Source organism: Pseudomonas sp. P7779 (assembly GCF_013386315.1).
In the GTDB taxonomy this organism is placed as follows: Bacteria; Pseudomonadota; Gammaproteobacteria; order Pseudomonadales; family Pseudomonadaceae; genus Aquipseudomonas.
Genome location: NZ_JACARZ010000077.1, coordinates 1 through 56,621 on the forward strand (window position 1 = coordinate 1; position 56,621 = coordinate 56,621).

The window sequence follows — 56,621 nt, forward strand, 5'->3', positions numbered from 1 at the left end:
GGCCTGAACATCGCGGCGTTCAACCTGGGGATTGCCGGTGGCGCGTGGGCCGGCGGCCTGATCGTCGCCCACATGGGCTTGATCCACACGGCGTGGATTGGCGGCTCGGTGGTGTTGGTGGCCTTGGCGCTGACGGCCTGGAGCGGGCGCCTTGACCGGCTGGGGCCGGTGTATGCCGAGAGCTCGACCCGGGTGGTTGGCGGGCACTGATCCCGCAGCGATAAAGAACCCAATGTGGGAGCGGGCTTGCTCGCGAAAGCGGTGTGTCAGTCAACTGATTCGTGGCTGATACACCGCTTTCGCGAGCAAGCCCGCTCCCACAATGGTTTTGCAGTGTGCTTAAAAAACTACAACGGCAGCGTGTAGTGCAGCGAATAACTCTCTACACCATCGTTATTGCTGCTGATCCCGGCATTGGAGTAATGGGTGGCCCGAATCCCCACTTCACTGCCACCGACAAAGCGCAAGCCAAAGCCCAGCCGGTCTTCAAACTGGAAAGCCTGGCCGATATTGTTGTCTTCTACCCGCGTGCGGGAGAACACGGCCACACCCACGCCGGCCTCGATGTACGGCTTCACCCTCTCCCCGGCAAACTCATACACAAACACGGGTGAGAACGACAGGCTGCTGACGCTGGCCCGCTTGTCACCGTCCCAGTAGGTGTAGGCGCCGCTCCAGTACCCGGTCACGCGCCCCGTATCGGTCTGCCACCAGCTTTTATCCCAGTCCGAGGTCAGCCCCAACCGATAGGTCATGGTCGAATCGCTCGTACTTCCCACCCCAAGTTCCAGGCCTGCCGCCTGTGCGGAAAAAGAGTGCCCCAACATTGCGGCCGCAATCGCAGCCAAACAGAACAAGCGCTTCATAGAGAAACATCCCTTCCGAACGAAGTTGTATGATTTTGTACCGGCTAACTTGCTATAGAAGCTGCCGTATAGCCAGAAGTTCAGCGGATAAAGGCGTTATTTCACGTTTTTTTCACACGCCAAAACTACGCACAACTCCGGGAGATTTCCATAGGGTCGGTAGGATATTTCTTAGATGCTGCGGATCGCCGCTGGTCCAGAACTGTACAGGCGGCGGATTGCCAGTGGCCAGCAGTTCGCGATCACTCAAAAGACGTTGCAATTGACGCGCTACTGCCGCCCCGGTGTCGATCAAAATGATCGTCGGCGGGAGCATCTCGGCGAGCAGGGGCTTGAGGAACGGGTAGTGGGTGCAGCCAAGGATGATGGTGTCGCAACCGGCCGCAATCAGCGGCTCCACGTAGCCTTGCAACAGCAGGCGCAGGGCCGGACTGTCCAGGTCGCCGGTTTCGATCAGCTCCACCAGGCCCGGGCAGGGTTGGGTGACCACCCGCACATCGGTGGCGAAGCGGTCAAGCAAGGCGGCGAACTTGGCGCTTTGCAGGGTGCCGGTGGTCGCCAGCACGCCGACGACGCCACTGCGGGTCGCGGCAGCCGCGGGTTTGACTGCCGGTTCCATGCCCACCAATGGCCAGTCGGGATAGTCCTGGCGCAAATCGGCAACCGCCGCAACGGTCGCCGTGTTGCAGGCAATCACAAACGCTTTGGCGCCCTTCTCACGGAAGAACGTCGCCACCTTTCGCGAACGATCGAGGATGAACGCCGGGGTTTTCTCGCCGTAGGGGATATTCCCGCCATCCGCCACGTACAGCAGCGACTCATGGGGCAGCAGACGCTGGATTTCGTCCAGCACCGACAGGCCGCCGACACCGGAGTCGAACACACCAATCGGCGCATCCTTAACCATGTTGGCTACCGCAGACGCTGCAGCCGGGATCGCGCTTGACCCGCAACTCGCGAAAACGCGTGGTCAGGGCGTCGATCAACAACAGCCGCCCCACCAGCGGCTCGCCGAAACCGGCCAGCAATTTCAAGGCTTCCAGGGCTTGCAGGCTGCCGACCAAACCCACCAGCGGGCCGATGACACCGGCTTCGCTGCAGGTCAGTTCGGCGTCGCTGCCGTGCCCGTATAAACAGTGGTAGCAGGGGCTTTCGGCGCGACGAGGGTCGAACACCGACAGCTGGCCTTCGAGGCGAATCGCCGCACCGCTCACCAAAGGCTTGCCGGCAGCGACACACGCAGCGTTGACCGCTTCGCGGGTGGAGAAGTTGTCGCTGCAATCCAGTACCACATCGACCACCGCAACGGCGGCCGCGAGGGAATCCTCATCCAGCGCGCTGCGATGGGCAACCAGCTGTATTTCAGGATTGATCGCGCTCAGGCGGCGAATCGCCGAGTCGACCTTGCTCAGGCCGACGCTGTCGGTGTCGTGAATGATCTGGCGTTGCAGGTTGGTCAGGTCGACAGTGTCGAAATCCGCCAAATGCAGCTCACCCACCCCCGCCGCCGCCAGGTACAGCGCCACTGGCGAACCGAGGCCACCCAGGCCGACGATCAGCGCGCGGCTGTTTTTCAGGCGCAACTGGCCTTCGATGTCGACATGCTGCAACAGAATCTGCCGGCTATAGCGCAACAGCTCCTGGTCGTTCATCACGGGCGGCGTCCCAACGTGATGCGTTCGTGGCCGCCCAGGTCGATGCGGCTGTGGACTTCTTCAAAGCCTTCCCCCAGCAGCAGGTCGCGCACGGCGGGCGCCTGGTCGTAACCGTGTTCCAGCAGCAACCAACCCGCGGCGTCGAGGTGCGCAGGCGCCTGGGCGATGATCAGCCGCAGGTCGTCCAGGCCGTCATGCCCGGATACCAGCGCGCTGGCCGGTTCAAAGCGCACGTCACCGGCCACCAGGTGCGGGTCGGTGTCGGCTATATAAGGTGGGTTGCTGATGATCAGGTTGTAAGTGTGGCCTTCGAGGGCACTGAACCAATGGCTGTTCAGCACCGTGGCGTTGTTCAGGTGCAGGCGCTGGCGGTTGCGTTCGGCCAGGGCCACAGCTTCCAGCACGCGGTCGACCGCCGTCACTTGCCAGGCCGGGCGTTCGCTGGCCAGGGCCAGGGCAATCGCGCCGCTGCCGGTGCCCAGGTCCAGGACCTTGGCCGGTGTGGCAGGCAGCAATTCCAGGGCGGCTTCCACCAGCATCTCGGTTTCCGGACGCGGGATCAGCGTGTGCGGTGCCACTTCCAGGTCGAGCTTCCAGAAGCCTTGCTGGCCGAGGATGTAGGCCACGGGCTCGCCGGCACGACGGCGTTGCAGGTAGTCGGCAAAGGTCAGCGCGTGTTCACTGCTGACGATTTTTTCCGGCCAGGTGTGCAGGTAGCTGCGGGACTTGCCCAAGGCGGCGGCCAGCAACAATTCCACGTCCAGGCGCGCAGTCGGCGAGTCCGGCAGGTCGGCGGCGCGTAACAAACTGGCAATAATGGTCATTTATTCACCTATCGCCGCAAGCTGGTCGGCCTGGTATTCGGCCAACAACGGCTCGATTACCGCATCGACGCCACCGGCGAGGATTTCGTCCAGGGAGTACAGCGTCAGGTTGACGCGGTGGTCGGTGACCCGGCCCTGGGCAAAGTTGTAGGTACGAATGCGCTCGGAACGGTCGCCCGAGCCCACCAGCAGCTTACGCTCGCTGGCAATCGCATTGGCGGCGGCGCTGGTCTGCTGGTCATTCAGCTTGGCCGACAGCCAGGACATGGCCCGCGCACGGTTCTTGTGCTGGGAACGTTCTTCCTGGCACTCCACCACGATGCCCGAAGGCAAGTGAGTGATACGGATCGCCGAGTCAGTCTTGTTGACGTGCTGGCCACCGGCGCCCGATGAGCGGTAGGTGTCGACCCGCAGGTCTGCGGGGTTGATCTCGATGGCTTCCTGCTCGTCGGGCTCGGGCAACACGGCCACGGTGCACGCCGAGGTGTGGATACGGCCCTGGGATTCCGTGGCCGGCACCCGCTGCACGCGGTGCACGCCGGATTCGAACTTCAGTTTGCCGTAGACATTCTCGCCCTCAACCCGGGCGATGACTTCTTTATAGCCGCCGTGTTCGCCTTCGTTCTCGGACAAAATCTCCACACGCCAGCCGCGACGCTCGGCATAGCGCGAATACATGCGGAACAGGTCGCCGGAGAAAATCGCCGCTTCGTCACCGCCGGTGCCGGCGCGGATTTCAAGGAATACGTTGCGCCCGTCGTTCGGATCCTTGGGCAACAGCATGCGTTGCAGGTCGCCTTCCAGTTCGATCAGCTTGTCCTTGGCCTCTCGCACTTCTTCAACGGCCATTTCGCGCATGTCCGGGTCGCTGTCCTTGAGCAGCGCCTGGGCGCCTTCGAGGTCAGCCTGAACCTTGAGCAACTGTTTATAGGTGCCCACGATCGGCTCAACTTCCGCGTACTCCTTGGAATAGGTGCGGAACTTGGTCTGATCGGAGATGACCTCGCCATCGCCGAGCAAGGCGGTCAGTTCTTCGAAACGGTCCTGAAGGACGTCCAGTTTATTGAGCAGTGACGCTTTCATTGCGGTTTTTTATCCGAAGAGCTTTCTGTCGCGCCCTCACCGAGGGCAAAGAGTTCCTGGGCCATGGCCAGCGCATCGAGGCGGCCTTCGGCGGTAAGCTTTTTCAACTGGACACTGGGAGCGTGCAGCAATTTGTTGGTCAGGCCGCGCGCCAGTTGCATCAGCACGTCTTCGGCGCTGCTGCCGTTGGCGAGCATACGCTGGGCCTTGATCAATTCCTCGTCCCGCAGGCGTTCGCCTTGCTGACGGTAGGCCTTGAGCACGTCCACTGCCGCCAGTTCACGCAGGCGCACCATGAAATCGTCGGCACCGGTGCTGACCATTTCCTCGGCAGCCTGGGCAGCGCCCTGGCGACTCTTCAGGTTTTCGGCGACCACTTCGTGCAGGTCGTCGACGCTGTAGAGGTAAACGTCGTCCAACTCGCCGACTTCAGGCTCGATATCCCGGGGAACGGCGATATCCACCATGAAGATCGGCTTGTGCTTGCGCAGTTTCAGGGCGCTTTCCACCGCGCCCTTGCCGAGGATCGGCAACTGGCTGGCAGTAGAGCTGATGACGATGTCGCTGCGCACCAGCTCGGCCGGGATGTCGGAGAGCAACACCGCGTGGGCACCGAACTGCTCGGCCAGGATGCTGGCGCGTTCCAGGGTACGGTTGGCGACGACGATGCGCTTTACGCCCAGCTCGTGCAGGTGGCGGGCGACCAGGGTGATGGTCTCGCCGGCGCCGATCAGCAGGGCCTGGCTGCGCTGCAAGTCACTGAAAATCTGTTTGGCCAGGCTGACGGCGGCAAACGCCACGGACACCGGGTTTTCACCGATGGCGGTGTCGGTGCGCACCTGCTTGGCGGAGTTGAAGGTGGCCTGGAACAGGCGCCCCAGCAGCGGGCCGATGGTGCCGGCCTCGCGGGCCACGGCGTAGGCGGACTTCATCTGGCCGAGAATCTGCGGTTCGCCCAACACCAGCGAATCCAGCCCGGAGGCGACGCGCATCATGTGACGAACTGCCGCATCCTCTTCGTGCACATATGAGCTTTGGCGCAGCTCATCGAGGCTCAAATGGTGGTAATCGGCCAGCCAGCGCAGCACCACATCCGCTGAAAGATGTTCCTGCTCTATATAGAGCTCGCTGCGATTACAGGTCGAAAGGATCGCAGCTTCGCGACTGTCGGTGAGCCGGCAGAGCTGCTGCAAGGCCTCAACCAACTGCTCGGGAGTAAAAGCCACGCGCTCGCGGACGTCTACAGAAGCAGTCTTGTGGTTAATACCGAGTGCAAGGAAGGCCATTCAATATCGCTGATGATGTCGGGAAGCCGACAATTGTCCTACTTCGAATGATTCAGAACAACCACCGTAGGCTATTGTCCTAGTAGCTTACGCCTATAAAGGCCATCTGTAGGAGCGAGCTTGCTCGCGATGGTCGTTAACGATAACGCTGGCTTACGGGATAAAACGCGTTGTCCTCTGGTTCTTCGCGAGCAAGCTCGCTCCTACACGGTTATGTTTGGCCGAAGGCTTGTGTCATGATGATCCGACCGCAGGTTAGTCGTCCTCTTCCTATATGAATAGATCTTCCGCGTTGCTCCTTGCTTTTGTCTTTCTCAGCGGCTGCCAGGCCATGGCACCCGTGTCGCCGGACGGTACGCCGCCGGTAGAAGACAGCACCCCCGCCCCTGAAAAGCCCAAGGTTTATTCCTCGTTCAGTGAAGAGACGATCTTCAGCCTGCTGAGCGCGGAGCTGGCCGGCCAGCGCAATCGTTTCGACATTGCCCTGGATAACTACGTGACCCAGGCCATTAATACTCAGGATCCGGGGATTTCGGAGCGGGCGTTTCGCATCGCCGAGTACCTGGGCGCCGATCAGGCGGCCCTGGACTCCTCGCTGATCTGGGCGAAAAACGCCCCGGACGATCTCGAGGCGCAACGGGCAGCGGCCATTCAACTGGCCCGCGCCGGACGCTATGACGACTCCATGGTGTATATGGAGAAGGTCCTGCAGGGCAAGGGCGACACGCATTTCGACTTCCTCGCGCTGTCGGCCGCCGACACCGATCAGGACACCCGCAACGGCCTGATGAAGAGTTTCGACCGCCTGCTGCAAAAACACCCGAACAACAGCCAGCTGATTTTCGGCAAGGCGCTGTTGTTGCAACAGGATGATGAGCCCGAGGCTGCGCTGAAGCTGCTGGAGCAACACCCGCCGGAAGAGGGCGAGATTGCGCCGATCCTGCTGCGCGCCCGCCTGCTGCAAAACCTCAACCGCGGCAAGGAAGCGATTCCGCTGCTGGAAAAAAGCATCAAGAAGTACCCGGGCGACAAACGCCTGCTGCTGACCTATGCCCGCATGCTGGTTGAACAGGACCGCATGGAAGACGCCAAGGTGCAATTCGCCAACCTCGTGCAGCAATACCCGGACGATGACGAATTGCGCTACTCCCTGGCGCTGGTGTGCCTGGAAGCCAAGGCCTGGGATGAGGCCAAGGGTTACCTGGAAGACCTGATCGCCCGCGAGAGCCACGTGGATTCGGCGCACCTGAACCTGGGCCGCATCGCTGAAGAGCGTAACGACCCGCAGGCTGCATTGCTTGAATACGCCCAGGTCGGCGCCGGCAATGACTACCTGCCGGCGCAACTGCGCCAGGCCGATATCCTGATGAACAACGGCCGCACCGACGAGGCGGAAAAACGCCTGGCTGCCGCACGGGATGCCGAACCGGACTACGCGATCCAGCTGTACCTGATCCAGGCCGAGACCCTGTCGGCCAACAAGCAGGGCGATCGCGCCTGGAAAATCCTCCAGCAAGCCTTGCTGCAATATCCGGACGACTTGAACCTGCTGTACACCCGCGCCATGCAGGCGGAAAAACGCAATGACCTGGCGCAGATGGAAAAAGACCTGCGCCTGATCATCAAGCGCGACCCGGACAATGCCATGGCACTGAACGCCCTGGGTTACACCTTGTCCGACCGTACAACGCGTTACGCCGAAGCCAAGGAGCTGATTGAAAAGGCTCACCAGCTCAACCCGGAAGACCCGGCCGTACTCGACAGCCTCGGCTGGGTGAATTACCGCCTGGGCAACCTGGACGAAGCCGAGCGCTTGTTGCGCCAGGCGCTGGAGCGCTTCCCCGACCAGGAAGTCGCCGCACACCTGGGCGAAGTGCTCTGGGCCAATGGCAAGCAGCGTGAAGCGCGACAAATCTGGGAGAAGTTCCTCAAGGAACAACCCGAAAGCCCAATCCTGCGCAGCACCATCAAGCGCCTGACCGGATCCGAGACCCTTTAACTTTATGTTTTTGCGCCACGTTATCGTTTTCAGCTTTATCGCCCTGCTCGCCGGCTGTTCCGGTCTTGGCACCCGTGAATCTGTCGAAGGCCCGGGCAACCCGGCGCAGTGGCAGCAGCACAAGGATCAACTGAGCAGCCTTGATGGCTGGCAGATCGAGGGCAAGGTGGGCATTCGCGCCCCGAAAGATTCGGGCAGCGGCACCTTGTTCTGGCTGCAACGCCAGGACTATTACGACATTCGCCTGTCTGGCCCGCTGGGCCGCGGTGCGGCACGCCTGACCGGCCGGCCGGGGCAAGTCAGCCTGGAAGTGGCCAATCAGGGCCGCTATGAAGCGCCAACGCCGGAAGCCCTGCTGGAAGAACAGATGGGCTGGAAACTCCCCGTATCGCACCTGGTGTGGTGGGTACGCGGTCTTCCTGCGCCAGACAGCAAGAGCCGCCTGAGCCTCAATGGCGACAGCCGCCTGGCTTCGCTGGAACAGGATGGCTGGCAGGTCGAATACCTGAGCTATGTGCAACAGAACGGTTACTGGCTGCCCGAGCGCATCAAGCTGCATGGCACCGACCTTGACGTCACGCTGGTGATCAAGGACTGGCAACCGCGCAAGCTGGGGCAGTGAGATGAACGAGCAACGCCTGACCCTGCCCTCCCCGGCCAAACTCAATTTGATGCTGCACATTCTCGGTCGCCGTGAAGACGGCTATCACGAGTTGCAGACGATTTTTCAGTTTCTCGACTACGGCGATGAGCTGACCTTCGCCGTTCGCGATGACGGCGTGATCCAGTTGCACACCGAATTCGACGGCGTGCCTCACGACAGCAACCTGATTGTGAAGGCCGCGAAAAAACTCCAGGAACAATCCGGTTGCCCACTGGGCATCGACATCTGGATCGAAAAAATCCTGCCCATGGGCGGCGGCATCGGTGGCGGCAGCTCAAATGCCGCAACGACATTGCTCGGCCTGAATCACTTGTGGCAACTGGGTTGGGACCACGATCGCCTGGCGGCGCTGGGCCTGACACTGGGCGCGGACGTCCCGGTTTTCGTGCGTGGGCACGCCGCTTTTGCCGAAGGCGTGGGGGAGAAACTCACCCCTGTAGACCCCGAAGAGCCGTGGTATGTCGTGCTTGTTCCGCAAGTATCTGTAAGTACAGCAGAAATTTTTTCAGATCCACTGTTGACACGTAACTCTCCTCCCATTAAAGTGCGCCCCGTTCCCAAGGGAAACAGTCGAAATGACTGCTTACCGGTTGTAGCAAGGCGCTATCCAGATGTACGTAACGCTTTGAATTTGTTAGGTAATTTTACCGAAGCAAAATTAACCGGAACTGGAAGTTGTGTGTTTGGGGGCTTCCCAAGCAAAGCTGAAGCTGATAAAGTCTCGGCCCTTCTTACAGAGACCCTTACAGGGTTTGTAGCAAAGGGAAGCAACGTTTCGATGTTGCATCGCAAGCTGCAAAGTCTGCTCTAAAGGAACCGAGTACTGGGTACTCGTTGCAACAGATACAGGGGCGTCGCCAAGCGGTAAGGCAGCAGGTTTTGATCCTGCCATGCGTTGGTTCGAATCCAGCCGCCCCTGCCATTTTCTATACTCATCCAGGTTACCCTCAGCCTCTAGGTACTGCGCGTGTCCAAGATGATGGTCTTTACGGGGAATGCTAACCCCGATCTGGCTCGGCGTGTTGTACGTCAGCTGCATATCCCTCTCGGTGACATCTCTGTCGGTAAATTCTCCGACGGCGAAATTACAGCCGAGATCAATGAAAACGTCCGCGGTAAAGATGTCTTCATTATTCAGCCGACTTGCGCTCCGACCAACGATAACCTGATGGAACTCGTCGTGATGGCTGATGCCTTCCGCCGCTCCTCAGCGACTCGAATCACAGCTGTAATCCCTTACTTTGGTTATGCCCGTCAGGATCGCCGTCCGCGTTCCGCACGTGTGGCTATCAGCGCGAAAGTCGTTGCTGACATGCTGACCGTGGTAGGTATCGACCGTGTTCTCACGGTTGACCTGCACGCTGACCAAATCCAGGGGTTCTTCGATATTCCGGTAGATAACATCTACGGCTCCCCCGTCCTGGTGGATGACATCGAAGACCAGCGCTTTGAAAACCTGATGATCGTGTCCCCGGACATTGGTGGCGTCGTGCGTGCACGGGCTGTTGCCAAATCCCTGGGCGTGGATCTCGGGATCATCGACAAACGCCGCGAGAAAGCCAATCACTCTGAAGTGATGCATATCATCGGTGATGTCGAAGGGCGTACCTGTATTCTGGTTGATGACATGGTCGACACCGCCGGCACCCTGTGCCACGCGGCGAAAGCCTTGAAAGAGCACGGTGCAGCAAAAGTCTTCGCCTACTGCACACACCCTGTGCTGTCGGGCCGAGCGATCGAGAACATCGAGAACTCAATGCTGGACGAACTGGTGGTGACTAACACCATCCCGTTGTCCGCTGCCGCTCAAGCCTGTTCGCGTATCCGTCAACTGGATATCGCACCGGTAGTTGCCGAAGCGGTTCGCCGCATCAGCAACGAAGAATCGATCAGCGCGATGTTCCGTTAAGGGTCAAACCTTAGCAGCATCAACCTGACGAAAAGCGCCCCGCCCCAGCATTCTGTTGGGGCGGGGCTTTTTTGCCCATATCGCCTTTAGCGCTGGTCGCAAACGCTAGGGCGAATGTGGTTATTTTGGAGATACAACATGAACGATTTTACTTTGAATGCTGAACTGCGTTCCGACCTGGGGAAAGGTGCGAGCCGCCGCCTGCGTCGTCTCGCAAGCCTGGTTCCAGCTGTAGTTTACGGTGGCGAAAAAGCCCCTGAATCCATCAGCATGCTGGCTAAAGAAATCGCCAAACTGCTCGAAAACGACGCGGCTTACAGCCACATCATCGAGCTGAACGTTGGCGGCACCAAGCAGAACGTCATCATCAAGGCACTGCAACGTCACCCAGCTAAAGGCCACGTGCTGCACGCTGACTTCGTACGCGTAGTAGCTGGTCAGAAACTGACCGCTATCGTGCCTGTGCACTTTGTTGGTGAAGAAGCTCCGGTCAAGAAAGGCGGCGAAGTTTCGCACGTTATCGCCGAGATCGAAGTGACCTGCCTGCCGAAAGACCTGCCTGAGTTCATCGAAGTCGACCTGTCGGCTCTGGAAATCGGCGCAATCGTTCACCTGTCCGACCTCAAGGCTCCTAAAGGCGTTGAGTTCGTTGCACTGGCTCACGGTGACGACAAAGCTGTTGCAAACGTACACGCTCCACGCGTTGCACCAGAAGCTGAAGAAGGCGCTGCAGAGTAATTCACTCTGTAATGCCGGAGCTTGAGGAAACATCGCGGACCGGAACGTAGCGAGAAAGCGGGCGAGAATGCGAAGTTGGCCTCTAACGGTTAATGAGTTTTTGTCGTCCACTTTCGCCGCACCAACGGCGATGTTATCCACAACTCCAAAGGAAGGGCCCCTGTCGTGACTGCCATTAAACTGATCGTTGGCCTGGGAAATCCAGGCGCCGAATACGAACAGACCCGGCATAACGCGGGGGCCCTTTTTGTTGAGCGCATCGCCCACGCCCAAGGCGTCAATCTTGTGGCCGATCGCAAATATTTCGGCCTGACCGGACGCTTTTCGCATCAGGGTCAGGATGTTCGTCTGTTGATTCCCACCACCTACATGAACCGCAGCGGCCAGGCTGTCGCGGCGCTTGCGGGCTTCTTCCGGATCAAACCCGAAGAAATCCTGGTGGCCCATGACGAACTAGACCTGCCACCCGGCGTTGCCAAGCTCAAGCAAGGCGGCGGCCATGGCGGGCATAATGGCCTGCGCGACATCATCGCGCAGTTGGGCAATCAGAATACGTTCTACCGCTTGCGGCTTGGCATTGGCCACCCGGGCGTTGCCAGTATGGTTTCAAATTTCGTCCTGGGTCGTGCGCCACGCGCCGAACAGGAAAAACTCGATGCCAGCATCGATTTTGCCCTCGGCGTGCTGCCGGATATCTTCGCCGGTGAATGGAACCGTGCGATGAAAAACCTGCACAGCCAGAAGGCCTGACTCTTTACCCGAGGGGAAACACCATGGGATTCAATTGCGGCATCGTCGGCCTACCTAACGTCGGCAAGTCCACCCTGTTCAACGCCCTGACCAAATCCGGTATTGCGGCGGAGAACTTCCCCTTCTGCACCATCGAACCGAACACCGGTATCGTGCCGATGCCCGATACACGCCTGGACGCCCTGGCGGCCATCGTGAATCCAAAGCGCATCCTGCCGACCACCATGGAGTTCGTCGACATCGCGGGCCTGGTAGCCGGCGCTTCGAAAGGTGAAGGCCTGGGCAACAAGTTCCTCGCCAACATCCGCGAGACCGATGCCATCGCCCACGTGGTCCGCTGCTTCGAAGACGAGAACGTGATTCACGTCTCCAACAGCGTCGACCCGAAACGCGACATCGAGATCATCGACCTGGAACTGATCTTCGCCGACCTCGACAGCTGCGAGAAGCAACTGCAAAAGGTCACGCGTAACGCCAAGGGCGGCGACAAGGACGCAGTGGTCCAGAAAGCCTTGCTGGAGCAACTGATTGCCCACTTCACCCTGGGCAAGCCGGCACGCAGCCTGATGAAGAGCATGAGCGCCGACGAAAAAGCTGTGATCAAGGGCTTCCACCTGCTGACCACCAAGCCGGTGATGTACATCGCCAACGTGGCTGAAGACGGTTTCGAGAACAACCCGCTGCTCGACGTGGTCCTGGCCATTGCCGAAGAAGAAGGCGCTATCGTTGTTCCGGTGTGCAACAAGATCGAAGCGGAAATCGCCGAGCTGGAAGACGGCGAAGAGAAAGACATGTTCCTCGAGGCCCTGGGCCTGGAAGAGCCTGGCCTGAACCGCGTGATCCGTGCCGGCTACGAAATGCTGCACCTGCAGACCTACTTCACCGCCGGTGTTGAAGAAGTACGCGCCTGGACCGTCAAGGTCGGTGCCACTGCCCCGCAAGCGGCTGGCGTGATCCACACCGACTTCGAAAAAGGCTTCATCCGCGCCGAAGTCATCGCCTACAACGACTTCATCCAGTTCAAGGGTGAAGCCGGTGCCAAGGAAGCCGGTAAATGGCGCCTGGAAGGCAAGGAATACATCGTCAAGGATGGCGACGTGATGCACTTCCGCTTCAACGTATAAGCTTTACCTGCGGCCTATGCCGCAAAACAAAAAGCCGATGCACTGCATCGGCTTTTTTGTGGGCGCTCACTTCCCCGCCACCGAAAAAAACTTCGGTATTCAATATTGTTAGAGCCAGTCCCATCTCTAAAATTAGCAGCGAGAACTTCAGAATTCGATTCGGTAGATATGAAAAATCACCAGCCCGGTAGGCAGTCCAGCTCGCTACCAACGTGCGCATGCCCCTGGGGAAGCGCCTCCCTGCGATAGGGCGCCGTTGTAAGCTAGTAAGCGGCCTACCCTGCCGTTACTGCTAACGACGGCACCTAGGCGGAATCGGACTACTTGCCTCGATGTTAGACAGCCGGACCTTCTACTGCTCCAGACCGTCACAGCTTTCCTAAACTCCCTGTGACTGTTAGCTCAGCAATTCCCTGACGAATAAACACAAGGTTCTCATCCAGTGTTTCGAGCGCACCGCGCACGTTGTTGGCAATTTCTGCCGACCCACGTTGTTCGACCCACTTGGAAAGCTCTTCAACTGCGGCGCCTAGGGCGAGTTGGTTCTGATTAAGGCGATCAAACAAGCTAGCAATCAGTTTGATATCCGTCATGGCGGCTCTCCGTGTTTTGAGCAAGCGTAGCACCGACGCCTTAATCACTCGGAATCACTTTCATGGAAAGCATATCTACCGGCGGCTGGAACCTGCTGACTTAGTACAGCAACAAGCACTTGCCGATGGAAACGCCCAATACACCGCCGACACCTTGGACATCCCCATTAGCACGGTGCGCCTACGTTTGTCCCGGGCGCGAGAACAGCTCAAGCGGGCCACCTACAACCCGCTACAACCGTAAATCAGCGCACCGGCGCAACGCCGACACCCTTTGCAGGAGCAGTTGATTTACCCGTTTGACGCAAGCGTTGGGCAGCAGGGATATCTGCCCGACTCGATTGATCTGGTATCAGGCCTTTTTGGTACGCGGCAACAGAATCGCCAACACCCCGAACAGCGGCAGGAACGAGCACAGCGTGTACACGTACTCGATGCCGTGGATGTCTGCCAGGTGCCCCAGCAGCGCCGCACCAATCCCGCCAAAACCGAACATCAAACCGAAGAACACCCCGGCGATCATCCCCACATTGCCCGGCACCAACTCTTGCGCATACACCACAATTGCCGAGAACGCCGAGGCCAGGATAAAGCCGATCACCACGCTCAGAATGCTGGTCCAGAACAGGTCCACATGGGGCAGAATCAGGGTGAACGGCGCCACCCCGAGGATCGAAAACCAGATCACCGCCTTACGGCCGATCTTGTCGCCAATCGGCCCGCCAAAGAACGTGCCCGCCGCCACCGCGCCGAGGAACAGGAACAGATGCAGCTGGGAACTGGCCACCGACAGGTCGAACTTCTCGATCAGGTAGAAGGTGAAGTAACTGGTGAAACTGGCCATGTAGAAGTACTTGGAAAACACCAGCAGGCCCAGCACCACCAGCGCGCTCAACACCCGGCCCTTGGACAGGCCGTGAGTGGCCGCCTGGCCTTGCTTGAGCTTGAACAGGTTCAAGTGGTGGGCGTACCAGCGGCTGATCGCATACAGCACAAACAACGCAAACACCGCGAACAGGCCGAACCAGGCCACATTGCCCTGGCCGAACGGAATGATGATCGCCGCCGCCAGCAACGGGCCGAAGGCCGAGCCGGCATTACCGCCCACCTGGAACGTCGACTGCGCCAGACCATAACGCCCGCCCGACGCCAGGCGCGCCACGCGGGACGCTTCCGGGTGGAAGGTCGACGAGCCGATGCCGATCAACCCCGCCGCCAGCAGGATCAACGGGAAGCTGCCCACCTGGGACATCATCAGGATGCCCACCAGCGTGCAGATCATTCCGCAGGGCAACAGGTACGGCTTGGGATGGCGATCGGTGTAATAACCCACCCACGGCTGCAGCAGGGACGCGGTGAGCTGGAACGTGAGGGTGATCAGGCCGACCTGGGTGAACGTCAGGCCGTAATTGGCCTTGAGCATCGGGTAGATCGAGGGCAGTACCGACTGGATCAAGTCATTGATCAAATGCGCCAGCGCCACCGCGCCGATTACACGCATCACCAACGGGCTGGTTTGCCCGGCGGCAGGCGTCGTAGCCACGGAGGGCTGGGAATTGCTCAGAGCCATGGGAGGTTTTCCGTACAGCAGATGGATGCACAGGTGCAGGTGCGACAATGTGCCACTTTTGGGTGCAGGAAGGCTATCCCGTTAGCAGGCTAACGAGTAGATGAATCGATGCAGCGGTCATGGTTTGTAAAGGGCCAGCAAGATGAATCCCTTTAATTTGCGGGACGTTTCCTAGAGAATCTTTCGGCCTTGTGCCTGGGGGAGTCGGTGGCTAGTCTTCGGTCCGTCGCTGGTTTTCAGTGATCGGGTTTAGTCGCCCGGACTTATATCAGGCGCATGCTTTCATGAGGTTTCATGGTGGCTGTGCGCAGGGCACCTTCGGGTGCGCCGGGTTTTCCTGATTAGCCGGTCGACTAACCTGCGTACAGCCGCCACCCTTCGTTTAGTCGCGAACGGTACGGCTTCAAGTTAATCAGGAGCTATGCCATGTTTAAAATTGTCCCCGATCCACCCCGTGACCAAGCCAAAGACCGCGCCGCCTTCAACCGAGCGCTCGACCACTACCTACCCACTGACCCGCCGCAACCCTCGACAAACTTCTACGCCATCAGCGACGAAATCAGCTTCGAAGACTCCCTGCTCTACACCGCCGACCTGCTGCACAGCGCCTCGGCCACCGCGCTCGACTGTGGCGAACAACTGCAAAGCCCCGAGCGTGCCAAAGTGCTTGCCGTGTGGCACCTGCTGGAAATGGCCAAAGCCATGGTCGACCGCTCGATAGAGTGCCTGCACCCGCGCAAAACCTGACGCACGAACGCCAGAACACCGCAGATCAACTGTGGGAGCGGGCTTGCTCGCGAAGGCGGTGGACCAGCCAATACCTCTGCTGACTGACACACCGCATTCGCGAGCAAGCCCGCTCCCACCTTTTGATCTTCGCCGCCTTGGGACCTGCGCAAACCCCAACCGCTCGTCACCAAACCCGGTGTTTCCCGTTAAACAGTTGATAGCGTAGATAAATTTTCAAAAAAAGCGCTTGACGCATTCCCGTTCTCCGCGAATAATGCGCGCCACTTGGCTACATAGCTCAGTTGGTTAGAGCATAGCATTCATAATGCTGGGGTCCGGGGTTCAAGTCCCTGTGTAGCCACCAAGTACTAAAAACGGCTTACCGAAAGGTAGGCCGTTTTTTTATGCCTGAAGAAAAGTCCAGGGCCCTACTGCCCTGGAGACGTCAGTGTTTATGCCGATGGTGCACATCGGGAAAATGCGCATGACTGTGCAGGATCGGTGCGTGCTCATGCGCATGACTATGTGGCTCGGTACCGTCCCACTCAAAGCCGTGCACATGCTGGTGGTGCTCGTCGTGTGTATGGCGATGGCCGTGCGTAAGAGGATCGTGCTGATGCTCGTGGGCATGATGTTCCATCAAGTGAATCCACACCCCGATGGCCATCAAGGCGGCAGCGAGCAAGAACATCAGCGAGACCGACTCGCCCAGGATCAGAATCGAGATGACCGCACCCAGAAAGGGAGCCGTGGAAAAATAGGCACCGGTGCGCGCGCTGCCAAGCCCACGCAGAGCGAGCACAAACAACACCAGACTTACGCCATACCCAAGCAGCCCAACCACCATGATGGACCCCAGCGTGGCCACGGCTGGCAGTTGCGACCCGATGGCCAACGCCAGACAGCAATTGACCACCCCCGCCGCCAAGCCTTTGCTCCCGGCGATAAAAAGCGCATCTGAGGCAGAGACCTTACGGGTCAGGTTGTTGTCGATGGCCCAACAAAAACAGGCGAACGCCACGGCCAGCGGCCCCGTCCAATCATGAGCCGTCGCCGTCCCTTGCGGCCACGACAAGACGAGCCCGCCCAAAACAATCGCGATCATGCCGACCACAATCCGGCGATCCGCGTTCTCTTTAAACACGACCCACGCCAGCACGGCCGTGAGCACTGACTCAAGATTGAGCATCAGCGATGCGGTGGCGCCCGCGGTACGGGTGAGGCCATACATGAGCGCCACTGGCGCAAGCACGCCCCCAAAGACGATGGCGCCCATCAACCAGGGCCACTCTCCGGCTGCAAGGCCGGGCCGTTTCCAGCCGTGGTCGCGGGCAAACCGAACGATGGCCAGGCCCAGGCCGCTGCCCAGATAGAGCAGCCCTGCCAACAGTATGGGCGGCGTATCCAGCCCCAAGAGCTTGGCAAGCGGAGTGCTGGCGCCGAACAACGCCGCAGCAGCCAACGCGTAGAGAACGCTCACATTCATAATGGGTTGCCCTATCAGGCTTATTGCATAAGGACGAGCATCATAGCTGTGCCCGGGTAAGAATTATGTGAATGCCAGCCTGGCTGGATTCTGTACGACTGAAGCGGCAGGATAGCCCGGCTGGCAAACCACAAGAAGGTGACGCATGACATTCCCCGCTACCGGCATCAGCACTGAGCGCCTCTTACTGCTGGGCGCCCACCCTTCCCACGCTCGCGCCCTGCAAATGTACCTGCTGCAAAATCGCGCCTTTCTGCAGCCTTGGGAGCCTTCGCGTGACGACGCCTTTTTTGAACCGGACGCCATCACCGAACGCCTCCACGCCATGGCCGACAAAACCGCCAGCGGCGAAGCGTTGCACCTGCTGATATTCAGCCAGGACCAAATCATCGGCGCCTGCAACTTCAGCAACATCGTGCGCGGTGCGTTTCAGGCCTGCCACTTGGGTTATGCGCTGGCTGAATCCGCCCAAGGCCAAGGCTTGATGCACGAAGCGCTGACGGCGGCGATTGCCCATGTGTTCGACGCCATGCAGCTGCACCGAATCATGGCCAACTACCGCCCAGAGAATGAGCGCAGTGCGCGCCTGCTGGCACGGCTGGGGTTTGAAAAAGAGGGCGAGGCGCGGGCGTATCTGAGGATCAACGGGGTCTGGGCGGACCATGTGTTAACGGCACTGATCAATCCGGCAAGCGACCGTCTATTGCAGCCCGAAGTTTTAAACCACTAGAATGGGATTAATTCTCACTTACGATTCTCTCTCATGAAGCTGTCTTCGCCCACCGACGCTCCTACGCTCGATGCGCTGTACCGCGGCTACCACGGCTGGTTGTTGACCTGGTTGCGGCGTCGTGTGCATTGCTCCCATCAGGCGGCCGACGTGGCGCAAGACACTTTCGTACGCTTGTTGGCATCGGGTACTTACGTGGCGCCGGGTGAGCCACGGGCTTATCTGGCCACCATCGCGCGCCGGTTGCTGATGGACAATGGCCGCCGCCGACGCCTGGAACAGGCCTACCGCGAAGAGCTCGAACGCTGCGCCGCGTACCTTGAACAGGCGCCTTCACCGGAGCAGATCCTGCAAGCCGCGCAAATGCTTGAGGCGATCGACCGGGCCTTGGCACGCATGCACAAGCGGATCCGCGACACCTTCATCCTGCGTTACCTCGAAGGCCTGGACCAGGCGCAAATCGCCCAGCGCCTGGGTGTCTCGGTGCGCACAGTACAGAACGATCTGGTGGAAGCCTTGCTGGCGTGTGATGCGTGCGCCCAGCCATGAACCAGCCTCTGCCCCACGCAGTGCTGCGCCAGGCTGCCGAATGGCTGGTGCGGCTGGATCACGAAGGCAACGACGCCAGCGAACAGGCGTTTCGCACCTGGCTGGCCGCCGACCCGCAGCACCCGCAAGCCATTGCCCGCCTTCAGGGCCACTTGCTGCCTCTCAAACAAGCCCCGGCCCGTGCCGCATTGCGCCGGGCCCGGCAGCCTCGCCAAGGGGCAACGCTGGTCAAGTGTCTCGCCCTGGCCCTGCTGCTCGCGGGGGTGCCGGCGTACCAGTACGAGCAACGTGGCTATCTGTTCGCCGACCTGAGCACCGACCGTGGCCAATGGCGCCAGACGCTGCTGGCCGACGGCAGCGACCTGCAACTGGAAGGCAGCTCTGCGGTGAACCTGCACCTGGACGCCAGCCAGCGCCGCGTGCAACTGCTGCATGGTGAGATTCTGGTAACAGTGGCCAAGGACACCCAGCGCCCGTTTTATGTCGACACCCCGCAGGGCAGCATTCGCGCCCTGGGCACGCGTTTTATCGTCGAACTCAGCGACACCGCCACCGTGGTCAAGATGCTCGAATCCTCGACCCGCATCGACAGTGCCGGGCATACGATTACCCTCGGCCCCGGCGAGCAGGTGCGCCTGGATGCAAGCGGGCCCGGCACGCCGAAAAGCGTTGATGTGCAAGCGCAGCAGCAAGCCTGGACGGCCCACCAGTTGCTGGCCAACGACGAGCCGCTGGCGGATGTACTTGAGCGCCTGGCGCGGCATCGCCCGGGTGTGCTGATGTTCGATCGCCAGGCGCTGCAAGGCATTCGGGTGACGGTGATGCTGCCGACGGACGACAGCGACCGCGCATTGCGCCTGCTCACACGCACCCTGCCGATTGAAGTCAGCACCTACACCCCGTGGCTCACACGTGTGCGCCTGAAATCCCCCGCCGGATAATTCTTACGCACCGTTGCGTGTTTTCGGTTTTGCCGCGTCCTTTCCTTGGCCAACATCCAAAGGAGCACCGATAACATGTCTTCAACCCCCACACGCGGCGGCCTGTTGCTGGCCAGTCGACTGTTGCTTGGCTGCCTGCCCCTGGCGGTGCCGGGCCTGGCCTACGCGCAGCAGCAGGTACAGGCGTTCGACATCGCCCCCGGAAAACTCGGTGACGTGCTGACGCGTTACGCCCAGGCCGCCGGCGTGCCGATCTCGTTCCTGTCGCAACAAGTGGCCGGGTTGGACAGCCCCGGCGTGCGCGGCAGCTACAACGTGGAGGACGGGTTCGCGCAGGTGCTGGCCGGCACCGGCTTCGCAGCACGCGGCAATGCCGATGGCTACCAGCTGGAAAGCCTGCCGGTGGCCGGCGGCGCGCTGTCGCTGGGTGCCACAGAGATCACCGCGAATCAGTTGGGCACCATCACTGAGGGCAGCGGTTCCTACACCCCGGGCACCATCGCCACCGCCACGCGCATGGTGCTGACCCCACGGGAAACCCCGCAGTCGATCACCGTGATCACGCGCCAGCATATGGATGACTTCGCGCTCACTTCGATCGACGACGTGATGCGCCATACACCGGGCATCACCGTGTCGACCTTCGACAGCGAGCGTAACAATTACTACGCCCGCGGCTTCTCGGTGGAAAACTTCCAGTACGACGGCATCCCGACCCTGCGCAACTCCGCCTACTCGTCCAGCCAGACCCTCAGCGACATGGCGATCTATGACCGCGTGGAAATCCTCAAGGGTGCCACCGGACTGCTGACCGGCGCCGGCGCCCCTGGCGCGACGATCAACCTGATCCGCAAAAAGCCCACGCGGGACTTCAAGGCCAGCGTCGAACTCGGCGCCGGCAGCTGGGACAACTATCGTTCCCAGATCGACGTGAGTGGCCCGCTGACCGACAGCGGCAACGTGCGCGGGCGTGCGGTGGCGGCGTACCAGGACAAGCACTCGTTCATGGACCACTACCAGCGCAGCACCAATGTGTATTTCGGCACGCTGGAAGCCGACCTGACCGACGACACCCTGCTCACCGTCGGTTTCGATTACCTGGACAGCGACCCGCAAGGCTCGGGCTGGTCCGGCAGCCGTGCGCTGTTCGATCGCAACGGCAACCGCATCGATGTAAAACGCTCCTACAACAACGGCGCCAAGTGGAGCCGCTGGGAGCAGTACTCCCGCAGCGTGTTCTCCACCCTGGAACACAACTTCGACAATGGCTGGGTGATCAAGGGCCAATACACCCACCAACTCATGGGCTACGACGCGCCCCTGGGCTCGATCATGAGTGGCCCGTTCCCCGCCACCGGACTGTCGTCCCTGTACGCGAACAAGTTCACCGGCAACACCCGCGCCGACTCGGGCGATGTCTACGCCAGCGGTCCGTTCAGCCTGCTGGGCCGTACCCATGAATTGGTGATTGGCGCGTCGGCCTCGAACTCCCACTGGACCGGAAAGGACTACGGCGCCCCCACTTATGTGGGCAACAACGAGATCGATTTCTGGAACTTCGATGGCAACGCTCCGGAGCCGAACTGGGGTGAACCGACACGGATCATCGATGCCACGACCCGCCAATCCGCAGGCTATATGGCCGCACGTTTCAACCTCATGGATGACCTGAACCTGTTCCTCGGCAGCCGCGTGGCCAACTACAAATTGCGTGGCGAAGACGACTCCACCGAGACCGGCAAGCTGGTGCCCTACGCCGGGGTCACCTACGACCTGAACGACAACTTCACCGCGTATGCCAGCTACACCGACATCTTCATGCCGACGACCTACAGCCGCGACCGCAACAACAAATTGCTGGAACCGGATGAAGGCAAGAACTACGAGACCGGCCTCAAGGGTGAGTTCTTCGAGGGCCGGCTCAACACCAGCATGGCCTACTTCGAAGTGCACGAAACCAACCGTGCGGAGCCGGACGCCGAATACAACGCCGCGCCGACCAACCCATCCCTCGGGTATGCCGAGAAAGGCATCAAGGCCAAAACCAAGGGTTTCGAGGCCGAGATGTCCGGCGAGCTTGCGCCGGGCTGGCAGGCCCAGGCCGGCTACACCCACAAGATCCTGCGGGATGAGCATGGCGACAAGGCTTCGACCTGGGAGCCGGAGGACCAGCTCAGTTTCTTCACCTCGTACAAACTCAAGGGTCCGCTGGACCGCCTGACCGTCGGCGGCGGCGCGCGCTGGCAGAGCAGAAGCTGGCAAGTGGTGTACAACCGGCCCAAGGCGCAAAACGAAGAGTTCTCGCAGGAAGCGTATTGGGTGGTGGACGCGATGGCCAAGTATCAGGTCAGCGAACATCTTTCCGCGACGCTGAACGTCAACAACCTGTTCGACAAGCAGTACTACACCAACATCGGCTTCTATAACACGGCCTATTACGGCACCCCGCGCAACGTGATGCTCACCACGCGCTGGGACTTCTAACCGGCCAGGCGCCAGCGCCCCGTGACGTGGGGCGCTGTTGCGTCAAACAGCGTGCCGCACAAAACACTGCTCCACCACAGACTTGCCCCACTGCTGCCCCTCCTGCTCGGACGCCAGCACAAAGCCCGCGCTTTCATAAAGCTTGCGCGCCACATCCAGGCCCTTGAACGTCCATAGCCGCACCGCCGGAAACCGGTGCCCGTCACAGAAATCCAGCGCCTCTTTCAACAACCGTTTACCCAAGCCCTGGCCGTGGGCAGACGGGTCGAGGATGAAGCAGCGCAGGGTCGCCTCGCCGTTTTCGCCCTCGCCATCAATCGCGATCGAACCGACGATCTGCTCTGCGTCCAGCACTGCCCAGACTTGGTTGCGCGGGTTGGCCAGGCGCCCCATCAACTCGGCCATGTCCGCCGCCACCAGGCTTTCAAACGGCTGGCCAAAATTCGCATGCTGGGCGTAGTACTCGGCGTGCATCTGCGCGATACGCCCGATGATGCCTGGCCGGTAGCCATGGGCAATGCGGTAGTGCCTCGGCTGCCGGGCGCCAGTACGTTGGGTTTGCAGGGCTGCGGCGTATTGATCGAGCCCACGGCTGACGGCCTGTTGCTGTTCGCTGGACAAGTCGCCAATCGCCTCGCCCACCTGGCGCCGGGCAAACGTTTCGATGTCGCGTAACGTCTTCTGGCCTCGTGTGGTGAGCCGCAGCTTTTTCGAACGGGCATCGTCCTCGTTGGCAAACTCTTCCAGCTCGCCCGCCTCGACCAGCTTGCGCACCATGCGGCTCACCGACGACTTTTCCAGCCCCAGCAACATGACCAGTTCAGCCGCTGTCAGCGCGCCACGCTCGCCGATTTCAACAATCGTGTGCACCGATGACGGTGGGTAACTGCTGGCCGCCAACTTCGGCTGCATGAAGCCCAGCTCTCGCACCATAAGACGCGAGGCACAGCGGATCTGATCGATAAGGTCTGGCTTGGAACGGTTCACGGGGGGAAACCTCTTGCCCGAATGACGAAGGATATAGTTGTACCGCACAACCAAATACAGATCAATCTCCCAACCTGCAAACCACTGAGGTACATTCCCTCCCCACGGACAACAGATCATTCTCAAATGAACGGAGTCATCGCGTGTTTTCGATTTTTCGCCGCCAACGCCTTACCACCCTCTCGCTGATCACCGCCGCCCTCACCCTCGCCGCCTGCCACAGCGCCACCGCGCCGGAACTGCCGCCCGCCCCGGAGCTCGGCTCGGGCTATCGCACCGACATGAGCCCCCGCCACGCCGAGCGCCACATGGCCGCCGCCGCCAACCCGCTGGCCGCCGAAGCCGGGCGCGAGATATTGCGCAAGGGCGGCTCGGCCATCGACGCAGCGATTGCCATGCAGGCCGTGCTGACCCTGGTGGAGCCGCAGTCCTCCGGGATCGGTGGCGGCGCATTCATCATGCTGTGGGACGGCAAGCAGGTGCACGCCTACGACGGTCGCGAAACCGCACCGGCGGGCGCTACCGAGCGGTTGTTCCTCAACGCCGATGGCACGCCGATGTCGTTCCCGCAGGCACAGATTGGCGGGCGTTCGGTGGCCACCCCGGGGGTGTTGCGTGCCCTGGAAATGGCCCATAAAAAGACCGGCCACCTGCAATGGGCCAAACTGTTTGAGCCGGCCATTCGCCTGGCCGAAGAGGGTTTCCCGATCTCTGCGCGCCTGCACAGCCTGATTGCCGCTGACCGCTACATCAGCCGCTCGCCGGAAATGACCGCGTACTTCCTGAATGCCGACGGCAGCCCGAAGGCCACCGGTACGCTGCTGAAAAACCCGGCGCTGGCCAACGTGTTCAAGCGCATCGCCAAGGAAGGGCCGGACGCGCTGTACTACGGCCCCATTGCCGACGAAATCACCCGCAAGGTGCAAGGCAACAGTAACGCCGGCAGCCTGACGCTGACCGACCTCAAGGGCTACAGCGCAGTTGAGCGGGCGCCGTTGTGCACCGACTACAAACGCTGGAAAGTCTGCGGCATGCCGCCGCCGTCGTCGGGCGGGATCGCCATTGCGCAGATCCTCGGCACGTTGCAGGCCCTGGAAACCCGCGACCCGCGTATGACGCTTGGGCTGTTGAAGCCGGTGAAGAGCGACTCCCCGGCCGGCCTGGAACCGGTGCCTGAAGCGGTGCATCTGATCGCCGAGGCCGACCGCCTGGCCTATGCCGACCGCGCCCAGTACGTGGCGGATTCCGACTACGTGCCGGTGCCGGTGGCCGGGCTGGTCGCGCCGGACTATCTGGCCGGGCGGGCCGCATTGATCGGTGAGCGCAGCATGGGCGTCGCCAAGCCGGGCAAGCCTGCGGGAATTGAAGTGGCCTACGCGCCGGATCGCTCGCCGTTGCGCATTTCCACCTCGCAAGTGGTGGCGGTGGATGACGTGGGTGGCGCGGTGTCGATGACCACCACGGTGGAGTCCGCATTCGGTTCCCATGTAATGGTCCAGGGCTTTTTGCTGAATAACCAGATGACCGACTTCTCCTTCATCCCCGAAGAGAACGGCCAGCCGGTGGCCAACCGGATCGAGCCGGGCAAGCGCCCGCGTTCGTCGATGGCACCGACCCTGGTGTTTGATCGCCAGAGCGGTGAGTGGGTGGCCACGGTGGGTTCGCCGGGCGGTTCGCAGATCATCGAATATGTGAGCAAATCCCTGGTGGCCATGCTCGACTGGAACCTCGACCCGCAAGCGGCCGTCGGCCTGCCCAACTTCGGCAGCCGCAACGGCGCGACCGAGCTGGAAGCCGGGTTGTTCAGTGCTCAGCTGAAACAGGCACTCAAGGACAAGGGCCACGCCCTGAGCGAAATCGACATGACCAGCGGCGCCCAGGCGATCGTCAGGGTGCGCGATGCGCAGGGCAAAGCGTCGTTGATCGGCGGGGCTGATCCACGCCGTGAAGGCGAAGCGTTGGGGGATTGAATTGACTCACTGGAGAGCTGCGCGTGCACAAGGCAAATAACCTCGGCGCCCTGGCTGGCGTCGACCATGGGTTTTGTACGATTGACGATCCATTGCGGCCCGACGAGGTGTTCATCTGCAAGCAGGTGCACAGCGCCACGACCATTGAATGGCACCCGGAGCTTACGCCCAACACGGTGGAGGCTGACGGGGTTTTCAGCCGGGATGTGCAGCCGATTGCGGTGATCACCGCCGATTGCCTGCCGTTGCTGATGGCCTCGGAGAGCGGGGATTTTGTCGCGGCGATTCATGGCGGCTGGAAGGGGCTGCAAGGCGGGATCATCGCCAATGCCATGCAACGGTTTGCCGCCGAGGGAGTGGCGTTGGACCAGTTGCGGATTGCGATCGGGCCGTCGATCAAGCCGTGTTGTTATGAGGTGAGTGGCGAGTTTGTGGCGCAGTTGCAGGCGAGTCAGGGGCATTTGTGGCGGGATGGAAATGCGCCGTGGACGTTTGAGCAGCCGGGGCCGTTGTTGGCACCGGAGATTCAGCCGCCAGAACCCAGGCAGGCGTTGAGTGCGTGGTTTGATTTGGGCCGGTATGCGCTGATCTTGCTGGAGGCGGCAGGGATAAAACGTGAGCAGGTTGAGGTAAGCGAAGTGTGTACGTATTGCACCTCGCCGGCGTTTGCGAGTTATCGCAGAAGGACCCATGACAGTACGGAGAGGAAGACGTTGTTGTATTCGTGGATTTCGCGAAAAACGCAACGATAAAGCGGCCGAATACAACCTCCCCGGCAACACCATATTTGTGGCGAGGGAGCTTGCTCCCGTTGGGGTGCGAAGCGCCCCCAGAATGAGCTGATGCGTTTTTTTCAGCAAGAGCACCAAACTCAGTTTCAGGGCTGCTGCGCAGCCCAACGGGAGCAAGCTCCCTCGCCACAATGGAGTCGCTCATGAAAAAGTAATCGGCGCTCCCAAGTCTAACGCCGTAAAAATCACCGGCTGATCTTCAACCCCTTACGCCCCGCATGCCGCTCCAGCGCCAGCTCGATCAACCGGCTCACCAGCTCGCTGTAGCTCATGCCAGCCGCCTGCCACAGCTTCGGATACATGCTGATGCGCGTAAAGCCCGGCAACGAGTTGATCTCGTTGATCAGCACCTCCCCCTCATCCGTCAGAAACACATCCACCCGCGCCAGCCCGGCACAGCCCAGGGTTTCAAACGCTTCGATAGCCAACGCACGAATACGCTCGCTGTCTTCAACACTGATGTCCGCCGGCACCACCACCTGGGCTGCCTGGTCATCGATGTATTTGCTGTCGTAGGAATAGAACCCGTCCCGCACCACGATCTCGCCACAGCCGCTGGCGATGGGATTCTCGTTACCCAACACGGCGCATTCGATTTCCCGGCCTTTGACCGCGGACTCCACCAGCACCTTTTCATCAAACCCGAGGGCCAGTTCTACGGCGGCATGATATTCAGCCTCGCTGCCCACCTTGCTCACGCCCACGGATGAACCCTGGTTCGCCGGTTTCACGAACATCGGCACTCCGAGTTTTTGTTGGGCGTGTTCGAAGGTGGTTCGCGCCGCCGTGCGACGGTTGAGGGTAATGAACGGCGTCACGGCAATCCCGGCATCGCGCAGCAGGCGTTTGCTAATGTCCTTGTCCATGCACACGGCCGAGCCCAGCACGTCGGAGCCGACAAACGGCAAGTCGGCCATGCGCAGCAGGCCTTGCAGGCAGCCGTCTTCGCCGAGGGTGCCGTGGACGATCGGGAAGATCACATCGACATGTTCCAACGAGGCCTGGCTGGCGGTTTCCACCAGTTGCTGGCTGGCCTTGCCCGGCACCACGGCCAGTTCACGATTGGATTGATTGAGGGCGATCAGCGCCGGGTTTTCTTCGTTGAGCAGAAAGCCCGAGGTGTCGTTGAGGTGCCAGTGGCCGGCCTTGTCGATGCCGATCAGGATCGGCTCAAAGCGCGAACGGTCCAGTGCATCGACGATGTTGCGCGCCGATTGCAGCGACACTTCGTGCTCGGCCGAACGGCCACCAAAAATAATCCCTACCCGCAGCTTGCTCATGATCGGCCTCACGTTTGAAAGTAAGGCTTCTTACCATGAGCCGTCAGCGATTCGCTACCAGCGTTGCCCCGAACAGCACATAACAACCACCGGCAAACCGGTCCAGCCACTTGCGCGAGCGGGCATAGACGTTGGCCATCCGCTCACTGGAAAACACCAGCGCCACGCAGGAGTACCAACTGAATGACAAGGTCGCCATGGTGATCACGGCCAGGGTCAGCAGCGTCGGCGAGGGTGATTGGGGCATGGTGGATGCAAAGATCGTCGCGACGAACAGCGCCGCCTTGGGGTTGGACAGGTTGCCCAGCAAACCCAGGCGCCAGGCGGAGAACAGTGAACGCCGAGGTTCGTCGGGCAACAGGTTCTGGGCCATCGACGGTGCCGAGCGCCGGAACAGTTTCAACCCCAGGTAAATCAGGTAGCAGCCGCCGATGATCTTGAACGCCAGGTACAACATGGGTGCTGCGGTGAACAGCGACTTGATCCCCAAACCGCCTGCCAGACCCCACATCACGGTGCCGGTGGCCACGCCAGCCGACGCCACCACGCCATGGCGGCGTGAACAACTGGCGGCCAGTTGCGCGGTGTTGAAGAAGTTCGGGCCGGGCGTCACCACCGCGACGGTCCAGAGCAGGGCAAGCGAGACCAGAGGAGCCGCGTAGGCCGGATTGAACAATTCCATGTGGGATTCCGCCGAGGGCAGTGCAGGAATCAGGATCATATGCCCGGTACCCGCCCTGCACAATCGTACAAGACCCCGGCAGACAGCGGATTCAGACTGGGTTACCGTATTTCCATCTCTTTGCGCGACAACTCATCATGGCGACCAATATCGACTGGCTGCACCGCGCGCCCCACGCCAGTGGCCTGGAGCGCATCGAGGCGTATTTTGCCGGGTTTGGCTTCGACCCCCATCGCCACGACACCTATGCCATCGGCCGTACCCTGTTCGGTGTGCAGAGCTTTCACTATCGCGGCGGCATGACCCACAGCCTGCCGGGGCGGACCATGGTGATCCATCCCGATGAAGTGCATGACGGCTGGGCCGGCAGCGAGGAAGGTTTCAAATACCGGATGATTTACGTGGAGCCGGCGCTGATCCAGCAGGTGCTCGGCGGCAAGCCGTTACCGTTCATCCCCGGCGGATTGTCCAGCGACCCGTGGCTGTACCGCGCCAGTGAAGTGTTGCTGCAAAGCCTGGATTGCCCGATTGACCCGCTGCAGGAACAGGACGCGATGTTTGACTTGGCCCAGGCGCTGAATAACGCGTCGGGCATCACGGTCAATCGCAAGACCTTCGACTACCGGGCCGCCGAGCGCGCACGGGAATTTATCCACAGTGCCCTGGGCCGGCCGATTACCCTCGATGAAATGGCGGAATACGCCAACCGCGACCGCTGGGCGTTGTCGCGGGATTTTCGTTTGTTGTTCGGCACCAGCCCCTATCGCTACCTGACCATGCGCCGCCTGGACCTGGTGCGCAGCCTGCTGGGCCAGGGCCAGTCATTGGTAGATGCGGCACTGACCGCCGGCTTCACCGACCAGAGCCACATGACCCGCCAGTTCCGCAGCACTTTCGGCATGCCGCCGTCGCGCTGGGTGAAGATGCTCGGGCGCTGAAATCCCGCCTTGAAATGCGATCAACCTGTAGGAGCTGGCTTGCCTGCGATAGCGGTGGATCAGTTAATAAATTGTTGGCTGACACTCCGCTATCGCAGGCAAGCCAGCTCCTACAGTTGAACTATGTCGCTGCCGAAATCGTATTCGACGCTGGCGCTCGTTCTTTAAGGGCCAACGCCAGCACCGCACCTGCCAGGGCAATCGCCGCGCTCCACCACAACGCCAGTTCAATCCCGCCCGCCTGCGCCGCGCCCGTCGACCCTCCGGCATTCGCCAACGACACCAGCAACGCCAGCCCCAACGCACCGCCAATCTGCTGGCTGGTGGACGCCATGCCTGCCGCCACGCCCTGCTCGCCCGGCCGGATGCCCAGCCCGGCGGCCACCCACATCGCCGTCCAGGTCATGCCCTGGCCAATACTCAGGATGAAAATCCCCGGCAGCAACGACCAGAACCCCGCCCCCGTCGGCAACGCCACACATACCAAAGCGATACCCACCGCGCCCGCCAACTGGCCGCTGACCAGGGTGTTGCGCAACCCCAGCCGCGCCAATGAACGCTCCGCCAGCCAGATACCCGCGGTGCACACCAGCGTCGCCGGCAAAAACGCCAACCCCGCCTGCAACACGCTGTAGCCGTAGACCTGCTGGTAGTACACCGCCAGAAAGTAGTACTGCACGCCAAAGCTGCTCATGAACACCGCCGTCAACACCATGGCCATGCGCAACTCGCGATAGCCCAACAAGCGCAGCGGCATCAACGGATCACCGCCCCGGTGTTCGATCCACCCAAACAACCCGAGCAGCACCAACGCCAGGGCCATGCAGCCCAGGGTTGACGGCGCCGCCCAGCCCCACTCCGGCCCCTGCACCAGGGAGAACACCAGCAAGGTGCCGCCCAGCGTCACGGTCAACGCGCCGCTGATATCAAAGTTGCGCCCGCGGGCCCGTTCGCCATCGGCGGGAATCCAGTAGCGCGCCGCCAGGGCGCAGGCGCCGGCCAACGGCACGTTCACCAGAAACACCGCTTCCCAGCCCCAGGCCTGGGTCAGCACGCCGCCGAGCAACGCGCCCAATGCCAGGCCCGCCGCAGACGCCGCGCTCCACACGGCAAACGCCCGATTACGCGCGGGCCCTTCGGCGTAGTGGGTGTTGATCAGCGCCAGCGTGGCCGGGAACAACAGCGCCCCGCCCACGCCCTGCACCGCCCGCGCCAGCACCAGCAGCAAGGCGCTGCCACCGAGCACCGCCGCCAGGGAAGACAGCGCATACAGCGACTGGCCAAGCATGTACAAGCGCCGCTTGCCCAACAGGTCCGCCGCCCGACCGCCCAGCAACAGGAAGCCACCAAACGCCACGCTGTAGGCACTGACCACCCACTGCAATTGCTGGGCAGAAAAACCCAGGTGGCTGCCGATTTGCGGCAGCGCGACAAACACGATGGTCGCGTCGAGGGCGATGATCAGTTGCGCGGTTGCCAGCAGCAACAGCATCCAGCCAGAGGGTCGAGAAGAAGACATCACAGCGTCCTGCCTGAAAATGAGAGGCGCCAGTTTCTTTCATGCCCAACAGATGATAAATACCCCTATCACTCTTTCAGTAATGACTTTAATCATGGATCTGAATGCTGTTCGCCTGCTGGTGCGCGTCGCCGAAACCCGCAGTTTCACTCGCGCCGCCGGAGACCTGGGGCTGACCCAATCGGGCTTGTCCCGGGCCATTTCCCGGCTAGAAAACCAGCTGGGTGTGCGCCTGCTGCAACGCAACACCCGCAGCGTCAGCCTCACGCCCGACGGGCAGATGCTGTATGAACGCAGCGCGCCGCTGCTGGCGGAACTGGCCGAAGCCGAGCGGCAAATGCTCGACCGCCGTGCCTCACCGTCCGGTTTGCTGAAGATCAGCACGCCCTCGTTGTTTGGCCGCAAGGTGGTGATGCCGGTAATCGGCGAGCTGACCCTGCAATACCCCGATCTGCGCATTGAAGCGGTAATGACCGACCGCCTGGTGGACATCGTCGACGAAGGCTTTGACGCCTTGCTGCGCACCGGCGACATCCAGGACCAACGCCTGATCGCCCGGGCACTGCCACCGCTGCGCTGGGTCACCGTCGCCTCCCCGGCTTATCTCGCGCGTTTTGGTACGCCGCAAACCGTCGATGAACTCCAGGACCACAATTGCCTGACCGTACGTAACCTGCGCACCAGCCGGCTGGTGGACTGGCAGTTCATGCTCGATGGCAGGGTGCAGGACGTGAGTGTCGAGGGGCGGTTGATCTTTGATATCGGCGATGCGCTGGTGGACGGCGCGCTGGGCGGATTCGGCATCGCCCAGGTGATGGACTTTGCGGTGCGGGAAGATCTGGCGGCCGGGCGCCTTGTGCCCTTGCTGGAGGAATTTGCCGGTCGCAGTCGGGCGATATCGCTGGTGTATCCGCCATCGCGGCAGTACTCGCCGAAGTTGATGGCGTTTGCCGAGGCACTCAGCAAAACCCAGTGGTAACACAACCTTTGTGGCGAGGGAGCTTGCTCCCGCTCGGCTGCGCAGCAGTCGTATATCTACCGACCAAGTGTATTGGCAGGAAACATTGGGACCGCTTCGCGCTCCAGCGGGAGCAAGCTCCCTCGCCACAAAACCAGGCTGTACCGGAAGAATTGGCACTGGGCTTAAAGCTGTCGCCCATCAATCGGCTCACCAATCGTCAGGAAATGCCCGCCCGCCACATGGTGCAAGGTACGCAGCGCATCCTGCCCTTCGAAATGCCAGCGACCGTCGCTGAATACGCGCTCATCAGCCTGGGCGGCCACCACTTCGGCGAGGAACAGATCGTAGGTCTGCTGGTTATGCGGTTCCGGCAGCAAGCGGCATTCCAGCCACGCCACGCAGCCTTCAAGCATCGGCGCTTCGGTGTGTTCGCCGCTGAACGTCTGCAAGTCATATGCGGCGAACTTGTCGGTCTCGCTGCCGGTGGTGTTGCCCACGGTCTGCACGATATCGGCCTGGGCCGCACACGGTACGTTGAGCACGAAAGTGCCGGCGCCTTCGAGCAGTTGCCGGGTCCAGGTGGCCTTATCCAGCACGACGGCGACTTTGGGCGGCTCGAAATCCAGCGGCATCGCCCATGCCGCGGCCATGATGTTGCGCTGGCCGTTGTGCGCGGCGCTGACCAGTACGGTCGGGCCGTGGTTGAGCAAGCGGTAGGCCTTGGACAGCGGGACGGGACGGCGATGGTTAGGGCTCATGGACGAAAGGCTCGGAAAAAAAACCTACGATACCTCAAGCATGAGCCCGGGTGACTAGCTGCTCAGTTGATTGGCGAATTGCCCTACAGCGCTGACCACTTTCTGGGCGCCGTCCTGGATCTCGACGATCACTGTGCCCGCCTCGGCCGCCAATGCCAGCCCTTGCTCGGCCTGCAGGCGGCCATCGGTCATCAGCGCCACTGCATCGCGGGCCATGTCCTGGTTCTGGCGCACCACGCCGACGATTTCCTCGGTGGCCTTGCTGGTACGCGACGCCAGTTGCCGAACCTCATCGGCCACCACCGCAAAACCACGGCCTTGCTCACCGGCACGGGCGGCTTCGATGGCGGCGTTGAGCGCCAGCAGGTTGGTCTGCTCGGCGATGCCGCTGATGGTCTTGACGATGCTGCCAATCACCTGGGACTGGGCGTTCAGCGCTTCAATGCCCTCACCCGCCTGCTCCATGTGCTTGGCCAGGTCGCGCATCACCTCCACCGCCTGGGTGACCACGGTGGTGCCGCGCTGGGCGCTGCTGTCGGTGTGCAGCGAGGTGCTGTAGGCGATGTTGGCCGCGTCGGCCACGGCCTGTTCCTGGTTGACCTGGTCGGTGATCACCGTGGCGAACTTGACCACTTTGTACAGCCGCTCGTTGGCGTCGAGCACCGGGTTATACGAAGCCTCCAGCCACACCACCCGCCCGTGGCTGTCCACTCGCTTGAAGCGGCCCGCGACGAATTCACCGGCGTTCAGGCGCTTCCAGAACTGCTGGTACTCGACGCTGCCGGCATCCTGCGGCTCACAGAATATCCGGTGATGTTTGCCCTGGATCTGCGCCAGGCTGTAACCCATGCCGTTGAGGAAACGGTCGTTGGCCGTCAGTACATTACCGTTGAGGTCGAACTCGATCACTGCCGTGGAACGCACCAGCGCGGTGATCAGGTTTTCGTGCTCGCGGGACGCCTCGATAGTGCGGGTCAGGTCGCTGGAGTACATCGAAATATGCTTGATACGCCCGTCACTGCCACGCACCGGTTGCACGATGGAGCGCAGCCACGCCTCATTGCCGTTGCCGCGCATCAGGCGTACGGAACCGGCGAAGTGTTCGCCACGCACCAGGGCGTTCGTGAAGCGCAGTTGAAAGGTGTCGTGCTTGACGTGCGCCGGCACCAGATCCTCGATCAGGCGGCCTTGCAGCTGGCTTGCCTGGTAAGCCATCTCTTGAAGGAAGATGGCATTGACGGACTCGATGCGCCCTTCGGGATCCAGGGTCAGGGCCATCATTTCGCTTTCCAGGCTCTCCTTGACCTGCTGCAAACTGGATAATTCTTCGCGAAGAGCAGACAGCTCCTGCTTGAGACGGGTGTTGAACATGGAGGCACCGGTGGGCAAATGAGGGCGGGATCTGACCTGCATCGGCGCTGCCGGCATTTTCTTAAGAGAGCTTTAGCCCATTGCCCAACTATATTTTTTCAGCCCCTCAACTGCCGTTGTTACGGCAGATGCCCATCACTTGGTAGTGGAGCGTGTTGAGCTTGCCGGTGGAGTCTTCGTAGGTCATGCGTGACGGCACCGCGCTGCACGAGCGGATCGGCGGCGTGACATTCACCACCTTGGCAATGTCCAGCTTCATGCCGTAGCGATACACCAGCACCTCGGGCGCAGGCTTGCCCTTTCTGGCGGCGTAGGCGGCCATGGCTTGCTCATTGTTTTGCATCAATTGGGCGAAGGTGCGGTCGCCTCCACCTTCGGCCATCGCGCCGGCGGAAACGATCAGGGCCAATGCAGCGACAGTGGTTTTCAGGGTATTCATGAGGGCGTCCTCGTCTGACTTATTGAATTAAAAGTTCAGAGCAAGAATAACTAACCAAGCCTGTCGCAAAGTTCACCGAAAGATTACTTATCCGTTATGTTTTATTGAAATTCCAAAATTGTAATCTGTGCGCCACCTCGCCGTTATCTCGTGTTTGCAACTATCTGCCCGGGCACCATCACAACAAGAATGCCCCATCGATAAGAAGCTGATAGCTGCCACTACCGAGGAGCGCTACATGAGCACTAACCGCACATTTTCACTCTCCATGATTGCCGCCCTGGCGGGGCTCACCCCGCTGTCAGGCATGGCCGTGGAAGAAAACCCCGAAGGGTTTATCGAAGGCAGCACCTTGAACGTGCTGGCCCGCAACTTCTACTTCAACCGCGATGACCGCAAGGGCCAGTCGAGCCCCACCGACAATGGCTATTCCGAAGCCTGGGCCCAGGGTTTTATCGGCAAGTTCGAATCCGGATTCACTCAGGGTCCGGTGGGTTTCGGCCTCGATGCGTTTGCGATGTATGGCCTGAAACTCGACTCCGGCACCGGTCGCAGCGGCGGCAAGGGCTCGTTCGGCGTACTGCCGGTAGACAGCGACAACCACCCCGAGGACGGCTACAGCAAGCTCGGCGGCGCGGTAAAAGTGCGCCTGCTGGATACCGTGATCAAGGCCGGTGACGTGTTCCCGCTGACCCCGGTGGTGGCCTACGGCGACTCGCGGGTGTTGCCGGAAAGCTTCCGTGGCGTCACCGCGCAAAACACCAGCATTGACGGCCTGAGCTTGCAGGCCGGGCACTTGAGCGGCATGAGCCAGCCTACTCAAAGCGGCATGGATAAAGGCTTCGCGACGTTTTATGCGGGCAAGGTGGATTCACCCTGGATCGGCTATGCCGGCGGCGACTACCAGGTGAACAAACACCTCAGCGTCAGCCTGTACACCAGCCGCCTGAAGGATGCCTGGGACCAGTACTACTTCGGCAGCGCCGCCAGCTACCCGCTGAACGATGACGTGTCGCTGTTTGGCGACTTCAACTATTACAAGGCCGTGGACGAGGGCAAGAAACGCCTTGGCGAGTTCGATAACAACATCTGGAGCGCCAGGCTCGGGGTCAAGGTCGGCGCCCACAGCCTGGCCCTGTCGCACCAGCGCAACAACGGCGATGACGACTTTGACTACCTGCGCATGTCGGACTCGATCTTCCTCAACAACTCGATCCAGTACAGCGACTTCAACTCGCCCAGGGAACGCTCGTGGATGCTCGCCTATAACCTCGACATGCAGGCCTTCGGCATTCCTGGCCTGACCTTCATGACCCGCTATGGCAAAGGTACCGGCGCCGACTACAGCAACGCCAACAGCGTGTACATGCGCCGTGACGCGGCCGGCGACCCGCTGACCGATCAACGCCGCTGGGAGCGGGATATCGAGGCGAAGTACGTGGTGCAGGGCGGTAACTTGAAAGACCTGTCGCTGCGTTTGCGCCAGGCGACCGTTCGCTCAAGTGCCTTTGAGTCGGACTTGGAAGAAGTTCGGTTGATTGTCGAATACCCATTGGCAATTCTGTAAATGAACACAACGGCAAATGCTTACATTCATTTGCCGTTGACTAACATCTGTTCACAAATTGAAGCCTGTCAGAACTGTAATATGCGCCTCACCTTCTCGTTAAGTTGCGCTTCATATACTGGTCACAACTAACGGCACACGCCTTATTTGGAGACACGTCATGAAGCCATCCCACCTGTTATTGATCAGTTTTCTCGGCGCCACTTCCAGCCTCGCATTCGCCGACGACGGCGCCGACCGCTCCCGGCAGTTCCTCGCCGAGTTCCGCCAGCAACAGCAGCAGGTCCACGGTGAACAGTCCGTGGCCGAGACCGCGCCCGCCGACGCACAGAAGCAGTCGATCTGAACGGCGCACACCGAGCACATTCATCTCTGAAGCTTTTGTGTAGCTCCTTTGGAAAGAGATGAATTTTTAACGCCCCGGATGGGGCGTTTTTTTTGCCCGCCCGTTCTGCAACGCAACAACCAGTCACAAACTGGCTGATTGACCCTGTAGCTACTTCAGCCTTCAGGCTTCGGAAAATTCGAATTTCAGTCTCTCTCTATCAGTAAAAGGTAAACCCCCATGCGTATCCTTGTGGTTGAGGACGAGCAAAAAACCGCCGCCTACCTGCAGCAGGGCCTGACCGAAAGCGGTTACGTGGTCGACTGCGCCGCCAGCGGCGTGGACGGCCTGCACCTGGCCGGGCAACACGCTTATGAACTGGTGATTCTCGATGTAAACCTGCCGGCCAAGGACGGCTGGGAAGTGCTTGAGCAACTGCGCCGCGACAGCAACCAACGGGTGATGATGCTCACAGCCCGTGGCCGGCTGACTGACAAGATCAAGGGCCTGGACATGGGCGCCGATGATTACCTGGTCAAACCCTTCGAATTCCCCGAATTGCTGGCCCGGGTGCGCACGCTGTTGCGCCGCAGCGAGCACATACCGGTGCCGGAAGTCTTCCGCGTGTCGGACCTTGAACTGGACCCGCGCCGCCACCGCGCCTATCGCGGCACCCGGCGCATTGACCTGACCACCAAGGAGTTCGCGCTGCTGCATGTGCTGATGCGTCAGTCCGGCGAAGTGCTGACCCGCACGCAGATTATTTCCCTGGTGTGGGACATGAATTTCGACTGCGACACCAACGTGGTGGAGGTCTCCATCAGCCGCCTGCGGGCCAAGGTCGATGACCAGAGTGACGTCAAGCTGATCCATACCATTCGCGGCGTGGGCTATGTGCTGGAGGCCCGCCAATGAAAGCCAGCAGCCTGTCGATGCGCCTCGGGCTGACGGTGAGCCTGATGGGCGCGGGCCTGGTGGTGCTGCTCGCGACACTGGCCTACCTGGCGCTGACCCACGAGCTTGAGAAGCTGGCGCGCAAGGGCTTGGAAAGCAAGATGGAGCAGATCCAGCACAGCCTCGCCCTCGGCCTGGACACCCGCGACATAAAAGCCCGCCCGCATTCGCTGATGGACCTGGTGATGGGGCATGACAATTTCTACCTGACCATCGTCGGCACCGCACCCGATGAAGCGGTGCTGCTGAGCGTCGGTGCCAAGCCACAGGAACCGTTGCTGACCGACTTCGCACCACGCCAGACCCTCGGTTACCTGAACTGGGACGACAGCAACGGCAACCAGGTGCTCAGCGCCTCCAGCCTGATGCGCCTGTCCAGCGGCGAACGCGTGCGGGTGCTGCTGTCCCTGGACCGCAGGGACGATCAGGCATTGCTCAGTGCTTACCTGCGTTCCACGGTGATCGCCCTGCCGCTGCTGTTGCTGCTGATCGGCATCGGCGCGTGGTGGGTGGTGCAACGCGGGCTCGCACCGCTGCAACAGTTCAGCCGCGTCGCGGCCAAGGTCACCACACAGGATCTGACCCACCGCCTGGCTGTGGATAACTTGCCCAACGAGTTGGGCGAGTTGGCGCAGGGCATCAATTTCATGCTGCAACGCCTGGATGGCGGCGTGCAGCAGCTGTCGCAGTTCTCCGATGACCTGGCCCACGAACTGCGCGCGCCACTGACCAACTTGATGGGCAAAGCCCAGGTGACGTTGTCCCGGGAGCGACCTCCCGAGGAGTACAAGGCGGTGCTGGAATCCAGCACCGAAGAAATGGAGCGGCTGGCGCGGATCGTTTCCGACATGCTGTTCCTGGCACAGGTCAGCCACCCGGCGGCGCGGGTTTCGTTTGCGCCCGTGTCCCTGGCCGCTGAAGCACGCCGGGTGATGGAACTGTTTGCGTTGAGTGCCGAAGACAAGCAACTGAGCCTGAGCCTTCACGGTGATGCCTCGGTGCATGGCGATCGCCTGATGATTCAGCGGGCGATTTCCAACTTGTTGTCCAATGCCATCCGTCATACGCCACACGCTTCCACGGTGTCGTTGCAGGTGGAAACCCACGGGCAGCAAGTCTCGCTGTCGGTGGGCAATCCGGGCCCGGGGATTGAAGCGCACCACCTGCCGAACCTGTTCGAGCGTTTCTACCGCGTCGACAGCAGCCGCGCCCGCTCCGAAGGGGGGACCGGGCTGGGGCTGGCCATCGTGCGGTCAATCATGACCCTGCATCAAGGCCTGGCAGAAGTCAGCAGCGAGCCCGGAGATTTCACTGTGTTTCGGTTGGTGTTTCCCCTTCATACCAACGCTATCTGCCAATAAACCATTGTGGTGAGGGAGCTTGCTCCCTCACCACAAGTTATTGGCCAGGCATCGGGCGGTCTTCCTGTTCTTCACGCCGGTGCGCCCAGTGATACAGCGCCGGCAATACCAGCAGGGTCAGCAGCGTCGACGAGATAATCCCGCCAATCACCACCGTCGCCAACGGGCGCTGCACTTCGGCGCCGGTGCCGGTGGCCAGGGCCATGGGGATAAACCCCAGCGACGCCACCAACGCCGTCATCAACACCGGGCGCAAGCGCGTCAGGGCGCCTTCGTTGATGGCCACCGACAATGAGCGCCCCTCTTCCCGCAGGTTGCGAATGAACGCAATCATCACCAACCCGTTCAGCACCGCCACCCCCGACAGCGCGATAAAACCCACGCCCGCCGAGATCGACAACGGAATGTCCCGCAGCCACAGCGCCATGATCCCGCCGGTCAACGCGAAGGGAATCCCGGTGAACACCAGCAGCCCGTCCTTGAGGTTGTTGAACATCATGAACAGCAAGCCGAACACCAGCAGCAACGCCACCGGCACCACGATGCGCAAGCGCTCGGAAGCTTCCTTCAACTGCTCGAACTGGCCGCCCCAGGTGGTCCAGTAGCCTGCGGGGATTTTCACCTGAGTGTCGATGGCCGTCCCGGCTTCCTCGACAAACGAGCCGATATCGCGCCCACGCACGTTGGCGCTGACGATCACCAGGCGCTTGCCGTTTTCGCGGCTGATCTGGTTGGGGCCGAGCACCAGGTCCAGGCTGGCGACTTCCGACAGCGCGATAAAACCCAACTGCCCCGCCGCGTTATTCGCCAGCGCCGGGATCGGAATCAACAGCCGCGACAGGCCTTCGATATCGGTGCGCAGCGCGTCCGACAAACGCACGACCATGTCAAAACGCCGGTCGCCTTCGTACATCGTCCCGGCCTGGCGCCCACCCACGGCGACGGCAATCGTGTCTTGCACATCGCCCACGTTCAGGCCGAAACGCGCGGCCTTGTCGCGGTCGATATTGATGGTCAGCACCGGCAGGCCGGAGGTCTGTTCCACCTTCACTTCCGAGGCGCCCTTGAGGGTTTGCAAGGTCTCGGCGATTTCCCCGGCGGTCTTGTTGAGCACCGCCATGTCGTCACCAAACACCTTCACCGCCACGTCACTGCGCACGCCGGAAATCAGTTCGTTGAAGCGCAGCTGGATCGGTTGCGACAGTTCATACACGCTGCCCGGCACAATCGCACTGGCGCGCTGGATGTCGGCGATGATTGCCTCGCGGGACTTCTTCGGGTCGGGCCACTGGTCCTTGGGCTTGAGCATCACGTAGCTGTCGGAGATGTTCGGCGGCATCGGGTCGGAGGCGATTTCCGCGGTGCCGGTGCGGGCGAATACCCGCTCGATTTCCGGCACCTCGGCCATCAAGGTCTTTTCCAGTTGCTGCTGCATCTGTACCGACTGCGTCAGGCTGGTGCCCGGCACCCGCAACGCTTGTTGGGCGAAATCACCCTCGCTGAGGCTGGGGATAAATTCGCTGCCCATGCGACTGGCCACCAGGCCCGACGCAACGATGGCCAGCACCGCCAGGCCGAACACCAGCGGCCGGCGCGCCATCACCCAATCCAGCACCGGCGCGTAGACACGGCGTGCGCTGCGCATCACCAGGTTTTCCTCTTCCTTGACCTTGCCGGTGACGAACAGCGCAATGGCCGCCGGCACGAAGGTCACGGACAGAATCATTGCCCCCAGCAGCGCGATCACCACGGTGAACGCCATCGGGTGGAACATCTTCCCGGCCACCCCGGTGAGGGCGAAGATCGGCAGGTACACCACCATGATGATCAGTTGCCCGAAGATCAGCGCGCGCCGCGCTTCCTTGGCCGCCGCAAACACTTCATGCAGGCGCTCGCTGCGGGTCAGCAATCGCCCGTGGCGCTGCTGGGTGTGGGCCAGGCGGCGGATGGCGTTTTCGACGATCACCACCGCGCCATCCACGATAATCCCGAAATCCAGCGCGCCGAGGCTCATCAGGTTGGCGCTGACCTTGTTGGTAAACATCCCGGTAAAGGTGAACAACATGGCCAGGGGAATCACCATCGCGGTGATCAGCGCCGCGCGGATATTGCCGAGGAACAGAAACAGCACCGCCACCACCAGCAGCGCCCCTTCGAACAGGTTTTTCTTCACGGTGCTGATGGCTTTTTCCACCAGGTTGGTGCGGTCGTAGACGGTGACGGCCACCACACCTTCAGGCAGCGAACGGTTGATCTCTTCGAGTTTTTTCGCGACCGCCTGGGACACCGTGCGGCTGTTTTCGCCGATCAACATGAACACCGTGCCCAGCACCACTTCGCGGCCATTTTCCGTGGCGGCACCGGTACGCAGCTCGCGGCCAATGTCGACCTGGGCGACGTTGCGCACCCGAATCGGCGTACCGTCGGAGGTAGTGATGACGATGTTGGCAATGTCGTCGATGGACGCGACTTGCCCCGGCGCACGGATCAGCAATTGCTCGCCGCTGCGCTCGATGTAGCCGGCGCCGACGTTGGCGTTGTTGCGCTCCAGCGCCGTGACCAGGTCGCCCAAGGTCAGGTTGTAGGCCGCCAGGCGCTTGGGGTCCGGGGCGATCTGGTATTCCTTGGCAAAGCCGCCGATGGTATTGATCTCGGCCACCCCCGGCACGTTGCGCAGTTGCGGCTTGATGATCCAGTCCTGGATCACCCGCAGGTCGGTCGGCGTATAGGCTGAGCCGTCCTCCTTGCGCGCGCCGTCTTTCGCCTCCACGGTCCACAGGAAGATTTCCCCGAGCCCGGTGGAGATCGGCCCCATCATGCTTTCGATGCCATCGGGGAGTTGCTCGCGAGCCACCTGCAGGCGTTCGTTGACCAACTGGCGGGCGAAGAACAGGTCGGTGCCGTCCTTGAAAATCACCGTGACCTGGGACAAGCCCGAGCGCGACAGCGAGCGGGTCTGCTGCAAGCCCGGCAGCCCGGCCATGGCGGTCTCGATGGGAAAGGTGATGCGCTGCTCGGTTTCCAGCGGCGAAAAACCCGCCGCCGCCGAGTTGATCTGCACCTGGACGTTGGTGATATCCGGCACGGCGTCGATGGGCAATTTCTGATAGCTGGCGATACCGACACCGGCCATCAACAGCACCGCCAACAGCACGATGATGCGCTGCTCGATGGCGAATTGGATAAGGCGCTCAAACATGGGAAATCACTCGCAGGATCAATGGGCGTGCTCGGCCGAGGCCTTGCCCAACTCGGACTTGAGGATGAAGCTGCCGACGGTGGCCACCTGCGCGCCGGCGTCGAGGCCCTGGCGCACTTCGACGAAACCGTTTTCGCTGACGCCCAGTTCGATATGCCGGGTCATGAAGCCGTCGCTGGTGCGCACGAACACCGAGGGTTTGTCCTCGACGGTCTGGATCGCCTCCTGGGGGACGGTGACCTTGGCCGGGTAGGTGTCGGTGGCGACCTGCACGGAAACGAAAAGCCCTGGACGCCACGAAGCGTCGGGGTTCGGCACCGTGACGCGTACGGTGGCGGTGCGGGTCTGCTCCCCCAGCAAGTTGCCGACATAGGCCACGGTGCCAAGTACTTCGGTGCCCATTTCCGAGGATGTGACCTTCACCGGTTTGCCGACCCGGACCTTGTTCAAATCCTTGGGGAACACGCCGAAGGTCACCCACACCTGGGACAGGTCCGACAGGGTGAAGGCGTTGCTGGTCTCGCTCACCACTTCGCCGACACCCAGGTGTTTTTCCACTACTACGCCGTCGAACGGCGCCCGCAGTTCGTAGCGATTGCCGCCGACCAATACGGCGCTGCCGCTCAGGGCATTCATCTTTTGCCGGGCATTGTTCAGGGCGATTTCGGCCTCTTGCAGCGCCTGGCGCGCCAGCAGGTAATCCTGTTCGGCGGAGATCTTGTCCTGCCACAACTGGCGCTCGCGCTGGAAGGTGGTGCGGGCCAGTACCACCCGGCGCTCACTGGCCGCCAGTTCACTGCGCTGATCGGAAATCTGCTGGCTGGCGATCACCGCGAGCAGCTCGCCCTTCTTCACCGATTGGCCGAGGTTGACCTTCACCGACTCCACCACGCCGGCAGCACGCGGCACGATGTGGGAGGTGCGGTCTTCGTCGAAACGCACCTCGCCCGGCAGCGAAAGCACAGTGCTGATCTGCCGGGATTGCGCCGGGGCCAGTTGAATACCGGCGGCCTGGACCTGCTGTTCGGTCAGCTCGATCTTGCCTTCTTCTTCCGCCTCTGCCGCACCGCTGATGGCCGGCCACGCCAGCATCAGCGCAACGGCCAGCGCCATCCTGTGTTTGTTGTTCATGGAACGCTCCTGAAAAAATCAAAACCGGGCGAGGTCGCCGTAAATCCGTTCGATGCGCACCCAGGCTTCGGTGGCCTGGGCCGTCGCCGCGAGGTATTGGGTGCGGGCCGCAATCAAGGTGCGCTGGGCGTCGAGTACGTCGAGGAAGTTGAACTTGCCCATCTCGAAACCGCGGGTGGCGCTGTCCACCGCGCTTTGGGCGGCGGGCAGGATCTGTTGGTTGAACGAGCGCACTTCGGTATTCGCGGTTTGCCAAAGGTCCAGGGCCTGGCGGGTTTCGGTGCGCAGGCGCAGTTCGGCGGCGTTGCGCAGGTCGCGGGCCTGGTCGGCACGGCGACTGGCGGCCAGCACGTTGCCCTGGTTGCGGTTGAACAGCGGGATTGGCATCGACACGCCCACCACGTTGACCCGCTCGCGCACGCTGGCGTCGTATTGGCTGCCGATGGACACGTCGAGGTCGGGAATGCGCTGGGCTTTTTCCAGGCCCAGGGCCGCTTCGCCCTGGACGATTTGCAGCTCGGCCAGGCGCAGTTCGGCGGTCTGTTCCAGGCGCCCCAGCAACTGCGTGGGCGACGGTAATGCCGGGGCGGCCTGGGCTTGGGTGGCGACGGCCTGGAAATCGGTGCTGGCCGCGCCAGTACTGGCCGCGAGGCGCCGGTAGGCATCGCTCAGGCCCATCTGCGCGCGGTTGAATTCCAGGCGGATTTCCGAGAGTTGCACCTGGGCGCGGGTGGCTTCCACCGGGGACGTTTTGCCGGCGGTGACGCGACCATTGGCCACCACCAGGCCGCGCTCGGCCAATGCCAATGAGCGCTGGGCCAGGTCGAGGCGTTCCTGGGCGCGAAGTGCACCGTAGTAACCGTCGATGACCTCCGCTCGCAGACCGTTGCGGCGCTGTTCCAGGGTGAGTGCGGCCGCCTCCTGGGCACGGGTGGCGACATCAATCCGGGCGCCGCGCTTGCCACCCAGTTCCAGGGTTTGGCTCAGTTTCACGGTGGTGGTGCGCGAGTTGCGGCGGGTGTCTTCGGCATCCCAGGAGGCCACCGGATTCGGGATCAAACCGGCCTGCTGGCGACCGCCTTGGGCGATGTCGATTTCCCACTGCGCAGCGGCCATGTCGGGGTTGTTGGCGAAGGCGGTTTGCAGGGCCGATTCGAGGGTCAGGGTTTGCGCGTTTGCGCCCTGGACCGTCATCAGCAACAGCACCGAAGCGCCGATAAACGTGCGGACAAAAGTTGGCATAACAAGAGTTCCATGCCCATGAATTAACAGGTGGGCAATGTAACTTTCGGTACTTATCAGAGGAGTGGCCAGAACATTACAAATCCGTTAGCAACGGCTCTGGCGCGGGCTTTTGCTTTAAGCTCCGGGCAACTTTTCCACTGCCCAGCGGGATCCTCGACATGCGTATTCTGGTTATCGAAGACGAACCTAAAACCGCCGATTATCTACACCAGGGATTGAGCGAAAGTGGCTATATCGTCGACTGTGCCGCCACCGGCGCCGACGGCCTGCATTTGTCTCGCCAGCACGCCTACGACCTGGTGATGCTCGACGTGAATTTGCCGTTGATGGATGGCTGGGACGTGCTGCAACGCATCCGCCAGAACAGCAGCGCCCGCATCATGATGCTGACCGCCCAGGGCCGCCTCGCCGACCGGATCAAGGGCCTGGACCTGGGCGCCGATGATTACCTGGTCAAGCCGTTTGAGTTCCCCGAATTACTCGCGCGGGTGCGCACCTTGATGCGCCGCAGCGTGCATTCGCCGGTGCCGGATGTGTTGCGGGTGGCCGACCTGGAATTGGATCAGGGCCGCCACCGGGCGTTTCGCGGTTTGCAGCGCATCGACCTGACCACCAAGGAGTTCGCCCTGCTGCACCTGCTGATGCGCCAGAGCGGCGTGGTGCTGTCGCGCACGCAAATTATCTCGTTCGTGTGGGACATGAACTTTGATTGCGACACCAATGTGGTGGAAGTGTCGATCCGCCGCCTGCGGGCAAAGATCGATGACCCGTTCGAGCGCAAGTTGATCCATACCTTGCGCGGCGTGGGTTATGTGCTGGAAGACCGTGAGTGACGGTCAGGCATGCACCTCGTCATGCTCGTCATGCTGAAAACCTTCGCCTTCGATCTGGATCGTGGCGTGGGAAATATCGAATTGTTCATGCAGTAACTCCGTCACCTGGCTGAGGATCTGTTGCTCGCTGCCTTGCGCCAAATCCGCCACCAGATGAGTACTCAGCACATTTTTGCCGCTGGTGAGGGCCCAGATGTGCAGGTCGTGCACGTCCTTGACCCCGGGAACGCCGCGAATTGCCTGTTCCACCTTGTCGATATCGATGCCATCCGGCACACCTTGCAGCAGCACGTTCATGCTTTCCTTGAGCAGCGTCCAAGTGCGGGGCAACACCCAGAAGCCAATCGCTGCCGCCACCACCGAATCCACCCAGCCCCAGCCGGTGTACATGATCACCAGCGCCGCGATGATCACGCCGATGGAGCCGAGCATGTCACTCCAGACTTCCAGGTAAGCGCCCTTCACATTCAGGCTTTCGCCGCTGGCCGCACTCAGCAGGCGCATGGAAATCAGGTTGACGATCAGCCCCAGCACCGCGATCACCAGCATGCCGGTGGACTGGATCTCGGCGGGCGCCTGCAAGCGTTGATACGCCTCATACAGGATGTAGAACGCCACGCCGAACAGCAGCAGCGCATTAAACGCTGCCGCCAGGATCTCGAAACGCGCATAGCCGAAGGTGCGCTTGCGGTCGGCGGCGCGTTTGGCGACCTGGATCGCCACCAGGGAAATCCCTAGCGCCAGGGCGTCGGTCATCATGTGCGCGGCATCGGACAACAGCGCCAGGCTGCCGGTGATAAAGGCGCCGATCACCTCGGCGATCATAAAGCTGCCGGTCAGTGCCAATGCGATCCATAACAGCCGTTCGTGGCCGGCGCGTACCTGGGCGTGGCTGTGTCCTGCGCTCATGAAATATCCTCGTGGGTGGTCGTCCGGTTGATCATAGAGCTATAGGCCAAAACCACCGGCACGAGTTGCAAAATTGTCATCTCGCCGTCAGCTGAGCGTTAAGCCATACGCACCAAAATTGAACATGAACGCTCTGGAACCGTTGTATCAGGTATGCTTTTCGAGCAGGAAACAAAAAGAAACACATTAGCCAACCTGTTCGATAAGGAGTCCCGTTTTGGAGTTATCGACTGCCGCGTGGATGGTTCACGACACCCGCCTCATGTTCTGCGTATTACTGGCCATCGCCAGCATCATTGTGTTGATCAGCGCGACCAAGCTGCCGCCCTTCCTGTCGATCCTGATCGGTACGTTTATCGCCGGTGTCGGCGCGGGCTTGCCGCCGGAAGAAGTGGCCAAGGCCTTCAGCAAAGGCGCCGGGGCGATTCTCGGTGAAGCCGGGATCATCATTGCCCTGGGCTCGATGCTCGGCGCGTTGATGGCCGAGTCCGGCGCTGCCGACCGTATCGCCACCACCCTGCTGGGGTTGGGCAAGGGCAAGTCGTTGCCCTGGGTGATGGCGCTGGTGGCGATGGTGATTGGCTTGCCGCTGTTCTTCGAAGTGGGCCTGGTGATGATGGTGCCGATCATCTTCGTGATGGCCAAGCGTTCGAACCAGCCGCTGCTGAAAATCGCGATCCCGGCGCTGGCGGGGATGACCACCCTGCACGCCTTGATGCCGCCGCATCCGGGGCCGCTGATTGCGGTCAGCGCGTTGCACGCCGACCTGGGTCTGACCATGTTGCTGGGCTTTTGCCTGGCAGTGCCGGCCGTGATTCTGGCCGGTCCGTTGTACGGCAACTGGCTGTCCAAGCGCATGCACGTGGATGAGCCGGCCGACATTGGCGCGCTGTTCAGTGCTCCGCCCAAGGCGCCGCGCCAGCCGAGTTTTGGTGTGTCGCTGCTGATCATCCTGTTGCCGGTGATCCTGATGCTCGGCAGCACCCTGGCCAAGGTTGCCATGTCGCCGGAAAGCCCGGTGGCACTGACCTTGAAGTTCCTCGGTGAGCCGTTGATCGCGCTGGGCCTGGCGGTGATTGCCGCGGTGATCTGCCTGGGCTGGGCCAGCGGCATGCCGCGGGCCGATGTCGGCAACACCCTGCGCAAGGCGCTGGCGCCGATCGCGGTGCTGCTGCTGACCATCGGCGCCGGTGGCGGGTTGAAGCAAACCCTGCTGGATGCCGGCGTGAGCCAGACCATCAGCAAGGTGGCCGAAGGCGCGCACATGCCGTACCTGTTGCTGGCCTGGTTGATTGCGGTGGCGCTGCGTCAGGCCACGGGGTCGGCGACCGTCGCCACCACGACAACGGCGGGCATCCTCGCGCCGATGATGGCGGGATTGGCGGCGACGCAAAGCTCACTGGTCGCCCTGGCGATTGGTGCCGGCTCCGTGTTCTTCTGCCACGTCAACGATGCCGGCTTCTGGATGGTGCGCGAATACTTCGGCTTGCAACTGAAGCAGACGATCTGGGTGTGGTCGGTGTTGCAGACCATTGTGTCGGTGGTGGGCCTGGTGGGCACATTGCTGATGTGGCACTTCCTGACGTAATGATCGTTCCCACGCTCCGCGTGGGAATGCATCCGTGACGCTCCGCGTCACACGAGCGGACGCGGAGCGTCCAGTGAGGCGTTCCCACGCAGAGCGTGGGAACGATCAGGTAGGTTGGCGCTTGCCAAAATGCGCCGCACTCACTGCGCCCACCGCGCCCATCACCACGCAATACCCCACGCAGATCCACGGGCTGGTCGGCATCAACGCGATCAACATCAGCGGCGTGGTACTCGCCCACAGCGCATAGGCAATGTTGTAGGTGAAGGAAATCCCCGACACCCGCACCTGCGCCGGGAACAGGTTGACCATCACCGACGGCACCGCGCCCACCACCCCGCAACTCAAGCCGGCAATTGCATACGCTGCGCCCAGCCACACGCCACCGGCAATCAGGCTCGCATAGAGCACGGCAATCCCCACCGGCAGCAGCAGGCTATAGACCAACACCGCACGCCAGGCGCCGATGCGGTCCACCAGCAGCCCGGCCAACACGCAACCGATATTCAGGAACACGATGCCCAACGCGCTCAGGGCGAAGGTGTGGCTGGGGCTCATGCCGAAGGTTTTCTGCATCATGGTCGGGGTGATCACCACCAGTACGACGACGGCCGAGGTGAGCACGCAGGTGAGGATCATCGCCGGCAGCAGCGCGCTGCGATGTTCCCGCAGGACGGTACGCAGCGGCAGTTCGGCGCCGGCCTGGCGACGGGCCTGCATTTGCAGGAACACCGGGGTTTCGCTGAGCCAGCGCCGCAGCCAGACACCGATCACGCCGAACACGCCGCCGAGCAGGAACGGGAAGCGCCAGGCGTAGTCGAGGATTTCGGCCGGGGTGAAGACTTGCGCCAGCAGCGTCGCCGTCAGCGCGCCGAGCAGGTAGCCGAAGGTCAGCCCGGCCTGGAGGAAGCCCAGGGCATAACCACGATGGTTGTCCGGAGCGTGTTCGGCGACAAACACCCAGGCGCTGGGCACTTCCCCGCCCACTGCCGCACCCTGGAGGATGCGCAGCGCCAGCAGGATCAACGGTGCGAAATAACCGATTTGTGCGTAGGTGGGCATGATGCCGATCAGCAGGCACGGCAGCGCCATCATCAGGATGCTCAGGCTGAACACCCGTTTGCGCCCCAGGTGATCGGCGAAGTGTGCCATCAGGATTCCGCCCAGCGGGCGCGCGAGGTAGCCGGTGACAAAGATGCCGAAGCTTTGCAGCAGACGCAGCCACTCGGGCATTTCCGGCGGGAAGAACAGCTGGCTGAGGGTGAGCGCGAAAAATACGAAGATGATGAAGTCGTAGATTTCCAGGGCCCCGCCCAGGGCAGCCAGGCCCAGGGTTTTGTAGTCGGAGCGGGAGAAACGCTGCGCCTGAGGATAAGAGGTGGCAGTCATGGAAAAGCTCGGCAGACAAACAAAATGGCCTGCAGGTTATGAGCTGGGCCCGGTGATGGCAATCTCGCCGGATATATTTGCTTTACTCATTGATCAATGAAGATAACTACATTCCCAAATGAATAGCTGTAGAGGAACATGCAGCAAAACTGCCGCCCCATAATAAATACAAATAGAGGTACTGAACGTGGCCGATGCTATCGAAGACAGCCGCTACGCCCGATTCGCCCTGCGTTGTTCAAACTTCGCCGAGCGCTGGTTCCCTGACTCCTGGGTGTTTGCCGCCCTCGCCGTGATCATTGTCGCCGTGGCGACCCTGGGCATGGGCGCCGCGCCGACCGAGGCCGCCAAGGCGTTTGGTGACGGTTTCTGGAGTTTGATCCCGTTCACCATGCAAATGGCCTTTGTGGTGATTGGCGGTTACGTGGTCGCCAGCTCCCCGCCCGCCGTGAAATTGATCGACCGCCTGGCGCGCATCCCGAAGAACGGCCGTTCTGCCGTGGCCTGGGTGGCGCTGATTTCGATGGTCGCCTCGTTGCTCAACTGGGGCCTGTCCCTGGTGTTCGGTGGTTTGCTGGTGCGTGCGCTGGCCCGGCGTACGGATTTGCGCATGGATTACCGCGCGGCCGGTGCTGCGGCCTACCTCGGCCTGGGTGCCGTTTGGGCGCTGGGGCTGTCGTCGTCAGCGGCGCAGTTGCAGGCCAACCCGGCCAGTTTGCCGCCGTCGATCCTGTCGATCACCGGGATGATCCCGTTCACCGACACCATCTTTCTGTGGCAGTCCGGCGTGCTGTTGCTAGCGCTGATCGTGGTGTCGCTGATCATCGCCTACGCCACCGCGCCCGGGCCGAACTCCGCCCGTGACGCCAAGGCTTGCGGTATCGACCCGGCCTTCAACATGCCCAAGCCGCAACCGCCGACCCGTCCGGGCGAGTGGCTGGAGCACAGCCCGTTGCTGACCATCCTGCTGGCGTTGCTGGCCGCCGGTTGGTTGTTCCATGAATTCTCGACCAAGCCGGCGATCAGCGCGATCTCGGGGCTGAACACCTATAACTTCCTGTTCCTGATGGTCGGTGCCCTACTGCACTGGCGTCCGCGCAGTTTTCTCGATGCGGTGGCCCGTGCGGTACCCACCACCACCGGGGTGCTGATCCAGTTCCCGCTGTATGGCTCGATTGCCGCGCTGATGACCGTGGTGAAAGGCAGTGACGGCGCGACCCTGGCGCACCATATCTCGACCTTCTTCACCTCGATCGCGTCCCACGACACCTACGCGCTGTTGATGGGTGTGTACTCGGCGGTGCTGGGCTTCTTTATCCCGTCGGGCGGCGGCAAGTGGATCATCGAGGCGCCGTACGTGATGCAGGTCGCCAACGACCTGGAATATCACCTGGGCTGGGCGGTGCAGATCTACAACGCCGCCGAAGCGCTGCCTAACCTGATCAACCCGTTCTATATGCTGCCGCTGCTGGGCGTGCTGGGGTTGAAGGCGCGGGACTTGATCGGCTTTTCGTTTGTGCAGTTGCTGGTGCATACGCCGCTGGTGTTGTTCCTGCTGTGGGCGTTGGGCACGACGCTTAAATATTTGCCCCCGGTGATGCCTTAATTATCTGAAGCTGCACCCGCTCTTCAGGCGGGTGCGGCTGGCAGGTTGTTCAGCAGCTCAGGTAGCGCGTGCTGAACCGTGTCCCATACCACTTCAAGATTTATGTCGAAGTAACCATGGGCAATCCGGTTGCGCATCCCGCGCATACTGCGCCAAGGCACCTGCGGTTGGGCGGCTGCAAACTCTGGATGTTGATCCATTATTTTGGTCGACGCTTCGCCGATGATGATCAAACTCATGATCACGGCTTGTTGGGTACGCTTGTCTTCAAAAAACTCAGGTTGCTCACCCCTTCGACAAAGGTGATCGCGTCGGACGATGCCTGGCGCATGTGCTCCAGGTAGTCGCCAATCCGATTTGAGATCATACGGGCCGGGCCTCAGCCAAGACTTGAGCACGAAACTTCAGAGGCAGATCGCCAGGCGTCAGCAAATCGACGTTTACCCCGAGCAAGTCTTCCAACTCCACCTGCAGCCCACCAAGGTCAAAAAGGGTCGCTCCCGGTAGCGCATCAACCAGTAAATCGAGATCACTGCCGTCTTTATCAGTCCCCAACAAAACGGACCCAAACACCCTTGGGTTGGAGGTATGGAAACGTCCTACTACTTCACGCACGGCAGCCCTCTTGAGATCCAGGGCAGTTGAAGGTTTCATGGGGCACCTCTGCGGTATGCAATATCGGGCCAGTCTAGCAGTGCTTGGGATCAGGAAGCATGCCCACATGATCACACCGCTGTCTTCGTTCCGTCACATTCCATTGCTACCGTTCCGGCGAAACATATTGCAACAACTAACCTGCATGGACTCCCCGCAATGAGCGACGAGCACAAAGACCGCCCTTCCCAAGACATTGAAGCCAAACCGCCAGTTGACACCAGCCGGCGGCGCTTCCTGGGAGGCGCGGCCGTGCTGGGCGTGGGTGCGACCCTGAGTGCCTGCGGCAATACCAGCGAGGCACCCGGCAAGCCGGTGGATCGCCCGCTGACGCCGCAAGAGCTGGACAAGGCCCTGCACGAACAGGTTAAAACCGTGGTGGTGATCTACGCCGAAAACCGCAGTTTCAACAACCTGTTTGCGGATTTCCCCGGGGTCGAGAAACCATTGTCGGCCCTCGCCCCTGCGGACTATCAGCAGCGCGACCGCGACGGCAGCCTGCTGAGCACGCTGCCCCCGACCTGGGGCGGCGTGTTGCAAATCGGCCCGCAGACCGTCGATGGCGTGACCTACCCCAGCGAAGTGCAATACCAGGAAAACCTGCCTAACGCCCCCTACGCCTTGAAGGGCCCGAACGGCGAAGACCAGCCCCTGAGCCTGGTCACCCGGGATTTGTGGCATGTGTTCTATCAGAACCAGATGCAGATCAACGGCGGTAAAAACGATGCGTTCGTCGCCTGGGGCGACTCCGGCGGCCTGCTGATGGGCCATTACGCCCAGAGCCGTTACGCCCTGCGCTTGTGGGACGTGGCGAAGGAGTTTGTGCTTTGCGATAACTTCTTCCAGGGCGCGTTTGGCGGCTCGTTCCTCAACCACCAATACCTGATCAGCGCCACCCCCCCGGTGTACCCAAACGCTGCGCAATCGGTGGCCAAGGCACAGATCGCCACGCTGCAAAGCGACGACCCGACCGACCCGCGCCTCAAGCCTCTGGACAAGTCCCCGGCCAGCGCCATGACCGGCCCGCCGCAATTCGGCCCCAGCGCACTGACCCCGGACGGTTTCGGCGTGAACACCCTGGCCCCGCCTTACTGGCCTACCTGGATTCGCGACCCCGAGCGCCCGGATTACTCCAAGCCCGACTTGCCTAACGTGCTGGTGCCACAAACCCACGAGCACATCGGCGACAAACTGTCGAAAAAGAACGTCGACTGGGCCTGGTACGCCGGTGCGTGGCAAGCAACGCTGGATCAGTTCAAGGACTCGGGCGGCATTCCGAAGATTCCGAACTTCCAGTACCACCACCAGCCCTTCAACTACTTCAAGCAGCAAGGCCCGGAAAACCCGGCTGAGCGCAATAAACGCCTGCGCGATGGCGGCCTGGGGGATGACGCCAGCACCAACAAGTTCTTCGCCGATGCCCAGGCCGGCAAGCTGCCTGCGGTGACCTTCTACAAACCCCAGGGCAACCTGAATATGCACGCCGGTTACGCCGACGTCGCTTCGGGCGACCGGCATATCACCCGCGCCTTGAAGGTGCTGCAGGAAAGCCCGCAGTGGAAGAACATGGTGGTGATCGTCACCGTTGATGAAAACGGCGGCTGGTGGGACCACGTTGCACCACCGAAAGGCGATCGCTGGGGCCCTGGCACGCGGATCCCGGCACTGGTGGTCTCGCCGTTCGCGCGCAAGGGCACGGTGGACCATACCGTCTACGACACCGCGTCGATCCTGCGTCTGATCACCCGGGTGTTCCAGCTGGAAACCCTCGACGGGCTCAAGCAGCGTGACGACGCCATGACCGTGCGCGGCCAGAAGCCCATGGGGGATTTGACCAACGCCCTGCACTTCAAGGTGTAGACGCACTTGCTCAAAAGCGACAAGCGCGCAGTTTTTCTACGCGCTTTTCCCGGTCAACCGCTACTGTGTGAGGGTGGGCATTCACCCCGCGCAGACGGGCTTTCGCTGACAGGGAACCATCCATGTTCAAACTCACCAGGTTGTCCTTCACCCTGGCCGCACTGACCTTGAGTGCGGTCGTACAGGCTGATATCACCGTACCGCTGGGTACCCCGCAACGGGTCACCCAGTTGTTCGCGTACCCGAACAATTGCAGCGTCATCTGTTTTCGTCCCTGGACGCTGGAACAGACCGTCGAGCACTACCTGAACCAGAGCCTGCAACGCGACGGTTACAGCCGGGCCAAAGTCAGCGTCAAGACCGAGCATGACCAGGTGTTGGCCACGTTCAGCGGTGTGCCAGACGGTTATGGCCAGCCGTTGACCACCTTGCTCGATACCGCCGACCTGGCTTACCAGGGCGCCAGCAAACTCAATGGTGATGGCAAATGGCAGTTCAACTGGTACCTGTTCCTGCCGCTGGGCATGGCCCTGGAAAACCGCAAGAGCATCGAGCTGCTGCACTTCCCGCCGGATTATTCCCTGACCCACTTCCAGGACTACCTGGAGTCGGCCACCACCGACCGCTGGGCGACCTTGCTCACGGCCAACGGCATCCCGGCGACCCAGACGCCGGAATACCAGACCATCATCGACATCGCCCCGATCGCAGCCCCTGCCACGGCGGGCAAGGACCTGGAAGGCGTCTACGGTTACTTCACCGACTACCAGACCCGGATGGTCAAGGAGCTGAGCCAGCACGCGGGCGGCGCGTTGCCGATGGTGGCCTTCGGCGCGCCGGTGCGCAGCTGGATCAAGCAGCAATACGGGCAAACCGTTGCCGTACTGGGCCTGGCGCAAATCAGCCCGGCCGTCGGGAGCCAGGTCGCCGTACTGGGCGCCAATCACCCGAGCTACATCTGGTATGCCGCCAACCCCGACACCTATGACGGTGACGAGCAAAAGGCCGACGAGGCCGGTTTGAAGGTGATGGGCCAGGACTTGAGCGCCGCCTGCTGGCAGGCCTCGATGGGCCAGAAGCCCGCCAGCGATCCGAATGTGCAGCTCAAAGGCTGCATGAACACCTGGCAGGTAACGCGCAAGGAGCAGACCTGCGAACTGTTCTACACCTCTATCCGCGAGCTGACGCCCGATCAAGCGAACGCCAAGTGTGCCCAGCCGGCGATCAAGACCCAGCTGAGGCAATTGAAAAGCGCAGTGCCAGAACCGGCGATTGAAGCACCGGCGCTCTGAAGCAGGCTGCCAGAAGGGCGTTTTCCTACATAAAAGATAGCCAATTTCTACTGTCAGATTTGACAGTAGAAATTGGCTCCCACTTAAGCGAGTCTTGAGCCGCGCCCATCCGCTGCAAGACTGGCAGTCAAGACACCACCGGCAGGTCGATGCAGCCCCTCCTGGAGAGTCATGAAAACTCAAGCCATGGACAAGGCTAAAACCGCTGTGAGCAAGTGTCTTTACCCGTTCGCGACCGCCCTCGCCGAACACGGCTACCCCCGCGCTCGCGACTATGAAGTGGTGCGTACCCGAGACGGTTCAGGCGACGGAATCAAGACCCGCGTCGCCTTTGACAGCCGCCTGTGTATCGCCAGGGTGTCCGGCTACGCATTGAATGAGCGGCGCCTGCATACGGTGCAGATGTCCTCGCGTATCCACTTGTACGACCCGTGGTTCAGCGGCTTGCTTTCGCACTCGTGCAACCCGAACGCGTTTCTCGACATGACATACCTGGAACTGTGGTCCGTTCAGCCCATTCCCGCTGGCGCCCTGCTGACCATGGATTACGCCCACACCGAGGACGTATTGTTCCGACAGTTTCGCTGCCAGTGCGGCGAGCTCAACTGTCGGGGCTGGATCACCGGCATGAAGGAGCCGTTGAATCCCGAGGGTCAGCAATTCATGGAGCAGTGGCGCGAACGCAAAAGCCCTTAGACCGCACCCAGCGGGCGCAGGCGGTATTGCGGCGGCAATTGCTCGAAGCCACTGATGGTGGTGTTCAGGCTTTTCCAGCGGCCGTCCTTGATCCCGTAAATGCAGCCATGAACCGACAGGCTCTGCCCGCGGTGCCAAGCGTTCTGCACGATGCTGGTGTGGCCGACGTTGGCCACCTGCTGGATCACGTTCAGTTCGCACAGGCGGTCTACGCGTTCCTCTTCCGTGGGCAACTGGGCCAGTACGTCGCGGTTTTCGTAGTACAGGTCACGGATGGTGCGCAGCCAGCCGTCGATCAGGCCCAACTGGTTGTCCTGCATCGAGGCGCGTACGCCACCGCAGCCATAGTGGCCGGTCACCAGGATGTGTTTGACCTTGAGCACGTCGACTGCGTACTGGATCACCGACAGGCAATTGAGGTCGGTGTGCAATACCACGTTGGCCACGTTGCGGTGCACAAACAGGTCGCCAGGCAGCATGCCGACGATCTCGTTGGCCGGCACGCGGGCGTCGGAACAGCCGATCCACAGGTATTCCGGGGTTTGCTGGCGGGCGAGCTTGGCGAAGAATTCGGGATCTTCCTGTTTGATCGCATCCGCCCAGCGTTCGTTGTTATCAAGCAAGTCTTGTAGTTCGTTCATAAGGGAAAGCCTCAGGAATGATGCGCAGTTTTGACACTCGACCGCCCGTCCGGGTCACGCCAACAATAAAGATAGCCGGCGGCAATTTCTTGAATCTTGGGGAGCCATGCCTGTCCACACACTATAAGCCCCACAGTATGAGGAATCGCCATGACTGAATCACGACGTCCCTACGGCGCTACACAGCCGGAACCGATTGATGACAACGAAGATCGCATGGGCGAAATGCGCGAGCTGGATTTTGACAAGGAGGAGCCGACTGCGGAAATCGGCGACGAAATTCCGCCTCGGGAGCGTGAGCACCTGATGCCCGACGAACGGGTGCGCGAAGCCGGGATGACCGGTGCTTCCACTGACGATCATGACTCAACCGATGATGACATGAGCCCGGAAACGCTGATCCATGAGGATGGTGCGCGGGATGCGCAGGAAGCAGGTGAAGACCATCCGGCGGATTACGATTTGAGTATCGTCGATGAAGACGAGATCGGCGGCGGCAATGGCTTGGATGAGGCCGAGTTGGCCGATATCGATCCAGTAGACGGCAACCGCTGACACCCTGCCGAACTGAATGTGGGAGCGGGCTTGCTCGCTCCCACCAAGCCCGCTCCCACATTGGGCCCTGTGTTTAGTCGACCAGGGTGCAGGCCATCACGACCGCATCTTCGCGGCCACCGACGGCGGGGTAATAATCCCGCCGACGGCCAATTTCGTTGAAACCATAACGCTCGTACAGCCGGAACGCGCCGGTGTTGCTGTCGCGCACTTCCAGGAAACATTCCCGCGCCTTGGCCTCGTAGGCCCGGGACATCAGGTGCTCCAGCAAGCTCAAGCCCAGGCCACGGCCCTGGTTTTCCGGCTTGACGGTGATGTTCAGCAAATGCGCTTCATCGAGGATGATCTGCACCACCCCGTGGCCCACCTGCTGCTCGCCTTCGAACATCAGCCAGATCTGGTATTTGCCCAGCCCGTCGAGAAAAATCCCGCGGGTCCAGGGGTGGCTGAACGCTGCGTATTCGATCTTCAGTACAGCGTCGAGGTCCGCCTCGGTCATCGGGCGGAAGGATAAAGCTTCACTCATCGGTACTTTTCCAGCGCGCCATCAGCCGGCGCATGGCTTGCCAGACATCAGCCTTACGCTGTGGCTCTTCCATTAATAGTTCCAGGCCCGGCAGGGCCCAGACGGAGCCCAGGCCTTCGACCTGCAGTTCGCGGTACCAGGCCTCGGCATTCGCTTCGCCGGCAAAACGCACGGCGGGCAGGCCGATCAGCCACAGGCACACGCAGGGTTCGTCTTCCAGGCGCGCCGAGACAAAACCTTGCACAAAATCCCGCGCGGCTTCCGGGCCCTGGTCCATGGTGCCCCGGGCCAGCAGCGGCCAACGCACCGGCTCGCCAACGATTTGCGGACTGTCGGGCAGGCCGGCGGCGCGCAACATGTCCTTGAGCAGCAGATAGGCCGGGTCGCGGGCCTGGAAGCGCTCGCCTGTGGGTAACTCCACCAGCAGCAGGCATCGCCCGGCCCGCAGCAGTTGCAGGGCAAAGCGTGGCGGCGGTACGACCGGAGCCTTGACCACGGCAGGCGCCTCTTCGGCGACGACCGGCTTGGCCACCGGCGACGGGCGCGGCACTTCGACCTTTGGCCGGACCACCGGGGTTTCTGCCACGGGCTTGACCAGCGGCACCGGCGCAGCC

General features: G+C 61.4%; 52 protein-coding genes, 2 tRNA genes and 4 pseudogenes (1 of these 58 running past the window's edge). 31 read left to right on the forward strand and 27 right to left on the reverse strand.

Going from position 1 to position 56,621, the window contains the following annotated elements; translation table 11 throughout:
• Positions 1-210: pseudogene (locus tag HX869_RS22025) on the forward strand (MFS sugar transporter); the annotation flags it as partial.
• A gap of 137 nt (positions 211-347) precedes the next feature.
• On the opposite strand, the gene HX869_RS22030 reads toward HX869_RS22025, so the two are convergent.
• The 6 genes from HX869_RS22030 to hemA form a co-directional block, all read right to left on the reverse strand.
• Entirely contained in the window at positions 348-866 is a 519-nt protein-coding gene (locus HX869_RS22030) for an acyloxyacyl hydrolase (RefSeq protein ID WP_003208415.1), read from the reverse strand.
• Between the two features lie 112 nt (positions 867-978).
• Positions 979-1,773: a glutamate racemase gene (murI, locus tag HX869_RS22035; protein WP_178903641.1), complete on the reverse strand. Its 795-nt coding sequence runs from the start codon at positions 1,771-1,773 to the stop codon at positions 979-981.
• Positions 1,766-2,521 carry a molybdopterin-synthase adenylyltransferase MoeB gene (locus HX869_RS22040; protein WP_008432269.1) on the reverse strand — a complete coding sequence of 252 codons (756 nt, stop codon included), beginning with the start codon at positions 2,519-2,521 and terminating at the stop codon, positions 1,766-1,768. The genes murI and HX869_RS22040 overlap by 8 nt, the downstream gene beginning before the upstream one ends.
• A complete protein-coding gene (prmC, locus tag HX869_RS22045; protein WP_003208408.1) occupies positions 2,518-3,345 on the reverse strand; it encodes a peptide chain release factor N(5)-glutamine methyltransferase in 828 nt (275 codons plus the stop codon). Before prmC ends, HX869_RS22040 begins: the two co-directional genes overlap by 4 nt.
• Complete coding sequence (gene prfA / locus HX869_RS22050) at positions 3,346-4,428, reverse strand: peptide chain release factor 1 (RefSeq protein WP_003208405.1); 1,083 nt, start codon at positions 4,426-4,428, stop codon at positions 3,346-3,348. It lies immediately after the preceding gene.
• Entirely contained in the window at positions 4,425-5,714 is a 1,290-nt protein-coding gene (hemA, locus tag HX869_RS22055) for a glutamyl-tRNA reductase (protein WP_008432265.1), read from the reverse strand. The genes prfA and hemA overlap by 4 nt, the downstream gene beginning before the upstream one ends.
• A gap of 274 nt (positions 5,715-5,988) precedes the next feature.
• On the opposite strand from hemA, the gene HX869_RS22060 reads away from it, so the two are divergent.
• The 8 genes from HX869_RS22060 (at position 5,989) to ychF (ending at position 12,898) form a co-directional block, all read left to right on the forward strand.
• Positions 5,989-7,713, forward strand: a complete 1,725-nt coding sequence (locus tag HX869_RS22060) for a tetratricopeptide repeat protein (protein ID WP_008432263.1) — start codon at positions 5,989-5,991, stop codon at positions 7,711-7,713.
• A 4-nt stretch (positions 7,714-7,717) separates the two neighbouring features.
• Complete coding sequence (lolB, locus tag HX869_RS22065; protein WP_008432261.1) at positions 7,718-8,335, forward strand: lipoprotein insertase outer membrane protein LolB; 618 nt, start codon at positions 7,718-7,720, stop codon at positions 8,333-8,335.
• Between the two features lies 1 nt (position 8,336).
• Positions 8,337-9,188: a 4-(cytidine 5'-diphospho)-2-C-methyl-D-erythritol kinase gene (ispE, locus tag HX869_RS22070; protein ID WP_003208395.1), complete on the forward strand. Its 852-nt coding sequence runs from the start codon at positions 8,337-8,339 to the stop codon at positions 9,186-9,188.
• Positions 9,189-9,224: 36 nt separating this feature from the next.
• Positions 9,225-9,299: transfer RNA gene (locus tag HX869_RS22075), tRNA-Gln, on the forward strand.
• Between the two features lie 45 nt (positions 9,300-9,344).
• The gene (locus tag HX869_RS22080) at positions 9,345-10,286 is read left to right on the forward strand and encodes a ribose-phosphate pyrophosphokinase (protein ID WP_003208392.1); all 942 of its coding nucleotides are present in this window, start codon (positions 9,345-9,347) and stop codon (positions 10,284-10,286) included.
• Positions 10,287-10,424: 138 nt separating this feature from the next.
• Complete coding sequence (locus HX869_RS22085) at positions 10,425-11,024, forward strand: 50S ribosomal protein L25/general stress protein Ctc (protein ID WP_003208391.1); 600 nt, start codon at positions 10,425-10,427, stop codon at positions 11,022-11,024.
• Between the two features lie 165 nt (positions 11,025-11,189).
• Positions 11,190-11,774, forward strand: a complete 585-nt coding sequence (pth, locus tag HX869_RS22090; RefSeq protein WP_003208389.1) for an aminoacyl-tRNA hydrolase — start codon at positions 11,190-11,192, stop codon at positions 11,772-11,774.
• 23 nt (positions 11,775-11,797) lie between these two features.
• Positions 11,798-12,898, forward strand: coding sequence for a redox-regulated ATPase YchF (ychF, locus tag HX869_RS22095; protein WP_008432257.1), 1,101 nt, complete (start codon positions 11,798-11,800; stop codon positions 12,896-12,898).
• Between the two features lie 368 nt (positions 12,899-13,266).
• Here the strand turns inward: ychF and HX869_RS22100 are convergent, their stop codons facing one another.
• Positions 13,267-13,491, reverse strand: a complete 225-nt coding sequence (locus tag HX869_RS22100; RefSeq protein ID WP_087693771.1) for a hypothetical protein — start codon at positions 13,489-13,491, stop codon at positions 13,267-13,269.
• A gap of 124 nt (positions 13,492-13,615) precedes the next feature.
• Here HX869_RS22100 and HX869_RS31420 point away from each other — a divergent pair.
• Positions 13,616-13,735 (forward strand): annotated as a pseudogene (locus tag HX869_RS31420) (RNA polymerase subunit sigma); the annotation flags it as partial.
• A gap of 108 nt (positions 13,736-13,843) precedes the next feature.
• Here HX869_RS31420 and HX869_RS22105 read toward each other — a convergent pair.
• Positions 13,844-15,061: an MFS transporter gene (locus HX869_RS22105; RefSeq protein WP_093201834.1), complete on the reverse strand. Its 1,218-nt coding sequence runs from the start codon at positions 15,059-15,061 to the stop codon at positions 13,844-13,846.
• A 426-nt stretch (positions 15,062-15,487) separates the two neighbouring features.
• Between HX869_RS22105 and HX869_RS22110 the strand changes: the two genes are divergently transcribed.
• The gene (locus HX869_RS22110) at positions 15,488-15,808 is read left to right on the forward strand and encodes a DUF6124 family protein (RefSeq protein WP_063033154.1); all 321 of its coding nucleotides are present in this window, start codon (positions 15,488-15,490) and stop codon (positions 15,806-15,808) included.
• Between the two features lie 269 nt (positions 15,809-16,077).
• A tRNA-Met gene (locus tag HX869_RS22115) sits at positions 16,078-16,154 on the forward strand.
• 81 nt (positions 16,155-16,235) lie between these two features.
• Here the strand turns inward: HX869_RS22115 and HX869_RS22120 are convergent.
• The gene (locus tag HX869_RS22120) at positions 16,236-17,276 is read right to left on the reverse strand and encodes a DMT family transporter (RefSeq protein ID WP_003217846.1); all 1,041 of its coding nucleotides are present in this window, start codon (positions 17,274-17,276) and stop codon (positions 16,236-16,238) included.
• Between the two features lie 145 nt (positions 17,277-17,421).
• Here HX869_RS22120 and rimJ point away from each other — a divergent pair, with 145 nt between their 5' ends.
• From rimJ to HX869_RS22140, 4 genes are all read left to right on the forward strand, one after another.
• Positions 17,422-18,006: a ribosomal protein S5-alanine N-acetyltransferase gene (gene rimJ / locus HX869_RS22125; protein ID WP_178903642.1), complete on the forward strand. Its 585-nt coding sequence runs from the start codon at positions 17,422-17,424 to the stop codon at positions 18,004-18,006.
• 33 nt (positions 18,007-18,039) lie between these two features.
• On the forward strand, positions 18,040-18,555 hold the full coding sequence (locus tag HX869_RS22130; RefSeq protein ID WP_003217834.1) for a sigma-70 family RNA polymerase sigma factor: 516 nt from the start codon (positions 18,040-18,042) through the stop codon (positions 18,553-18,555).
• A complete protein-coding gene (locus HX869_RS22135) occupies positions 18,552-19,496 on the forward strand; it encodes a FecR domain-containing protein (RefSeq protein WP_087693777.1) in 945 nt (314 codons plus the stop codon). Before HX869_RS22130 ends, HX869_RS22135 begins: the two co-directional genes overlap by 4 nt.
• A gap of 75 nt (positions 19,497-19,571) precedes the next feature.
• Positions 19,572-21,980 carry a TonB-dependent siderophore receptor gene (locus HX869_RS22140; RefSeq protein WP_087693778.1) on the forward strand — a complete coding sequence of 803 codons (2,409 nt, stop codon included), beginning with the start codon at positions 19,572-19,574 and terminating at the stop codon, positions 21,978-21,980.
• Positions 21,981-22,022: 42 nt separating this feature from the next.
• Here the strand turns inward: HX869_RS22140 and HX869_RS22145 are convergent, their stop codons facing one another.
• Complete coding sequence (locus HX869_RS22145) at positions 22,023-22,913, reverse strand: bifunctional helix-turn-helix transcriptional regulator/GNAT family N-acetyltransferase (RefSeq protein ID WP_218646310.1); 891 nt, start codon at positions 22,911-22,913, stop codon at positions 22,023-22,025.
• A gap of 197 nt (positions 22,914-23,110) precedes the next feature.
• Here HX869_RS22145 and ggt point away from each other — a divergent pair, with 197 nt between their 5' ends.
• Both ggt and HX869_RS22155 read left to right on the forward strand, forming a co-directional pair.
• A complete protein-coding gene (gene ggt / locus HX869_RS22150) occupies positions 23,111-24,937 on the forward strand; it encodes a gamma-glutamyltransferase (protein WP_178903644.1) in 1,827 nt (608 codons plus the stop codon).
• Between the two features lie 23 nt (positions 24,938-24,960).
• Positions 24,961-25,689 (forward strand): polyphenol oxidase family protein, encoded by a 729-nt coding sequence (locus tag HX869_RS22155; protein ID WP_178903645.1) that lies wholly within the window; start codon positions 24,961-24,963, stop codon positions 25,687-25,689.
• Positions 25,690-25,913: 224 nt separating this feature from the next.
• Here the strand turns inward: HX869_RS22155 and ddlA are convergent, their stop codons facing one another.
• The gene (gene ddlA, locus HX869_RS22160) at positions 25,914-27,008 is read right to left on the reverse strand and encodes a D-alanine--D-alanine ligase (RefSeq protein WP_178903646.1); all 1,095 of its coding nucleotides are present in this window, start codon (positions 27,006-27,008) and stop codon (positions 25,914-25,916) included.
• A 43-nt stretch (positions 27,009-27,051) separates the two neighbouring features.
• Positions 27,052-27,690, reverse strand: a complete 639-nt coding sequence (locus tag HX869_RS22165; RefSeq protein WP_008437491.1) for a LysE family translocator — start codon at positions 27,688-27,690, stop codon at positions 27,052-27,054.
• A gap of 137 nt (positions 27,691-27,827) precedes the next feature.
• Here HX869_RS22165 and HX869_RS22170 point away from each other — a divergent pair, with 137 nt between their 5' ends.
• Complete coding sequence (locus HX869_RS22170) at positions 27,828-28,628, forward strand: AraC family transcriptional regulator (protein ID WP_003214430.1); 801 nt, start codon at positions 27,828-27,830, stop codon at positions 28,626-28,628.
• 121 nt (positions 28,629-28,749) lie between these two features.
• On the opposite strand, the gene HX869_RS22175 is transcribed toward HX869_RS22170, so the two are convergent.
• A complete protein-coding gene (locus tag HX869_RS22175; protein WP_218646312.1) occupies positions 28,750-30,120 on the reverse strand; it encodes an MFS transporter in 1,371 nt (456 codons plus the stop codon).
• 121 nt (positions 30,121-30,241) lie between these two features.
• Between HX869_RS22175 and HX869_RS22180 the strand changes: the two genes are divergently transcribed.
• Positions 30,242-31,126 (forward strand): LysR family transcriptional regulator, encoded by an 885-nt coding sequence (locus tag HX869_RS22180; RefSeq protein WP_178903648.1) that lies wholly within the window; start codon positions 30,242-30,244, stop codon positions 31,124-31,126.
• 164 nt (positions 31,127-31,290) lie between these two features.
• Here HX869_RS22180 and HX869_RS22185 read toward each other — a convergent pair whose 3' ends face one another.
• The 4 genes and pseudogenes from HX869_RS22185 to HX869_RS22195 form a co-directional block, all read right to left on the reverse strand.
• Positions 31,291-31,866, reverse strand: a complete 576-nt coding sequence (locus tag HX869_RS22185) for a flavin reductase family protein (protein ID WP_003214424.1) — start codon at positions 31,864-31,866, stop codon at positions 31,291-31,293.
• A gap of 54 nt (positions 31,867-31,920) precedes the next feature.
• Positions 31,921-32,352, reverse strand: coding sequence for a methyl-accepting chemotaxis protein (locus HX869_RS31870; protein WP_371132413.1), 432 nt, complete (start codon positions 32,350-32,352; stop codon positions 31,921-31,923).
• 108 nt (positions 32,353-32,460) lie between these two features.
• Positions 32,461-33,294, reverse strand: a pseudogene (locus tag HX869_RS31875) (PAS domain-containing protein); the annotation flags it as partial.
• Between the two features lie 49 nt (positions 33,295-33,343).
• Positions 33,344-33,676: a DUF2790 domain-containing protein gene (locus HX869_RS22195; RefSeq protein WP_087693789.1), complete on the reverse strand. Its 333-nt coding sequence runs from the start codon at positions 33,674-33,676 to the stop codon at positions 33,344-33,346.
• A 238-nt stretch (positions 33,677-33,914) separates the two neighbouring features.
• Between HX869_RS22195 and HX869_RS22200 the strand changes: the two genes are divergently transcribed.
• From HX869_RS22200 to HX869_RS22215, 4 genes are all read left to right on the forward strand, one after another.
• Complete coding sequence (locus tag HX869_RS22200; protein ID WP_178903649.1) at positions 33,915-35,243, forward strand: OprD family porin; 1,329 nt, start codon at positions 33,915-33,917, stop codon at positions 35,241-35,243.
• 160 nt (positions 35,244-35,403) lie between these two features.
• Positions 35,404-35,589: a hypothetical protein gene (locus HX869_RS22205; RefSeq protein ID WP_178903650.1), complete on the forward strand. Its 186-nt coding sequence runs from the start codon at positions 35,404-35,406 to the stop codon at positions 35,587-35,589.
• Positions 35,590-35,808: 219 nt separating this feature from the next.
• Entirely contained in the window at positions 35,809-36,483 is a 675-nt protein-coding gene (locus HX869_RS22210) for a heavy metal response regulator transcription factor (RefSeq protein WP_003214417.1), read from the forward strand.
• Positions 36,480-37,883, forward strand: a complete 1,404-nt coding sequence (locus HX869_RS22215) for a heavy metal sensor histidine kinase (RefSeq protein ID WP_102368100.1) — start codon at positions 36,480-36,482, stop codon at positions 37,881-37,883. The genes HX869_RS22210 and HX869_RS22215 overlap by 4 nt, the downstream gene beginning before the upstream one ends.
• 37 nt (positions 37,884-37,920) lie before the next feature.
• On the opposite strand, the gene HX869_RS22220 is transcribed toward HX869_RS22215, so the two are convergent.
• The 3 genes from HX869_RS22220 to HX869_RS22230 are packed head-to-tail and all read right to left on the reverse strand — an operon-like array spanning position 37,921 to position 43,455.
• On the reverse strand, positions 37,921-41,082 hold the full coding sequence (locus tag HX869_RS22220; protein WP_178903651.1) for a CusA/CzcA family heavy metal efflux RND transporter: 3,162 nt from the start codon (positions 41,080-41,082) through the stop codon (positions 37,921-37,923).
• Positions 41,083-41,100: 18 nt separating this feature from the next.
• Positions 41,101-42,213: an efflux RND transporter periplasmic adaptor subunit gene (locus tag HX869_RS22225; RefSeq protein ID WP_178903652.1), complete on the reverse strand. Its 1,113-nt coding sequence runs from the start codon at positions 42,211-42,213 to the stop codon at positions 41,101-41,103.
• Positions 42,214-42,231: 18 nt separating this feature from the next.
• On the reverse strand, positions 42,232-43,455 hold the full coding sequence (locus tag HX869_RS22230; RefSeq protein WP_177055704.1) for a TolC family protein: 1,224 nt from the start codon (positions 43,453-43,455) through the stop codon (positions 42,232-42,234).
• Between the two features lie 161 nt (positions 43,456-43,616).
• Between HX869_RS22230 and HX869_RS22235 the strand changes: the two genes are divergently transcribed.
• Complete coding sequence (locus tag HX869_RS22235; RefSeq protein ID WP_178903653.1) at positions 43,617-44,291, forward strand: heavy metal response regulator transcription factor; 675 nt, start codon at positions 43,617-43,619, stop codon at positions 44,289-44,291.
• Between the two features lie 3 nt (positions 44,292-44,294).
• Here HX869_RS22235 and HX869_RS22240 read toward each other — a convergent pair whose 3' ends face one another.
• Positions 44,295-45,200: a cation diffusion facilitator family transporter gene (locus HX869_RS22240; protein WP_178903654.1), complete on the reverse strand. Its 906-nt coding sequence runs from the start codon at positions 45,198-45,200 to the stop codon at positions 44,295-44,297.
• Between the two features lie 217 nt (positions 45,201-45,417).
• On the opposite strand from HX869_RS22240, the gene HX869_RS22245 reads away from it, so the two are divergent.
• Positions 45,418-46,788 carry a gluconate:H+ symporter gene (locus HX869_RS22245; protein WP_008437508.1) on the forward strand — a complete coding sequence of 457 codons (1,371 nt, stop codon included), beginning with the start codon at positions 45,418-45,420 and terminating at the stop codon, positions 46,786-46,788.
• Positions 46,789-46,893: 105 nt separating this feature from the next.
• Here HX869_RS22245 and HX869_RS22250 read toward each other — a convergent pair whose 3' ends face one another.
• Positions 46,894-48,177: an MFS transporter gene (locus HX869_RS22250; protein ID WP_178903655.1), complete on the reverse strand. Its 1,284-nt coding sequence runs from the start codon at positions 48,175-48,177 to the stop codon at positions 46,894-46,896.
• A 187-nt stretch (positions 48,178-48,364) separates the two neighbouring features.
• On the opposite strand from HX869_RS22250, the gene HX869_RS22255 reads away from it, so the two are divergent.
• Complete coding sequence (locus tag HX869_RS22255) at positions 48,365-49,783, forward strand: short-chain fatty acid transporter (protein ID WP_008437512.1); 1,419 nt, start codon at positions 48,365-48,367, stop codon at positions 49,781-49,783.
• A 23-nt stretch (positions 49,784-49,806) separates the two neighbouring features.
• On the opposite strand, the pseudogene HX869_RS22260 reads toward HX869_RS22255, so the two are convergent.
• Together HX869_RS22260 and HX869_RS22265 are read right to left on the reverse strand one after the other, a co-directional pair.
• Positions 49,807-50,150, reverse strand: a pseudogene (locus tag HX869_RS22260) (DUF86 domain-containing protein).
• Entirely contained in the window at positions 50,147-50,437 is a 291-nt protein-coding gene (locus tag HX869_RS22265; RefSeq protein ID WP_003214393.1) for a nucleotidyltransferase family protein, read from the reverse strand. The pseudogene HX869_RS22260 and the gene HX869_RS22265 overlap by 4 nt, the downstream one beginning before the upstream one ends.
• 159 nt (positions 50,438-50,596) lie before the next feature.
• Between HX869_RS22265 and acpA the strand changes: the two genes are divergently transcribed.
• From acpA to HX869_RS22280, 3 genes are all read left to right on the forward strand, one after another.
• On the forward strand, positions 50,597-52,297 hold the full coding sequence (gene acpA / locus HX869_RS22270; protein WP_178903656.1) for an acid phosphatase: 1,701 nt from the start codon (positions 50,597-50,599) through the stop codon (positions 52,295-52,297).
• Positions 52,298-52,419: 122 nt separating this feature from the next.
• Positions 52,420-53,589, forward strand: a complete 1,170-nt coding sequence (locus HX869_RS22275) for a hypothetical protein (RefSeq protein ID WP_003214388.1) — start codon at positions 52,420-52,422, stop codon at positions 53,587-53,589.
• A 171-nt stretch (positions 53,590-53,760) separates the two neighbouring features.
• Entirely contained in the window at positions 53,761-54,285 is a 525-nt protein-coding gene (locus tag HX869_RS22280) for a hypothetical protein (RefSeq protein WP_003214386.1), read from the forward strand.
• On the opposite strand, the gene can is transcribed toward HX869_RS22280, so the two are convergent.
• Positions 54,282-54,926, reverse strand: a complete 645-nt coding sequence (can, locus tag HX869_RS22285) for a carbonate dehydratase (RefSeq protein ID WP_003214385.1) — start codon at positions 54,924-54,926, stop codon at positions 54,282-54,284. The genes HX869_RS22280 and can overlap by 4 nt on opposite strands.
• A 150-nt stretch (positions 54,927-55,076) precedes the next feature.
• Between can and HX869_RS22290 the strand changes: the two genes are divergently transcribed.
• A complete protein-coding gene (locus HX869_RS22290; protein WP_003214383.1) occupies positions 55,077-55,481 on the forward strand; it encodes a hypothetical protein in 405 nt (134 codons plus the stop codon).
• A gap of 73 nt (positions 55,482-55,554) precedes the next feature.
• On the opposite strand, the gene rimI is transcribed toward HX869_RS22290, so the two are convergent.
• Together rimI and HX869_RS22300 are read right to left on the reverse strand one after the other, a co-directional pair.
• Positions 55,555-56,007: a ribosomal protein S18-alanine N-acetyltransferase gene (gene rimI / locus HX869_RS22295; RefSeq protein WP_003214382.1), complete on the reverse strand. Its 453-nt coding sequence runs from the start codon at positions 56,005-56,007 to the stop codon at positions 55,555-55,557.
• A protein-coding gene (locus tag HX869_RS22300) for a hypothetical protein (RefSeq protein WP_003214379.1) crosses the window boundary here: on the reverse strand, positions 56,000-56,621 show its 3' portion. Its footprint extends 116 nt past the window's final position; 622 of the gene's 738 nt are visible here — the last part of the coding sequence; its start codon lies beyond the right edge, outside the window; its stop codon occupies positions 56,000-56,002. The genes rimI and HX869_RS22300 overlap by 8 nt, the downstream gene beginning before the upstream one ends.

Bases quoted from the DNA above. Each gene is read 5' to 3' on its own strand.
- HX869_RS22185 (WP_003214424.1), bottom strand. From the start codon at position 31,866: ATGAGCCCTAACCATCGCCGTCCCGTCCCGCTGTCCAAGGCCTACCGC.
- HX869_RS22215 (WP_102368100.1), top strand. From the start codon at position 36,480: ATGAAAGCCAGCAGCCTGTCGATGCGCCTCGGGCTGACGGTGAGCCTG.
- HX869_RS22265 (WP_003214393.1), bottom strand. From the start codon at position 50,437: ATGAAACCTTCAACTGCCCTGGATCTCAAGAGGGCTGCCGTGCGTGAA.
- HX869_RS22120 (WP_003217846.1), bottom strand. From the start codon at position 17,276: ATGAATGTGAGCGTTCTCTACGCGTTGGCTGCTGCGGCGTTGTTCGGC.
- acpA (WP_178903656.1), top strand. From the start codon at position 50,597: ATGAGCGACGAGCACAAAGACCGCCCTTCCCAAGACATTGAAGCCAAA.
- rimI (WP_003214382.1), bottom strand. From the start codon at position 56,007: ATGAGTGAAGCTTTATCCTTCCGCCCGATGACCGAGGCGGACCTCGAC.
- HX869_RS22290 (WP_003214383.1), top strand. From the start codon at position 55,077: ATGACTGAATCACGACGTCCCTACGGCGCTACACAGCCGGAACCGATT.
- HX869_RS22060 (WP_008432263.1), top strand. From the start codon at position 5,989: ATGAATAGATCTTCCGCGTTGCTCCTTGCTTTTGTCTTTCTCAGCGGC.
- HX869_RS22180 (WP_178903648.1), top strand. From the start codon at position 30,242: ATGGATCTGAATGCTGTTCGCCTGCTGGTGCGCGTCGCCGAAACCCGC.
- HX869_RS22175 (WP_218646312.1), bottom strand. From the start codon at position 30,120: ATGCTGTTGCTGCTGGCAACCGCGCAACTGATCATCGCCCTCGACGCG.
- HX869_RS22130 (WP_003217834.1), top strand. From the start codon at position 18,040: ATGAAGCTGTCTTCGCCCACCGACGCTCCTACGCTCGATGCGCTGTAC.
- ddlA (WP_178903646.1), bottom strand. From the start codon at position 27,008: ATGAGCAAGCTGCGGGTAGGGATTATTTTTGGTGGCCGTTCGGCCGAG.
- ispE (WP_003208395.1), top strand. From the start codon at position 8,337: ATGAACGAGCAACGCCTGACCCTGCCCTCCCCGGCCAAACTCAATTTG.
- HX869_RS22170 (WP_003214430.1), top strand. From the start codon at position 27,828: ATGGCGACCAATATCGACTGGCTGCACCGCGCGCCCCACGCCAGTGGC.
- HX869_RS22165 (WP_008437491.1), bottom strand. From the start codon at position 27,690: ATGGAATTGTTCAATCCGGCCTACGCGGCTCCTCTGGTCTCGCTTGCC.
- HX869_RS22140 (WP_087693778.1), top strand. From the start codon at position 19,572: ATGTCTTCAACCCCCACACGCGGCGGCCTGTTGCTGGCCAGTCGACTG.
- HX869_RS22225 (WP_178903652.1), bottom strand. From the start codon at position 42,213: ATGAACAACAAACACAGGATGGCGCTGGCCGTTGCGCTGATGCTGGCG.
- HX869_RS22195 (WP_087693789.1), bottom strand. From the start codon at position 33,676: ATGAATACCCTGAAAACCACTGTCGCTGCATTGGCCCTGATCGTTTCC.
- hemA (WP_008432265.1), bottom strand. From the start codon at position 5,714: ATGGCCTTCCTTGCACTCGGTATTAACCACAAGACTGCTTCTGTAGAC.
- HX869_RS22135 (WP_087693777.1), top strand. From the start codon at position 18,552: ATGAACCAGCCTCTGCCCCACGCAGTGCTGCGCCAGGCTGCCGAATGG.
- HX869_RS22145 (WP_218646310.1), bottom strand. From the start codon at position 22,913: ATGGTGCGAGAGCTGGGCTTCATGCAGCCGAAGTTGGCGGCCAGCAGT.
- HX869_RS22105 (WP_093201834.1), bottom strand. From the start codon at position 15,061: ATGGCTCTGAGCAATTCCCAGCCCTCCGTGGCTACGACGCCTGCCGCC.
- HX869_RS22230 (WP_177055704.1), bottom strand. From the start codon at position 43,455: ATGCCAACTTTTGTCCGCACGTTTATCGGCGCTTCGGTGCTGTTGCTG.
- HX869_RS22110 (WP_063033154.1), top strand. From the start codon at position 15,488: ATGTTTAAAATTGTCCCCGATCCACCCCGTGACCAAGCCAAAGACCGC.
- prfA (WP_003208405.1), bottom strand. From the start codon at position 4,428: ATGAAAGCGTCACTGCTCAATAAACTGGACGTCCTTCAGGACCGTTTC.
- HX869_RS22100 (WP_087693771.1), bottom strand. From the start codon at position 13,491: ATGACGGATATCAAACTGATTGCTAGCTTGTTTGATCGCCTTAATCAG.
- ychF (WP_008432257.1), top strand. From the start codon at position 11,798: ATGGGATTCAATTGCGGCATCGTCGGCCTACCTAACGTCGGCAAGTCC.
- HX869_RS22200 (WP_178903649.1), top strand. From the start codon at position 33,915: ATGAGCACTAACCGCACATTTTCACTCTCCATGATTGCCGCCCTGGCG.
- HX869_RS22280 (WP_003214386.1), top strand. From the start codon at position 53,761: ATGAAAACTCAAGCCATGGACAAGGCTAAAACCGCTGTGAGCAAGTGT.
- HX869_RS22085 (WP_003208391.1), top strand. From the start codon at position 10,425: ATGAACGATTTTACTTTGAATGCTGAACTGCGTTCCGACCTGGGGAAA.
- lolB (WP_008432261.1), top strand. From the start codon at position 7,718: ATGTTTTTGCGCCACGTTATCGTTTTCAGCTTTATCGCCCTGCTCGCC.
- HX869_RS22205 (WP_178903650.1), top strand. From the start codon at position 35,404: ATGAAGCCATCCCACCTGTTATTGATCAGTTTTCTCGGCGCCACTTCC.
- HX869_RS22210 (WP_003214417.1), top strand. From the start codon at position 35,809: ATGCGTATCCTTGTGGTTGAGGACGAGCAAAAAACCGCCGCCTACCTG.
- murI (WP_178903641.1), bottom strand. From the start codon at position 1,773: ATGGTTAAGGATGCGCCGATTGGTGTGTTCGACTCCGGTGTCGGCGGC.
- rimJ (WP_178903642.1), top strand. From the start codon at position 17,422: ATGACATTCCCCGCTACCGGCATCAGCACTGAGCGCCTCTTACTGCTG.
- HX869_RS22030 (WP_003208415.1), bottom strand. From the start codon at position 866: ATGAAGCGCTTGTTCTGTTTGGCTGCGATTGCGGCCGCAATGTTGGGG.
- can (WP_003214385.1), bottom strand. From the start codon at position 54,926: ATGAACGAACTACAAGACTTGCTTGATAACAACGAACGCTGGGCGGAT.
- prmC (WP_003208408.1), bottom strand. From the start codon at position 3,345: ATGACCATTATTGCCAGTTTGTTACGCGCCGCCGACCTGCCGGACTCG.
- HX869_RS22250 (WP_178903655.1), bottom strand. From the start codon at position 48,177: ATGACTGCCACCTCTTATCCTCAGGCGCAGCGTTTCTCCCGCTCCGAC.
- HX869_RS22240 (WP_178903654.1), bottom strand. From the start codon at position 45,200: ATGAGCGCAGGACACAGCCACGCCCAGGTACGCGCCGGCCACGAACGG.
- HX869_RS22275 (WP_003214388.1), top strand. From the start codon at position 52,420: ATGTTCAAACTCACCAGGTTGTCCTTCACCCTGGCCGCACTGACCTTG.
- HX869_RS22220 (WP_178903651.1), bottom strand. From the start codon at position 41,082: ATGTTTGAGCGCCTTATCCAATTCGCCATCGAGCAGCGCATCATCGTG.
- HX869_RS31870 (WP_371132413.1), bottom strand. From the start codon at position 32,352: ATGCGCGACCTGGCCAAGCACATGGAGCAGGCGGGTGAGGGCATTGAA.
- HX869_RS22235 (WP_178903653.1), top strand. From the start codon at position 43,617: ATGCGTATTCTGGTTATCGAAGACGAACCTAAAACCGCCGATTATCTA.